At 59.9% G+C, this 47,931-nt stretch carries 40 protein-coding genes and 2 riboswitches; of the genes, 29 read left to right on the top strand and 11 right to left on the bottom strand.

Annotated elements, in window-relative coordinates; all coding sequences use genetic code 11:
• The 3 genes from corA to PTZ19_RS19350 form a co-directional block, all read left to right on the top strand.
• Positions 1–675: magnesium/cobalt transporter CorA (corA, locus tag PTZ19_RS19340; protein ID WP_276356813.1), on the top strand; the 675-nt coding region annotated here is incomplete at its 5' end.
• A gap of 23 nt (positions 676–698) precedes the next feature.
• Positions 699–1,448: a hydroxypyruvate isomerase family protein gene (locus PTZ19_RS19345; protein WP_276356777.1), complete on the top strand. Its 750-nt coding sequence runs from the start codon at positions 699–701 to the stop codon at positions 1,446–1,448.
• Between the two features lie 364 nt (positions 1,449–1,812).
• Positions 1,813–1,901: riboswitch (cyclic di-GMP riboswitch) on the top strand.
• Positions 1,902–1,960: 59 nt separating this feature from the next.
• Complete coding sequence (locus PTZ19_RS19350; protein WP_276356815.1) at positions 1,961–2,128, top strand: hypothetical protein; 168 nt, start codon at positions 1,961–1,963, stop codon at positions 2,126–2,128.
• Between the two features lie 121 nt (positions 2,129–2,249).
• Here the strand turns inward: PTZ19_RS19350 and PTZ19_RS19355 are convergent, their stop codons facing one another.
• The 3 genes from PTZ19_RS19355 to PTZ19_RS19365 are packed head-to-tail and all read right to left on the bottom strand — an operon-like array spanning position 2,250 to position 4,513.
• Positions 2,250–3,725, bottom strand: coding sequence for a hypothetical protein (locus PTZ19_RS19355; RefSeq protein WP_276356817.1), 1,476 nt, complete (start codon positions 3,723–3,725; stop codon positions 2,250–2,252).
• Positions 3,726–3,731: 6 nt separating this feature from the next.
• Positions 3,732–4,274 (bottom strand): hypothetical protein, encoded by a 543-nt coding sequence (locus PTZ19_RS19360; RefSeq protein WP_276356818.1) that lies wholly within the window; start codon positions 4,272–4,274, stop codon positions 3,732–3,734.
• 23 nt (positions 4,275–4,297) lie between these two features.
• The gene (locus tag PTZ19_RS19365) at positions 4,298–4,513 is read right to left on the bottom strand and encodes a hypothetical protein (protein ID WP_276356819.1); all 216 of its coding nucleotides are present in this window, start codon (positions 4,511–4,513) and stop codon (positions 4,298–4,300) included.
• Between the two features lie 279 nt (positions 4,514–4,792).
• Between PTZ19_RS19365 and PTZ19_RS19370 the strand changes: the two genes are divergently transcribed.
• From PTZ19_RS19370 to PTZ19_RS19415, 10 genes are all read left to right on the top strand, one after another.
• A complete protein-coding gene (locus tag PTZ19_RS19370) occupies positions 4,793–6,460 on the top strand; it encodes an extracellular solute-binding protein (RefSeq protein ID WP_276356820.1) in 1,668 nt (555 codons plus the stop codon).
• Between the two features lie 35 nt (positions 6,461–6,495).
• Complete coding sequence (locus PTZ19_RS19375) at positions 6,496–8,301, top strand: sensor histidine kinase (RefSeq protein ID WP_276356822.1); 1,806 nt, start codon at positions 6,496–6,498, stop codon at positions 8,299–8,301.
• 4 nt (positions 8,302–8,305) lie between these two features.
• Positions 8,306–9,424 (top strand): response regulator, encoded by a 1,119-nt coding sequence (locus tag PTZ19_RS19380; RefSeq protein WP_276356824.1) that lies wholly within the window; start codon positions 8,306–8,308, stop codon positions 9,422–9,424.
• A complete protein-coding gene (locus tag PTZ19_RS19385; protein WP_276356825.1) occupies positions 9,421–10,080 on the top strand; it encodes a response regulator transcription factor in 660 nt (219 codons plus the stop codon). Before PTZ19_RS19380 ends, PTZ19_RS19385 begins: the two co-directional genes overlap by 4 nt.
• Before the next feature lie 303 nt (positions 10,081–10,383).
• On the top strand, positions 10,384–13,713 hold the full coding sequence (locus PTZ19_RS19390) for a glycoside hydrolase family 44 protein (RefSeq protein WP_276356827.1): 3,330 nt from the start codon (positions 10,384–10,386) through the stop codon (positions 13,711–13,713).
• Between the two features lie 15 nt (positions 13,714–13,728).
• Positions 13,729–14,847 (top strand): S-layer homology domain-containing protein, encoded by a 1,119-nt coding sequence (locus tag PTZ19_RS19395; RefSeq protein ID WP_276356828.1) that lies wholly within the window; start codon positions 13,729–13,731, stop codon positions 14,845–14,847.
• 3,159 nt (positions 14,848–18,006) lie between these two features.
• The gene (locus PTZ19_RS19400; RefSeq protein WP_276356829.1) at positions 18,007–18,441 is read left to right on the top strand and encodes a hypothetical protein; all 435 of its coding nucleotides are present in this window, start codon (positions 18,007–18,009) and stop codon (positions 18,439–18,441) included.
• A gap of 182 nt (positions 18,442–18,623) precedes the next feature.
• The gene (locus PTZ19_RS19405; RefSeq protein WP_276356831.1) at positions 18,624–19,121 is read left to right on the top strand and encodes a MerR family transcriptional regulator; all 498 of its coding nucleotides are present in this window, start codon (positions 18,624–18,626) and stop codon (positions 19,119–19,121) included.
• Between the two features lie 7 nt (positions 19,122–19,128).
• Positions 19,129–19,572, top strand: a complete 444-nt coding sequence (locus PTZ19_RS19410) for an SRPBCC family protein (RefSeq protein ID WP_276356833.1) — start codon at positions 19,129–19,131, stop codon at positions 19,570–19,572.
• Positions 19,572–21,119, top strand: coding sequence for an MFS transporter (locus PTZ19_RS19415; RefSeq protein ID WP_276356834.1), 1,548 nt, complete (start codon positions 19,572–19,574; stop codon positions 21,117–21,119). The genes PTZ19_RS19410 and PTZ19_RS19415 overlap by 1 nt, the downstream gene beginning before the upstream one ends.
• 103 nt (positions 21,120–21,222) lie before the next feature.
• On the opposite strand, the gene PTZ19_RS19420 is transcribed toward PTZ19_RS19415, so the two are convergent.
• The 4 genes from PTZ19_RS19420 to PTZ19_RS19435 all read right to left on the bottom strand — a co-directional run bounded on the left by PTZ19_RS19420 (position 21,223) and on the right by PTZ19_RS19435 (position 23,976).
• Positions 21,223–21,618: a VOC family protein gene (locus PTZ19_RS19420; protein ID WP_276356835.1), complete on the bottom strand. Its 396-nt coding sequence runs from the start codon at positions 21,616–21,618 to the stop codon at positions 21,223–21,225.
• Positions 21,619–21,709: 91 nt separating this feature from the next.
• Positions 21,710–22,081, bottom strand: a complete 372-nt coding sequence (locus PTZ19_RS19425; protein WP_276356837.1) for a YciI family protein — start codon at positions 22,079–22,081, stop codon at positions 21,710–21,712.
• Positions 22,082–22,288: 207 nt separating this feature from the next.
• A complete protein-coding gene (locus tag PTZ19_RS19430; protein WP_276356869.1) occupies positions 22,289–23,500 on the bottom strand; it encodes an RNA polymerase sigma factor in 1,212 nt (403 codons plus the stop codon).
• A 41-nt stretch (positions 23,501–23,541) separates the two neighbouring features.
• Positions 23,542–23,976 (bottom strand): YciI family protein, encoded by a 435-nt coding sequence (locus PTZ19_RS19435; RefSeq protein WP_276356838.1) that lies wholly within the window; start codon positions 23,974–23,976, stop codon positions 23,542–23,544.
• A 227-nt stretch (positions 23,977–24,203) separates the two neighbouring features.
• Between PTZ19_RS19435 and PTZ19_RS19440 the strand changes: the two genes are divergently transcribed.
• The 5 genes from PTZ19_RS19440 to PTZ19_RS19460 all read left to right on the top strand — a co-directional run bounded on the left by PTZ19_RS19440 (position 24,204) and on the right by PTZ19_RS19460 (position 28,601).
• A complete protein-coding gene (locus PTZ19_RS19440; protein WP_276356839.1) occupies positions 24,204–25,112 on the top strand; it encodes an NAD(P)/FAD-dependent oxidoreductase in 909 nt (302 codons plus the stop codon).
• Between the two features lie 21 nt (positions 25,113–25,133).
• Positions 25,134–25,553: an RrF2 family transcriptional regulator gene (locus PTZ19_RS19445; protein ID WP_276356841.1), complete on the top strand. Its 420-nt coding sequence runs from the start codon at positions 25,134–25,136 to the stop codon at positions 25,551–25,553.
• 38 nt (positions 25,554–25,591) lie between these two features.
• Positions 25,592–26,398 (top strand): MBL fold metallo-hydrolase, encoded by an 807-nt coding sequence (locus tag PTZ19_RS19450; protein ID WP_276356842.1) that lies wholly within the window; start codon positions 25,592–25,594, stop codon positions 26,396–26,398.
• Complete coding sequence (locus PTZ19_RS19455) at positions 26,395–27,489, top strand: AbrB family transcriptional regulator (protein ID WP_276356843.1); 1,095 nt, start codon at positions 26,395–26,397, stop codon at positions 27,487–27,489. The genes PTZ19_RS19450 and PTZ19_RS19455 overlap by 4 nt, the downstream gene beginning before the upstream one ends.
• A 140-nt stretch (positions 27,490–27,629) precedes the next feature.
• Positions 27,630–28,601, top strand: a complete 972-nt coding sequence (locus PTZ19_RS19460) for a hypothetical protein (RefSeq protein WP_276356844.1) — start codon at positions 27,630–27,632, stop codon at positions 28,599–28,601.
• Between the two features lie 74 nt (positions 28,602–28,675).
• Here PTZ19_RS19460 and PTZ19_RS19465 read toward each other — a convergent pair whose 3' ends face one another.
• Positions 28,676–29,308, bottom strand: coding sequence for a nitroreductase family protein (locus PTZ19_RS19465; RefSeq protein ID WP_276356846.1), 633 nt, complete (start codon positions 29,306–29,308; stop codon positions 28,676–28,678).
• Positions 29,309–29,325: 17 nt separating this feature from the next.
• Entirely contained in the window at positions 29,326–30,315 is a 990-nt protein-coding gene (locus PTZ19_RS19470; RefSeq protein ID WP_276356847.1) for a DMT family transporter, read from the bottom strand.
• A gap of 127 nt (positions 30,316–30,442) precedes the next feature.
• On the opposite strand from PTZ19_RS19470, the gene PTZ19_RS19475 reads away from it, so the two are divergent.
• Entirely contained in the window at positions 30,443–31,783 is a 1,341-nt protein-coding gene (locus PTZ19_RS19475; protein ID WP_276356848.1) for an aminotransferase-like domain-containing protein, read from the top strand.
• A gap of 11 nt (positions 31,784–31,794) precedes the next feature.
• Here the strand turns inward: PTZ19_RS19475 and PTZ19_RS19480 are convergent, their stop codons facing one another.
• Together PTZ19_RS19480 and PTZ19_RS19485 are read right to left on the bottom strand one after the other, a co-directional pair.
• Positions 31,795–33,054, bottom strand: coding sequence for a HAMP domain-containing sensor histidine kinase (locus tag PTZ19_RS19480; protein ID WP_276356850.1), 1,260 nt, complete (start codon positions 33,052–33,054; stop codon positions 31,795–31,797).
• Entirely contained in the window at positions 33,051–33,725 is a 675-nt protein-coding gene (locus PTZ19_RS19485) for a response regulator transcription factor (protein ID WP_276356852.1), read from the bottom strand. The genes PTZ19_RS19480 and PTZ19_RS19485 overlap by 4 nt, the downstream gene beginning before the upstream one ends.
• Positions 33,726–33,981: 256 nt before the next feature.
• On the opposite strand from PTZ19_RS19485, the gene nfsA reads away from it, so the two are divergent.
• The 10 genes from nfsA to PTZ19_RS19535 all read left to right on the top strand — a co-directional run bounded on the left by nfsA (position 33,982) and on the right by PTZ19_RS19535 (position 47,469).
• Positions 33,982–34,734: an oxygen-insensitive NADPH nitroreductase gene (gene nfsA, locus PTZ19_RS19490; RefSeq protein WP_276356853.1), complete on the top strand. Its 753-nt coding sequence runs from the start codon at positions 33,982–33,984 to the stop codon at positions 34,732–34,734.
• Between the two features lie 112 nt (positions 34,735–34,846).
• The gene (locus tag PTZ19_RS19495) at positions 34,847–35,227 is read left to right on the top strand and encodes an ArsR/SmtB family transcription factor (protein WP_276356855.1); all 381 of its coding nucleotides are present in this window, start codon (positions 34,847–34,849) and stop codon (positions 35,225–35,227) included.
• Complete coding sequence (locus tag PTZ19_RS19500) at positions 35,211–37,352, top strand: heavy metal translocating P-type ATPase (RefSeq protein WP_276356856.1); 2,142 nt, start codon at positions 35,211–35,213, stop codon at positions 37,350–37,352. Before PTZ19_RS19495 ends, PTZ19_RS19500 begins: the two co-directional genes overlap by 17 nt.
• Positions 37,353–37,871: 519 nt before the next feature.
• Complete coding sequence (locus PTZ19_RS19505) at positions 37,872–38,666, top strand: ABC transporter ATP-binding protein (protein ID WP_276356857.1); 795 nt, start codon at positions 37,872–37,874, stop codon at positions 38,664–38,666.
• Positions 38,663–39,466 (top strand): ABC transporter permease, encoded by an 804-nt coding sequence (locus PTZ19_RS19510; protein WP_276356858.1) that lies wholly within the window; start codon positions 38,663–38,665, stop codon positions 39,464–39,466. The genes PTZ19_RS19505 and PTZ19_RS19510 overlap by 4 nt, the downstream gene beginning before the upstream one ends.
• A gap of 7 nt (positions 39,467–39,473) precedes the next feature.
• Entirely contained in the window at positions 39,474–40,256 is a 783-nt protein-coding gene (locus PTZ19_RS19515) for an ABC transporter permease (RefSeq protein WP_276356859.1), read from the top strand.
• A 173-nt stretch (positions 40,257–40,429) separates the two neighbouring features.
• Complete coding sequence (locus tag PTZ19_RS19520; protein WP_276356862.1) at positions 40,430–43,483, top strand: hybrid sensor histidine kinase/response regulator; 3,054 nt, start codon at positions 40,430–40,432, stop codon at positions 43,481–43,483.
• A gap of 94 nt (positions 43,484–43,577) precedes the next feature.
• Complete coding sequence (locus PTZ19_RS19525; RefSeq protein WP_276356863.1) at positions 43,578–44,711, top strand: response regulator; 1,134 nt, start codon at positions 43,578–43,580, stop codon at positions 44,709–44,711.
• Positions 44,712–44,842: 131 nt separating this feature from the next.
• Positions 44,843–44,980: riboswitch (cyclic di-AMP (ydaO/yuaA leader) on the top strand.
• 6 nt (positions 44,981–44,986) lie between these two features.
• Positions 44,987–45,718, top strand: a complete 732-nt coding sequence (locus tag PTZ19_RS19530; protein ID WP_276356864.1) for a CAP domain-containing protein — start codon at positions 44,987–44,989, stop codon at positions 45,716–45,718.
• Positions 45,719–45,894: 176 nt separating this feature from the next.
• Positions 45,895–47,469 carry a sensor domain-containing diguanylate cyclase gene (locus PTZ19_RS19535; RefSeq protein ID WP_276356866.1) on the top strand — a complete coding sequence of 525 codons (1,575 nt, stop codon included), beginning with the start codon at positions 45,895–45,897 and terminating at the stop codon, positions 47,467–47,469.
• The last annotated feature ends 462 nt before the right edge of the window (positions 47,470–47,931 follow it).

Consider the following 47,931-nt stretch of genomic DNA (forward strand, 5'->3'; position numbering starts at 1 on the left):
GATTTTTTCATCGGGGCCCGGGGCATCGTGACGTTCCATCTGCAGCCATCCGCGGAAGTGCAGGAAGCGTGGCGGCGCATGCAGGAGCCGGAGGCCGTCGGAAACCGCGATCACCATTTCGTGGCTTATTTGATTCTGGACAAACTCGTGGACAACTATTTTCCCACGCTGTACCGGATCGAGGACCACATGAACGACCTGGAGACCCGGGAGGATTCCGAGCCGCTGCAGACGCTGATCGACGAGGTGTACGACATTCGGAGCGACCTGCTGCGCTTGCGCCGCACCGTCATCCCGATGAGGGATTTGCTTTACCGGATTTTGAACTCGGACAAAATTCCCGGCATGCGCGAGCATGTCGCCTATTATACGGACATCCACGACCATCTGCTCAAGCTGACGGACATGATCGAGGCCGACCGGGAAATGACCGCGGATTTGCGGGACAGCTACGACTCCATCCGGTCCAGCCGGATGAACGGAATCATGAAGACGCTGACGGTCATCACGACCATTTTCATGCCGCTGACGTTTATCGCGGGCATTTACGGCATGAATTTCCGCTACATGCCCGAGTTGAATTGGCACTGGGGATATTTTGCCGTGCTCGGCGTAATGGTCGGGCTCGGGGTCGGCATGTATGCGTGGTTCAAGCGGAAAGGTTGGTTCGATTAAAAAACGGGCGGAGGGGCCGGTATATGCGCTTATCGGTGTGCGTGGACGCGGTGTTTCGGGGCGTGGAGAAGGCGGAGGCCGTAAGACGGGCCGCGGAGGCAGGGTACGGCGCTTACGAGTTCTGGTCTTGGTGGGACAAGGATCTGGACGCCTTGTCGCGGGTGCAAGAAGAGACGGGGCTCGCGCCGGCGGCGATGTGCACGCGTTTCGTCAGCTTGGTCGATCCCGCGCGGCGGGACGAGTACTTGGCCGGTTTGCGGGAGTCGCTGGACGCCGCTCGGCTGTTGGGATGCCGCACGCTTATCTCGCAGACGGGGAATGAGCGGGAAGGTATTCCGCGAGAAGAGCAGCGGGCCAGCCTGGTGGAAGGGCTTCGCGCCTGCGTGCCGCTGTTGGAAGAAGCGGGCGTCACGCTCACCGTGGAACCGCTCAATACGGCGATTAATCATCCGGGCTATTATTTGTCCTCCTCCGACGAAGCGTTCGGCATCGTGCGGGAAGTCGGAAGCCCGTACGTGAAGGTCCTGTACGACATTTACCATCAGCAGGTCACCGAAGGGGATTTGATCCGCCGGATCGCGGGGAACCTGGACTGGATCGGGCATATGCACGCGGCCGGCCATCCCGGCAGAGGCGAGCTCGACCAAGGGGAGATCCACTACCCGAACGTGTTCCGGGCGATCCGGGAAGCCGGGTACGAAGGGTACGTCGGTTTAGAATATTTTACGGATGGGGACCCGATGCCGGGGCTTCGCCGCTGGTTGGCGTATTGAAAAAAAAGTCGATTTCCGGCTGGTTGCGAGCCGGAGTCGGCCTTTTTTGAGCGTTCAGAACTGATAACTTTTCGGGGTGAAGTCATGCCCCATCCCTTTCTTAGAGCGACAAGACGCCGGCCGCCCCATTCGCTGAGGCGGTAAGGCTAACGGACACGGCGGACGCTATGGGGGTCTCTCCTTGGCAAAGGTGCATTTTAACGGACACAGTTGCGCTTATTGGGTGAAANTGGGGGCTCGCTTGAGATCGTTCAGCGAGAAGAGGAACTGCCGAATTATCCCAAGAATGTCTCCTGAATCTCTTGACCTAGGATTTAAGTCTTGGTAAGTTAAGGATGTGTAATCCTACTATTCTTAACGAAAACCACTGAAACGGCAAACTTGTTGAAAAACAAGGACGCAAAGCTATGGGTCTAAAGTTCCGCATGGAACCATGACTGCCAGGCTGCCAAAGGGTCAACGGAATCCCTATTTGGCGATCGGAAGGTTTTCAGTGGTTGTCAGGAGGGACCATGTCAATCGCGAGGATCGAGCTCCCGCATGAAAGCGGCATCACCGACGATGAGTTGGAGGAAATGGCCAGGGAGATCATCGACGGGATGAGCAAGGACGACGCCCAGCAATTGTGCTTGGCTCTTCTCGAGCTGTATCATCATTACGTGAAGCCGGTTTATCACTAGCGCAAAGCCCGACACGGGGCTAAATGTCCAAACAAAATCCCCTGCAAGACAATGGTTGCCCGTGAGCACCGTTGCCGGCAGGGGATTTTTACTGGCTTTAGAGCGTTCGTCCTGACGAACCTTATTTCGTAATTTCGAAGCCCAACCGGATGGCGGGAATTTTCGAACCCGGGTGGTCCTGACCGTAGGTGAGCTGCGGCGCGAGGTAGACGTCCGGCGTTTTCTGCTGGCCTTTGTAAATGCCCGGATACAGATCGATGATGTGATAGCCCGGCTCCCCGGTGAGGACGAGATCGAACTGTACGTCTCCCTGCGTGTTGAATCCGCACACATAACCCGTATAGGCGTTATCGACCGTTATGTACATCGTGTTGTCGAATTCGGTCCATCCCACGCCTTTCAAATGGACGGATACCTTGGTTCCGGCGGGGCCGGAAGAAGGGGTGACGCCGACGATGCTCGGATTGATCGTCAGGTAAGCTTGCCCGTACACCTCGTTCCCGACCAGAAGATCCAGCCGATGGGGAATGCCGCCTAAGTCATCGGGGATCGGGAACGTATACGCCAGCTTTCCGCCCGCGTCCGTCTTCAATCCCGTTGCCAAGGAAACTTGCTTCTCGGCGAAGCCGTTGCCCGACACGCGGCTGCCGCTCATCGTGTTCCAGACGAGCTTGACGTCGCTTCGGCCGGCGGGCAATCCCGACGCGTTCAAGGTGACCGGCTCCGATACCGTGCCCGAATCGCGGCTCAGGGAGACGGATACGCCCGTCTTCGCCTTCAGTTTCGGCATGACGAGGCCGCCGCCTGCCGCTTGCTCCGGGACCGGTTCGACGTAGTTGTCCGTGCCTGCCGGTTTGCCGTCCGTTACTTCGAATTCGAAGGACGGCACCGGCAGGTAGGAGGTCGGCGCCTGCTGGTGGTTCAGATAGGGCATGCCAATATAGCCGTGCCACACGGTCAACGTATGGACGCCTGGAGCCCCCGCCGCGCGCAGCTTGGCCGTCGCTTTTCCGTTGGTGGAAACGGCGGAGATGAGCCCGGTCAGTTTGTTATCGTACGTCAACTGCCAGTTGCTCTCCATCGTCGACCAGCCGATGCCCTCCGCCTGGATCGTGATTTCCGTCCCGACGGGGCCGGACTCGGGGGACATGGTGAAACGCGGCGAGACGAAATAGTTCGTCTGCGCGGCGTTTGCGCCTTTCTGCCGCACGTAGACCGTATGGTCGCCGCCGAATCCTTCCGGAACCTGGAACGAGCCTTTCCAGCTGCCGTTCGCATCCGATTTGCCGCTCAGCAGCGGAACTTCCTTCAAGACGTACTGGGTCCCGATGAAAGAATACAGTCCCTCCAGCAGGTAGCTGCCGGTCATCGTTTCCCAGACGAGCTGGACCTCCTCGCCGGGGTGAAGCCCGGAAGCTTCGAAATTCACGTTTGAGCGAACGAATCCTTTCGATTCCTGCAGGACAAGCTTCGCTTTCGCGGCAGCCGCCGCACCCGTCTTCTGCTCGGCGAACGCAGAGGAAGCGGCGGAAAACAAGATCAGGCCGACGAGACCGAAGAGCGCGAAAAAGCGGGCGGATTTGCGTGAATGAACCATCGTTGGTTACTCTCCTTGGGTCGGAGCCGCGGATTCAGACCCCGCCGCTTGATCGGGCGAGACGATCGTGAGCAGGGACGGCAGGACGTTAAACGGCTTGAATTCTCCCTTCGCCGTGGCCGTGCGGGCGGTGACCGAGTAAGCCAGCGTTCCTTTCGGCGTTTGGTCCGTTACCGGATAGGCGGCCGTCCAGAACATTTCGGGGTGCTGGGGGTCCGGCGAATGGTTGCCCAGCTGCATGTCCAAGACTTCCCCGGTGGACAGACGCACCTGGAGCTTCGCGTCTTCCGCCACCTTGCCTGTCAGGGCATTCGTGGCCCGCATGCGGAAAACGATCGTGTCGCCGGGAACGAACCGGTTTTGGATCACGCATTCGCCCAGCTGGGAGACCGTGTCGCCGTATACGTTCAGTTGGCCGGCGAATACGATGCGGGCGGTTCCCGAACGTCCGTCCCACTCGAGAGCGGCGCCGGAAGCTTGCGCGACGGAACGCAGCAGGGCCACGGGCACGCCGTTTTTCAGTTTCACGTCGATCGCGGTTCCGTTCACGGTCGCTTTTTTCTTGTCTTTGCTCAGGCTGTAAGTAATTCCCGTGAGCTTGGCATAGGCGGCAAGATCGATGTACGTTTTGCCCCCGATAATTCGTTGTACTTCGATTCAAGCGCGCTGCCGTTCACTTGAATCTTGACGTGGCTGCCGCTTGCCGCGGAAGCCATGATCGGGGACGACGCCGCGACGACGGCGAACAGGGCGGTTCCGAGTACGGTTTTCTTCATGACGGATTTCAAAGTGCCATTCCTCCTTGAGCTCGTTCCGGATTGGTTGCGATAGGCAACATTCTCCATTATATGGCGGGAGTACCCCACCTAGTAGAGTCCGGAAGCGCAGATCGGTATATGACAAGAAATGGATTTCAAAGGACGAAATTCGATGACTGGTCATGTCGAAAAATGAGAGTAAAGTCCCTCTCGGAGGCGCATCCGATTCAAGATAATAGGAGTTATAGGCTAATCGAAAGAATTCGGGACGAGATCCATCATTCAAGCATTTCGCAAGGAGGGAACCGGATGCGGAAAACGTGGCGGGCCGCCGTCGCGGCGGCGGGGATCGCCGCGCTTCTGGCGGCGTGCGTGCAAAGTGCTTCGCCCAAGCCGCAAGGCACGGACTCCGCGCCGTCCGCCGGCAAGCCGCCCTTCGACCCTCCCGTTGCGATTACGACCGCGAAAGCGCTTCGCGATAACGATAAACTGCTGTACGGGGATACGCCGAACGACAATCCGATCACGAGATGGGCGAAGGAGAAGCTCGGCATCATCCAGACGTACAAATGGATCGTCACCGACCAGAACGACGCGCTGGCGGGTAAAATCCGCTTGGCCCTGACGAGCGGGGAAGAACTCCCGGACGTCTTGTTCCTGAACCAGAACGAGATCCCGGATCTGTTGCCCGAGCTCGCCCGATCCGGACGAATCATGAGCGTCGAGGAGGCTTTCGACGCCTACGCGCCCAAACGCGTGAAGGAAGCCTACGAGAAAAACCCCGAAGTGTGGAGAACGGTCACGCTGGAAGGCAAACGATGGGGACTTCCGCAAATTTCCGACGGGGTGCTCGGCGATCCGATCCTTTGGATCCGGCAGGATTGGCTCGATCGGATGAAGCTGAAAGCGCCGGGAACGCTGGACGAGCTCGAAGCCGTGCTGGACGCGTTCACGAACGGCGACCCGGACGGCAACGGACGGAAGGATACGGTCGGCTTGGCGGTCGCCGGCCAAAATTCGCTGAACGGCTGGATGGGTGACGTCAGCTTCCTGTTCGGCGCGTACGGCGACCAGCCTTATCAGTGGAACCGCCTCGAGGACGGCTCGTTGGCCTACGGATCGATCCAACCCGAAGTCGGACAAGCGCTGGAAAAGTTCCACGAATGGTATGCCAAAGGCTACGTGGATCCCGATTTCGGGACGAGAGACGAGCAGCAGGCGGCGGAGTTGTTCGCTTCGGGCGGCGCGGGCGTGATTTCGGGTCCCGGCTGGATGGGCGGATGGCCGCTGAGCGAGGCGGATTTGCCGCCGGGCGCCATTCGGCCGTTCCCGTATCCGATCGGACCGGACGGGAAGATGAGCCGAGTAGGCACGCGGAACTCGTACGGCGCCTATTTCTTCCGCAAAGGATTCACCCGCATGGACGCCGTTTTCGCTTACTGGGATGCCGTATACGGGGCCTATCTCGAAGAACCCGATTCCGACTTCCGATACGGGTACGGCGAAGGCTACGACTATATCATGCGTGATGGGGAGCCGGTATACGACTTTCCCGGGGTCAACAGCACGATCTCCAATTACTTGCTGTTCGCGCCCGGCGCGCCGCCGCACGTGCGGAAGGGGCAGAGCATCGAAAGCCGCGTCATCCAAGGGTACCGGCGGACGCCTTACGAGAAGAAGCTGGCGGCGACCTCTTCCAAGCTGTATCTGGAAGGCCGGCTGACCGCCGAAATGCAGCGGGGGCTCTCGCGCGTCGAACAGTTCGACGGGCCCCTGACCGATACGATGCGGCAGAAGTGGCCGTTGCTGAAGAAGCTGGAGAAGGAAGCGTTCCTGAAAATCGCGTACGGCAAGTCTCCGGCGTCTTCGCTGCAGGCGTTCCGGGAACAGTGGCTTGCCTACGGCGGCGAGCAGATCGCCAAAGAAGTGAACGACTGGGACCGCATGGTCCATTCCAGCTCGGCGAAGCCGGAGTGAACGCCTCCGGACGCCGAAGCGAATGAGGCTGCCGAATGAACCTGATTACGAAGCTCATGCTCCTGATCGTCGCGCTGATGGCGCCGGTCATCGTATTGTTCCTCTACTCCAACCAGCAGAGCAGCTCGGTGGTCGAGGAGCAGATCAACCTCGCGAACCAAGAACGGCTGTCCCGGTTCCTGGGGAGCATCGAGGAAACGATGGACCAGGTGTCGGTGTACGCGAACATCGTGACGAAAGATCCGGATTTCGCCGAACTCGTGGTCGGAGCCGTCCCGTCGGACGGTTACGATTATTCGATGCTGATCGAAACGATCGAGCGCAAGCTGAACCTGTTCAGCTCCTCCACCTCCTGGATGAACCGCATCAGCGTCTATTTTCCGGCCGCGAAGCTGGCGCTTTCCTCCCATGGCAAAATCCCGTACGAAGACGTCCTTCCGCAAGCCGAACTCCATGCCAACTGGTCCCTGCAGAACGTGACGGTCAGCGGCATCCTGAAACGGGCGTTCACCCGCTATTTCGTGACTCCTTCGCTGGGCACGACCGATCCCGAGAAGATTTCCATGATCGTCCGGGTCGACCTGATGGAGGACAATATCGTGAATTTGCTGAACCGGTTCAAGACCAGCGGGAACAACGATCCGTTCTTCTACCGGTCGAGCCGGGAATATTTGCTGAACGATTCCGCCGACGGGGCCGTCATTCGGGAGCTGATCGGCAAAGTCGAATTCGGCGCGGACAGCGGGACGATGAAGCACGAAGCGGTCGAGCTGCGAGGCAAGCGGTACCTGGTCTACGATCAGAAATCGGACAACCTGGGCTGGACGCTGGTGGATTACGTGCCGCTGGAGGATATTTTGGCGCCCGTCACCCGCAGCAAGCATCTGTTCGGGATTTTCGCCGCCTTGGTGCTGCTTGCCGGAACGGTCTACGCTTTCCTGCTGTACGTCCAGGTGCAGCGTCCGATCGAGCGGATCACCGCCGGCGTGGCGCAAGTGAAGAAAGGGCGTTTTTCGGCGAGGATCTCCGGCAAGATGGGCCGGGAGTTCGAGCAACTGGGCGCGCAGTTCAACGAAATGGCGGCCCAGCTGCAGCACCTGGTGGAAAAAGCGTATTTGGAGGAAATCCGCGCCAAGGAAGCGGTGATGAAGCAGCTGCAGTCGCAGATCAATCCCCATTTCCTCTATAACAGTTTGGCGTTCATCGTCAGCATGGCCAAGCTGAACCGCCCCGCCTCGATCATCGCCATGGCGCACGGGCTGGCCGATTACTACCGGTATACGACCCGCAACGATCAGATGGTGACCACGCTTCGGGAAGAACTCCGGTTCGTCGGTTCGTATGTCGAGATCATGAATTACCAGCTGGACAAAATCCGATTCACGACGGACATACCGGAACGTCTGCTGGAACAGCCCACTCCGAGGCTGCTGATCCAGCCGCTGGTCGAGAACGCGATCGTGCACGGCCTGGAGCCGAAGCCCGGCAGAGGGGAAATCCGGATCGTCGGATCGGAAGAGACGGGAAAGTGCCGGCTGACGGTCGAGGATGACGGTCTCGGCCTATCGGACGCGGAGCTGGCGCGGCTGCGGGCACGCTTGTCAGGCGGGCAGGCGGCGGCTGCTGCGGATGGCGGGGAACGCCGTTACGGCTTGCGGAACGTTTATGAGCGGCATCGGTATTTTTACGGCGGCGGCTCCGAGATGCTCCTGGATCGCTCGCCGTCCGGCGGGATGCGCGTCACGCTGACTTGGGAGCAGCCGGGTACGCCGTCCCTGCCCGCGGAAGAGGCGGAGAAAGTACCGGGAGAAGAGGAACATAAGGAGCGAGGGGGCGGGTAATCGCATGTTTTCCGTATTGATCGTGGACGATCACCGGCATCTGGTCGAGAGTTTGACGGCTACGTTTCCTTGGCACTTTTACGATATTACCGCGGTTTATCCGGCCTTCTCGGGTAAGGAAGCGATCCGTTTCCTGGACAGCGAGCGAGGGGCGGAGATCGATATCGTCCTGACGGACATCCGCATGCCCGAGATTTCGGGTCTGGAGCTGATCGAGGCGATCCGCGCCAGGGGGCTGAACGCCGACTGCGTGCTGATCAGCGGGTATGCCGATTTCCAATACGCCCGCAAAGCGATCGAGCTGCAGACGGCCCATTACCTCATGAAGCCGGTGCGGGACGAGGAGCTGTCGGACGTGCTCCGGGCGATCGTAGGCCGGCGTAAAGCGGCGCGCAACGAGATCCTGGAGCGGGAGCGGGCGAAAGCCGCGCTGCACGGACAGCTCGAACAGCTGAAATCCGATCTGCTCATGGCCCAGTCGCTGACGGAGATCTCCATTTTGAAAGAGCGCAACCGGATCGCCGAAGATCTGCACGATCTCGTCGGTCATACGCTGACGACGACGCTGGTCCAGATCGAGTCCGCCAAGCGGCTGCTCGCCAAGAAGCCGGAGGAAGGCATGCATCGGCTGGACATTTCCCAAGAGCTGGTCCGGAAAAGCCTGGAGGATATCCGGGAAGCCGTGCGGAAAATGCGGCACATGGAAGTGGATACGGATCTTCGGAGCATTCTGCTGCATTTCGCGCGGGAGACGGAACGGGCGGCCGGCGTCCGAATCGAGCACCGCTTACCGGACAGCATGCCGAATCCGGATCCGGTTCGCAAACGGCTCATTTTCCACGCGTTCCAGGAAGGGGTCACGAACGGGATCCGCCATGGGGGCGCCGGCTTCTTCCGACTGGATACCGAGGAGTCGGACGGCTGCTTGGCCATAACCTTATGGAATGACGGGGCTCCCTACTCGGAGACGGAATCGGGATTCGGCCTGCGGACGATGAAAGAACGCGCGGAGGGCGTGGGCGGCGGCATGCGGATCGAAGGGACCGCGGACCCGGCGGGAACCCGGCTGACCATTTGGTGTCCGGTGAATGACAGAGACGGGGCAAAGGAGACCGAGCGATGATCCGAGTCTTGATCGCCGACGATATCATGCTGATGCGGGAAGGCCTGCAGACCATTCTCTCTTTGGAAGACGACATGGAGATCGCCGGAGTCGCGAAATCCGCCGAGGAAGCGGTGGAGCTGACGCTTCGGCTGGAGCCGGATTTGGTGCTCATGGACATCCAGATGCCGGGGATCGGGGGCATCGAAGGGATCAGGCGCATCATGGAACTCCGTCCGGAGACGAAAGTGCTGATCTTGACGACGTTCGTGGATGACGAATATATCGTCGACGGATTGGCGAGCGGAGCCTGCGGATTTCTGATGAAAGACTTGCCCGGGGACAAGCTGATCCAATCCATACGCGATGCGCATAACGGCCATCTCATGCTGCCGGCGGCCGTCGGGGCGAAGCTGGCCGCCCGCCTGGCCAAGCAGACGGCGGTTCCTTACGGTTTCGAAGCGGTGCGCCGCAAGGCCGAAGGAGCCAGCCTGTCGGAGAAGGAGCGCGCGATCGCCGAACTGCTCATCGCCGGCAACTCCAACCGGGAGATCGCGGCCGATCAAATCATGAGCGAAGGCACCGTTCGCAATTACGTCAGTTCCATCTATGGGAAGATCGGAACGAACGACCGGACGATCGCCATCATGACCTTGAAGCTTTTGCTGGGAAAGTGACAGTCACACCCGTGTCATAGGAGGGCTCTCCAACATGCGTTGGAGGGCTCTTTTTATGTTGGGCAAGCGGCCCGGACCTGCCGCTGCGGGGTGACTTGTCATCGGAAAAATCGTTATCGTGTCAGCGTTCGAAGCCGTCGGAATTGGGTTCGGCGTCACTGTCGCCCGTATCGGCGATGGCTTAGCATAAATTTCGACTCTCAGGGTGGGGGGGCCGGGCGCTGCCGATCGAGGCCGATCTCGGCAAGGCCCGGATGTTGGGAAATCGCAAGATCATCTGCAGCCATATTTGGAGGTTATGACGTGAAAAAGACGTTACGCATTTTCCTTATGCTCGCGCTTGTCCTCGGCGCGTTCTCGTCCGTCGTTCCGCCGCGAACGGACGCGAAAGAACTCGATCAATACGTTTTTTACGCGGACGGATTGGGCAGCGGAATTCACGATTACAGTTGGGCGGATCACGATCTGCGCGACCATTCGATTACGCATGCCGGCGATTCGTCGATCCGGCTGAGTCCAAGCCGGGACGGCGCATTGTACTTGTACAGCAACCGCTATTTCCTGACGCACGATTACAACACGCTGGAATTCTGGATCCACGGAGGCACCGCCGGGGGACAGCAGCTGAACGTGCTGCTGCAGGCCGGCGGCACCACGGTGGCCAAGGTGGACCTCGCGAATTATTTGCCGGAGGGCGAATTGAAAGCGGGGGTCTGGCAGAAGGTGCAGATCAACCTGCTGCCGCTGCGGATGCCGAACGGTCTGTTCGACGGCATCCTGCTGCAGGACAAGACCCAAGCCGACCAACCCGACGTCTATCTGGACGACATCCGGCTCGTGCAGGAGCCGGAGCCGGTTCCGAATACGCCGCCGAAGCCGGTGGAGGAGCAGATCGTCGTCTATGACGATAAGCTGGGCTCCGCATTCGAGGGTTTCACCGTCGGCGCGCAAGCCTGGAATGAGGCCGTGACGGTGCATTCGGCCGTCTATTCGATCCGCCTGGATCCGAGCGAGGCCCGCTTCCTGAAAATTTATAAGGACCGGGTCAACGATACCTCCGAATACAATGTGCTCGATTTCTGGATCAACGGCGGGGTAAACGGCGGCCAATACGTTGATTTGACGCTGGAGGCCGGAGGAGAAGAGAAGACCAGGGTCGAGTTGAACGGCTATTTGCCGAACGGCAAAATATTGGCGAACACTTGGCAAGAGGTAAAAATCCCGCTGGACAAGCTGGATATTAAGGACGGCTTGATCGACGGCTTCGTTTTCCGCGGGCATAATCCGAACGAAACGCAGGAGCCGGTGTACATCGACGATATTGCGCTTATCCGCAAAACCTACGAGCAGCCGAAGCTCGCCGGCATCACGTTCGCGAACGATTCCTTGCTGATGTACGCCGGGAATGCCGAACGGCCGATGCTGACGGCGAATTTCGATAACGGGTACACGGAGACGGTGACCCGGAACGTCTACTGGACGTCCAGCGCGCCGGACGTCATCTCGGCGTCGAACGGAACGCTGACCGCGCTCAAGACGGGCAGCGCGACGATTACCGCGGAATACGGGAACCAGGTCGCGACGCTGGAAGTGAAGGCGGTCGAGGCGATCGCGGAGCCCGTGTACGCCGACGGTCTGCAAGAGCAATGGGACGATTGGAGCTGGGGCATTCGCGATCTGAACTCGGCCGACAACGCGCATGGAGGCGCGAAAGCGATCAAGTTCGAGCCCCGCTGGTGGCAAGGCGTGTACTTCAACCGGGAAGACAGCTATTCGGTCGACGATTACTACGGCTTCGAATTTTGGATCCGCGGGGGAACCGAGGGCGGCCAGAAAATCCGGTTCGTCGTGCAGGACATGAACGCGATCCTCGGCTCGGTCGTGCTGGACGACGTGCTTCCCGAAGGCATCAAAGCCGACGAATGGCAGAAGGTGACCGTCCGGCTGAAGGACCTCGACATCACCGAAGGGTATTTCAACGCGATCGTGTTCCAAGCTTGGGATTCCGAGGAACAGTCGCCCGTGTACATCGACGACGTGAACGTGCTCCGCTACAAGGACCGCGTCGAAAATCCGAAGCCGCCCCCCACGAACGTTTCCGTCTCGATCGATACGTCGGCGGACCGGAAGCCGATCAGCCCGGACATTTACGGGGTGAATTACGAGGAGATCGAGCCGGACGGCGTCTCCGCGCTGAAAAATTATTCCGTCATGCGGTGGGGCGGCAACGCGGCGACCCGGTACAACTGGGAGCTGAACGTGCAGAACCACGCGTCCGACTGGTTCTTCATGAACCTGCCGAAGGACAACGCGCCGAACGAGACGCTGCCGAACGGTTCCCGAACGGACCAGCTCATGGGCGAGTGGCTGAAGAACGGCAGCAAAGTGCTGCTGCAAGTGCCGACGATCGGATGGACGCCGAAAGACCGCAGCGTCAGCGTCGGATATTCGGTGAAGAAGTACGGTCCGCAGCAAATGACGGAATGCTCGTACGGAGAACCCTGGTGCAATCCGGACGCGGGCAACGGCGTGCGCAAGGACGGCACGCTGATCACGAACAACGATCCGCACGATACGTCCATGGCGGTCGGGCCGGATTTCGCGGCCCGGTGGATCGAGCACATCCAAGAGCGTTTCGGGGACCAAGTCCACGATTACGCGCTCGACAACGAACCGATGCTGTGGCCGTATACGCATCGGGACGTGCACCCGCAAATGACGACCTCCTCCGAGGTATGGGAATATACGAAGTCCTACGGCAGCGCGATCAAGCAGGCCGATCCGAAGGCCCGCGTCTTCGGTCCGGTCGTATGGGGCTGGTGCGCATACATGTACTCGGCGAAGGACGGATGCTCGCCCGGCGCGGACTATCAGTTGCAGGGCAACAAGCCTTTCCTGCAGTGGTATCTAGAGCAGGTCCATCAATATGAGCAGACGAACGGCGTTCGCTTGGTGGATTACCTGGATATCCATTATTATCCGACCGAAGCGGGAGTCGCCATCTCCGAGGACGAATCCAAAGGGACGGCGGCGAGAAGGCTGAAATCGCTGAAGGCGCTGTACGATCCGAACTTCCGCGACAGTTCGTCCTGGATCTGGGAGCCGGTCAATCTGATCCCGCGCATGAAGAAGCTTATCGCGGACAGCGCCCCCGGCACGAAGCTGGCGATCACCGAATACAACTTCGGGAACGGCAGAGGCATCAGCAGCGGATTGGCGCAAGCCGAAGCGCTCGCGATCTTCGGACGGGAGGGCGTCGATTTGGCCGCCCGTTGGGGACAGCCGCTCGCGGGTACGCCGCTGGAAGACGCGTTCAAGCTGTACTTGAACTATGACGGCAAAGGCGGCAAGATCGACGGAGACAGCGTGCGCGCCGTCAGTTCGAACGTGGACCTCGTTGGCTCTTATGCGATCGAAGGCAAGGACGGCAAGTTGTACATCCTGCTGTTCAACAAAGATACCGCGCCGAAGCAGGTCGATTTGAGCGTAGTCGGCCGGGCGGCGGCGAGCGGGGACGTTTACCGGTTTGACGCGACCCGGCGGCTGGGATTCCTGCAAACGATCGAGCTGGGCGAAGGAACGGCCCTGGAAGTGCCGGCCCGTTCCGCTACGCTGATCGTAGCGAACGCTTAAAGAGGAGAAGACTAGATGAACAAGAAGACATCACGCCGATTGGCGGCCGTTGCTCTCTCGCTGTTCCTGCTCGGGCATGCGGTTGCCGCGGCGGCGGCGCAAGCCGAGAAGCGATTTACCGACGTGAAACCCGGAGCATGGTACGAAACAAGCGTCGGATGGGCGTTCCAACACGGCATCGTGGCCGGCTATCCGGACGGCACGTTCCGGCCGAACGCCCCTTTGACGGAAGCGGAGTTTGTGACCATGCTGCTGAAGCGGGCGGGAATTCCCATTCGGGAGAAGCAGCCGGGGGAGAAATGGTTCGCTCCGATCTACGAAAAAGCGACTGAGATGCATTACGGGGTTCGCGCGGCGGATGCGGGCAAGCTGCAGACACGGGGCAAGGCGGCGGCGTTGATCGCCGCTTCGCTCGGCCGAACGCTGGATGAGGAAGCGGCCATCCGTTTCCTGCTGGACGAAGGAATCGCGAAGGGGCGGTCCGTCGGCGGCCGGATCGATTTCGCCCCGAATGCGACGATGACGCGGGCCGAGGCAGTCAGCTTCATGCAGCGCGCAGCGGAATATGCCGCCAAGCATCCGGTTGCGGACGATCCGGATTCATCCGGCACGGAAAATTCCGCCGGCAAGGACGGGATGCAGACCGGGGGCTCGACAAACGCGGGCGGGGGGACCGGAAACTCCGGAAGCAGCTCCGGCGGAAATTCCGGCGACGGCGGGAGCCCAGGTGCCGAGCGGCCGGATTCCCCTCCGCCTTCGGCGGACAACCTGGCGGAGCGGACCGAGCAGCTCGCGGAACGGATCGACGAGCTGGGACTGACGGTCGAGAAGAACGGTCAAGTTCTGTCGGTGTCCCACCCCTCCGGTCAAGGGAACGGGGCGATCTTGATTCCCGCCTCCGACGGCGTGGGTTCCGTGCAGGTTCTGGACGATTCCGAAGCCGGCTGCCTGCAATCGGCCCATGCGCTGCTGCAGTATGCCGGGATCGCGATCGACCGGACCGTTTTCACGAACACCCTGGCGGCCGTCAAGGAATCCGGCAATAACGCGGCGCTCAAGATCGGCAGCCAGCTTCTCACGTTCCAGCGCACGAACACGCCCGGGCAAATCACGATCCAATACGCGAAGTATTGATTCGGCGAATGGAAACGACCCATTCGACGAATGGGAGGCGCTGCCGGACGACGGCATGGCGTGATGAAAATCTGGCTCTATGACCGAAGACGCGTGCTTCATCCCTTTGGGATCGAAAGCACGCGTTTTTTTTGACCGATCAGAATTCGTAACTTTTCGGGGTGAAGTCATGCCCCATCCCTTTCTTAGAGCGACAAGACGCCGGCCGCCCCATTCGCTGAGGCGGTAAGGCTAACGGACACGGCGGACGCTATGGGGGTCTCTCCTTGGCAAAGGTGCATTTTAACGGACACAGTTGCGCTTATTGGGTGAAAAACCCCAGGAATAACCGTAAAAGGTTACGGATAAGGGCCGCTGTGTCCGTTACGTTTTGAAAATGAAGGATTTTGATCCATTAGCGGCTGCGGTGTCCGTTAGAATCAGAACCCGTGACGGGGAGGAGGGGGATTCGGTGAGGAACGGTACCGAATGGGCAGGAAGACGGGATTAAGCTTGCCGCGCAAGCATAATCCCCGCCAACGCGCGCGGGCCACAGCTGATTAAGATTGCCGCGCAAGCTTAACCCCCGCCAACNACTGAGGCGGTAAGGCTAACGGACACAGCGGACGCTTTGGGGGTCTCTCCTCGGCAAAGGTGCATTTTAACGGACACAGTTGCGCTTATTGGGTGAAAAACCCCACGTATAACCGAAACTGGTTACGGATAAGGGACGCTGTGTCCGTTACGTTTTGAAAATGAAGGATTTTGATCCAATAGCGGCTGCGGTGTCCGTTAGAATCAGAACCCGTGACGGGGAGGAGGGGGATTCGGTGAGGAACGGTACCGAATGGGCAGGAAGACGGGATTAAGCTTGCCGCGCAAGCATAATCCCCGCCAACGCGCGCGGGCCACAGCTGATTAAGATTGCCGCGCAAGCTTAACCCCCGCCAACGCGAGGGGCAANGGATTTTGATCCATTAGCGGCTGCGGTGTCCGTTAGAATCAGAACCCGTGACGGGGAGGAGGGGGATTCGGTGAGGAACGGTATCGAATGGGCAGGAAGACGGGATTAAGCTTGCCGCGCAAGCATAATCCCCGCCAACGCGAGGGGCAACAGCTGGTTAAGCTTGCCGCGCAAGCATAATCCCCGCCAACGCGAGGGGCAACAGCTGGTTAAGCTTGCCGCGCAAGCATAATCCCCGCCAACGCGAGGGGCAACAGCTGGTTAAGCTTGCCGCGCAAGCATAATCCCCGCCAACGCGAGGGGCAACAGCTGGTTAAGCTTGCCGCGCAAGCATAATCCCCGCCAACGCGAGGGGCAACAGCTGGTTAAGCTTGCCGCGCAAGCATAATCCCCGCCAACGCGAGGGGCAACAGCTGGTTAAGCTTGCCGCGCAAGCATAACCCCCGCCAACGCGCGCGGGCAACAGCTGATTAAGATTGCCGCGCAAGCATAACCCCCGCCAACGCGAGGGGCAACAGCTGATTAAGCTTGCCACGCAATCATAATCCCCGCCAACGCGAGGGGCAACAGCTGGTTAAGCTTGCCGCGCAAGCTTAACCCCCGCCAACGCGAGGGGCCACAGCTGGTTAAGCTTGCCGCGCAAGCTTAACCCCCGCCAACGCGAGGGGCCACAGCTGGTTAAGCTTGCCGCGCAAGCTTAACCCCCGCCAACGCGAGGGGCCACAGCTGGTTAAGCTTGCCGCGCAAGCTTAACCCCCGCCAACGCGAGGGGCCACAGCTGGTTAAGCTTGCCGCGCAAGCATAATCCCCGCCAACGCGAGGGGCAACAGCTGGTTAAGCTTGCCGCACAAGCATAATCCCCGCCAACGCGTGGGGCCACAGCTGATTAAGCTTGCCACGCAAGCATAATCCCCGCCAACGCGAGGGGCAACAGCTGGTTAAGCTTGCCGCGCAAGCATAATCCCCGCCAACGCGAGGGGCCACAGCTGGTTAAGCTTGCCGCGCAAGCTTAACCCCCGCCAACGCGAGGGGCCACAGCTGGTTAAGCTTGCCGCGCAAGCTTAACCCCCGCCAACGCGAGGGGCCACAGCTGGTTAAGCTTGCCGCGCAAGCTTAACCCCCGCCAACGCGAGGGGCCACAGCTGGTTAAGCTTGCCGCGCAAGCTTAACCCCCGCCAACGCGAGGGGCCACAGCTGGTTAAGCTTGCCGCGCAAGCTTAACCCCCGCCAACGCGAGGGGCCACAGCTGGTTAAGCTTGCCGCGCAAGCTTAACCCCCGCCAACGCGAGGGGCCACAGCTGGTTAAGCTTGCCGCGCAAGCTTAACCCCCGCCAACGCGAGGGGCCACAGCTGGTTAAGCTTGCCGCGCAAGCTTAACCCCCGCCAACGCGAGGGGCCACAGCTGGTTAAGCTTGCCGCGCAAGCTTAACCCCCGCCAACGCGAGGGGCCACAGCTGGTTAAGCTTGCCGCGCAAGCTTAACCCCCGCCAACGCGAGGGGCCACAGCTGGTTAAGCTTGCCGCGCAAGCTTAACCCCCGCCAACGCGAGGGGCCACAGCTGGTTAAGCTTGCCGCGCAAGCTTAACCCCCGCCAACGCGAGGGGCCACAGCTGGTTAAGCTTGCCGCGCAAGCTTAACCCCCACCAACGCGTGGGGCCACAGCTGGTTAAGCTTGCCGCGCAAGCTTAACCCCCGCCAAGGCGAGGGGCCACAGCTGCTTAAGCTTGCCGCGCAAGCTTACCCCCCGCCAACGCGAGGGGCCACAGCTGGTTAAGCTTGCCGCGCAAGCTTACCCCCCGCCAACGCGAGGGGCCACAGCTGGTTAAGCTTGCCGCGCAAGCTTACCCCCCGCCAACGCGAGGGGCAACAGCTGATTAAGCTTGCCGCGCAAGCTTAACCCCCGCCAATGCGTGAGGCAACAGCTGATTAAGCTTGCCACGCAAGCTTAACCATCGCCTCTCCGGACAAACGGGTTCCAATGGTCATGTTCATTTGAGTACAGGATTGAGGATGTTCGTGGGAAAGTGGCTGAAGAGAGACTTCAGAGGCACGAATCAAAAAGACCGTCAGGGACGAATTTTTCCGTGACGGTATTTCTTGATTTTGCGGGACACCCCAACTAACGTCCAGGTGCCATTCCGACCTTGGACGATTTCATATGGAGCGCCTCCGCCTTATGATGAAATCAGTCGAAAGGATGAAAGGAAGCGGTCACGTTGGAAAGGTTCGCGCCATTTCCGCTTCGCGCGTGGATCGCCATTGCTGCATGTTTGGTCCTCGCGGCCTTCCATACGTTACACCCCATTTTGCCTCGCGGAGAAGCGTATTCGGACGGGTTAGCCCCGCCTTGGGCGTCTTCGGCCGCGGCGGTCCTGGGTCTGTTCTCCGTTCTGCCGTCGAGCGGTTGGACGAAACTTCGTTTGATTCCGCGGCAGGTTTTGGCGGCTGCCGGCTTGGCGGCAGGGCTGCTGATGGCTTGGTCGTCGGCCGGAATCGGCTGCGACGTTCTTCGCTTTGCCGCTTTGGCGGGATTCGACGGTTACCCTCCGAGAGTCGACTGGATGGGCTTCGCGCAACGCGCGATCAGCCTGCTCGGGGCCGTGATGCTTTTCGTGAACCACGCCCGTTTCCGCCGGGAACCGTTTGTTTGAACGTCGCGGAGAGCTTAAGTGCGAAAAATTACTGTACTTATAAAAACTTCCTCTGAACGCGGTCGCTCATCTTCGAAGACTTCGGAAGGAAGTTTTTCTTTTTTTCCTCTTGAAGCTTACGTGACGTCATGTTTTATACTAAACCTACCGGTAAATGATGGCGCGCCTACAAGGGGATGGTTATGAAGCGGAAATGGAAAGTCGGGGAGCTTGCGAGGATGGCCGGCCTTACCGTCCGCACCTTGCGGTATTACGACCAGATCGGGCTGTATTCGCCCTCGGGGCACACCGAATCGGGGCATCGGATATACGTGGAATCCGACCTTGCCCGTCTTCAACAGATCCAGTCCCTGAAAGAGCTCGGTTTAACGTTGGAGGAAATCAAAGCCGCGCTCGGCGGCGAACGGTTCAGCATGCTCGAGATCGTCTCCTTGCAGATCGAGCGTCTGAAACAGAACATCAGCGTCCAGCAAAAACTGTTGCAAGAATTAGAGAGCGTCGCGAACCGGATCCAGAGGGACGAACCGCTTACCGTCGAAAATTTCGCGAATGTCCTGGCTTCGATGCGGAAAACGCACGAGAAGTTTTTCGCGGAACGGCGATCAAGCTGGGATCGGCACTTGGACCGGCTCGGAGATTTTCTGGAGAGCCGGCCGGAAACACCCTATTCAGGAGGATGAACGGACCATGGAAAAGGAACGTTCCGCCAATCATGATACTTTCGTAATCGAAAAAACGTATAAAGCTGCTCCCGACCGAGTGTTCGCCGCTTGGTCGGACCCGGAGTCCAAAGCCCAATGGTTCCCGAGAGCGGAGAAGTTCGAATTCCGCGTCGGCGGACAGGAGTTCAACCGCGGGGGGCCGACCGACGGTCCCGTTTATACTTACGATGCCCGATATCAGGAAATCGTGCCGGATCGGCGAATCGTGTACTCTTACGTCATGGACATGGGGGATACGCGCATCTCCGTATCGGTGACGACCGTGGAATTCCGGCCGGCGGGCGAAGGCACGCGGCTCGTATACACGGAACAAGGGGTATATCTTGACGGCCATGATACGCCCGAACAACGGCAGCACGGAACGAATGTCCTGTTGGACAGGCTGAGCCAAGCGTTGGGAGAGGGGTAGTGGGAGCCGCTCGCGGTTCCGCGGATCAGGCCGGCCTGCGCGAGTGGATCGGACTGGCCGTCCTGGCCCTTCCGGCATTGCTCGTGTCGATCGACGTGTCGGTCATGATCCTGGCGCTGCCGCACATCGGCACCGGACTCGGCGCCGACAGCGTCCAGCAGTTGTGGATCATGGACATTTACGGATTCATGCTGTCCGGTTGCTTGGTCACCATGGGATCGCTCGGGGATCGCATCGGTCGGCGGAAATTGCTGATGATCGGCGGAGCGGCCTTTAGCCTGGCTTCCCTGCTCGCGGCGTTCTCGCCAAACGCCGGGATGCTGATCGCGGCCCGCGCGCTGCTCGGAATCGCCGGAGCGACCGTGTCTCCTTCGACGCTGGCCTTAATCGGCAATATGTTCCGCGATCCCAAGCAGCGGTCGCTGGCCATCGGGATTTGGTTCGCGTGTTCCATGGGGGGAATGGCTCTGGGCCCGGTTGTCGGCGGAGCGATGCTGGAGCGGTTTTGGTGGGGGTCCGTCTTCTTGCTCGGCTTGCCCGTCATGATCTTGCTCCTGGCGACCGCGCCGTTCCTGCTTCCCGAATACCGCCGACCGGATGCGGCCCGGATCGACCTGCCCAGCGTCGGTTTATCGCTTGGCGCGATTTTGCCGGTGATCCTCGGGCTCAAAGAAATCGCCAAAGGCGGGGTACAGGCCGCGCCTGTGCTCGCCATCGCGGCGGGTCTCGCGATCGGTTGGTTGTTCTGGTCCAGGCAGCGGAAGCTGGCGGACCCTCTGATCGACTTGCGCTTGTTCGGCAGCCCCGGTTTTCGCGCGGCATTAGGCGGTATGTTCGGCGTCACGCTGACCGGCGCGATCATGCTGTTCCTCGCGCAATACCTTCAATTCGTTCAGGGATTAAGTCCGCTGCACGCGGGGTTGTACATGCTGCCCGGGATCGCGGCTTCCATGGCCGGGATGCTGATTTCGCCGCTGCTGGCGCGCCGGATCCGCCCGGCCCGCCTCATCGCCGGAGGTCTCGCGGCGGCTTGCGCAGGCTGTCTGCTCTTCACCCAAGCGGGCCCGGAGTCCGGGATTCCGGCGATCGTCGCGGGGTATGTGCTTTTCAGCCTGGGGGCTTCTCCGCTGCCCGGCTTGTCCAGCGATCTGGTCGTCGGATCCGCGCCGCCCGATCAGGCGGGATCGGCGGCATCGTTGCTGCAGACCGGCAGCGAGTTTGCCTATGCGCTCGGGATCGCGTCGCTCGGCAGCTTGGCGACGTTCGTATACCGCGGACAGGTCGCGCCTATGATTCCCGCCGCGGTCCCGGAGGCGGCGTCGCAGGCTTCCCGCGACAGCTTGATCGGGGCGGCCGCCGCGGCGGAAGGGCTTCCGGACTCCCTGCGTTCGGCGCTTATGGACGGGGCCAAAGAAGCCTTCGCGAGCTCGATGCACGCGGTGGCCGTCATCTGCGGCGCCATCATGCTTCTCGTCGCGGTCCTGGTTTCCGCGCGGCTTCGGCATCTCCGTCCCATCGGGCACCGCGTCTCCGTGGAAACCGAATGAACGAGGACGTGCCGGGCTCTATCCCCGTAAAAAAAACGAGACTCCCGCCGCTGCGGGAATCTCGTTTTTTTTGCTGCTTTTCAGCCGGGCGCGGCGCTTTCCCTTACTGCTTGACGATCATCCAACTGATGCCGAATTTGTCTTCGATTTCGCCGTAATGAGCGCCCCACGGCTGCTGTTCGAACGGAAATTTCACCGTGCCGCCTTCGGAGAGATTCGCGAAAGCCTGACGGGCCTGATCCAGGTCGCCGAAGTTCAAGGAGAGCGAAACCGTCCGTCCTCCGCCGGCCGGTCCGAAGGTGTCGGCCAGGAACAGCACGTTTCCTCCGGCTACGGTCAGCACCATGTGCATCACTTTGTCTTTTTGCTCTTCCGGCGTTCCCGGCATCTGGCCTAAAGTCATGACCGATACGATTTCCCCGCTCAGCGCTTGCGCATAGAAGCCGGCTTGCGCTTTGGCGTCCTCCGATTGAATGTAAGCGTTCAGTTGTGCTTGCATGTTCAACATCCTTTCCATGGGTTTGTTTTTTGGTTTCTATTAAAGCGACGAACGGACAAAGAACGAATCGACACATCCGCGAAAAAGTTTTTCAAAAAATATCGGGCATTTCTTTGACCCGCCGCAGCTCGATCTCGCCGACCCCGATCCGACCGACGTCCGGCAATCGGACGGCCCACTCGATCGCCTCTTCCTTGGACCGGACGTCCACCAGCGCGAAGCTGGCCACGTCGGCCCCGGCTTTGCCGCGCAAGCCTTCCTCTATGTCCGTCGAATCTCCGTATGCGCCGCATCCGATGCGGATTCCGCTCGAAGCGGGATGCAGATGGCCGGACGCGAGCAGCACCCCCGCTTGTTCCAAGCGGTCGTTGTAGCTCCGCATCGTTTCGAGCCAATCCGGGTTCGGCGGCTTGGCGGTTTCGCCGGCCGCTTGCCGGGCTTTGACCAACAGCATGAATCTCATCGCGTTTTCCCTCCTTCCTTGCCGGAATCGTTGTTTCAGAGTCGCCTCTACTTAGACAACGAACGGATAGACGGGAAATCGACAACCGAAAAGAAAAAACTCCCCTCAGAAGCGAACGAATGGAGGGGTACGCGGGCTGTAAGCGCAATGGAACAAAAAAAGGCCCCTGCGGGGCCTGGATCGGGTTAACAGTCTCGGTTCTTCCGGCTAACTCTCGGCGCATTCCGCGGCCCGTTTCAGAAGCAGTTCCTGCTCGCGCGAATTGCGCGTCATCGAGGCCGCCCGTTTGAATTCCGCGCATGCTTCGTCCTTACGGCCCAATTTCATCAGGAAGTCGCCGCGCACGCTGGGCAGCAGGTGATAATTCTTCATCGACGGCTCCTCCGTCAGTCCGTCGACGATCTCGAGGCCGACCGCCGGGCCGAACGCCATCGACAGCGCCACCGCGCGGTTCAACTCCACGACGGGCGACGGCGCGACCTGCGCCAGCGCGTCATACAATGCCGCGATTCTCGTCCAATCCGTCTCGGACGCTTGGCGGGCCCTGGCGTGGCAAGCGGCGATGGCCGCTTGGAGCGCATACGGGCCGAACGGTCTGCCGATCCGCTCCGCTTGCTCCAGCGCGGCCAAGCCGCGGCGGATGTGCAGCTGGTCCCAGAGCACCCGGTTCTGATCCATCAGGAGGATCGGCTCTCCGGTTGCGCCGACCCGAGCTTTGAACCGCGAGGCCTGGATTTCCATCAGCGCCACGAGCCCATGGACTTCCGGCTCCGCGGGAGCGATTCTCGCCAGGATCCGTCCGAGGCGCAGCGCTTCCTCGCACAGCATCGGCCGGATCCAATTGCCGCCGGACGTCGCGGAGTACCCCTCGTTGAACATGAGGTAAATCACTTCGAGCACCGAGGACAGCCGGGCCGCAAGCTCGTCCTTCGGCGGCAGCTCGAAGGGCACGCGCGCCGCCGCGAGCGTCCGTTTGGCCCGCACGATCCGCTGGGCGACGGTGGGTTCGGGGACGAGGTAAGCGCTGGCGATTTCGTCGGTCGTGAGCCCGCCGAGCAGCCGCAGGGTGAGCGCGACCCGCGCTTCGGTCGACAAGACGGGGTGGCAGGTCGTGAAAATCAAGCGCAGCAGATCGTCCCCGATATTGTCGTCCAGCGCCGCGTCCCAATCCTCTTCCTGCCGGGTGTTCAAATCGCGGCCGATCTCTTCGTATTTGCGGTCCCGCAGCTTGTTTCGGCGGAACAAGTCCAGCGCCCGGTTTTTGGCGGCGGTCATCAGCCAGGCGCCCGGATTGTCCGGCACGCCCGAGACGGGCCAACGCTCGAGCGCCGCGATCAGCGCTTCCTGCGCCAAATCTTCGGCCAGTCCGACGTCTCGCACCATCCGCGTCAGGCTGGCGATGATTTTGGCCGATTCCATTCTCCACACCGCATCGATCGTCCGCTGAATCCGGGAATCCGTCACGGGCGCTTCTTCCTTGTCACGTGCTCCCGCAATTCGATTTCTTTCGCCAGCCAATCCGCATTTTCGTTAATCTCCGGCGCCTCGAAAATTTGCCTGAGTTCGATCGAGCCTTCGCCGGACGGGTACGGATTCGGCATGCGCCTTGCCCACTCGATCGCTTCTTCTTTCGAGCTGACTTCGATGATCGTGAATCCCGCGATCAATTCTTTGGCCTCCGTGAAGGGCCCATCCATGATTTTGGGCTTGCCTCCCGCAGCGGAATACGAGATCCGCACCGCCGCGGAACTAGGGTAGAGGCCCTCCGCCGCCACCAGCGCGCCGGCTTTCGCCAATTCCTCGTTGTACTTCATCATCGCGTCGGCAAGCTCCTGGCTCGGCTTCTCGCCGGCCTCCGTTTCGTTCGTGGCATGAACGAGCAACATGAATCTCATGTCAAAAACTCCTTCCCATCCGAGAAATTTGGCTTCCGTATAGACAACGAACAATGCGCGACGAAATCGACTGCGGGAGTTTCTATTTATCATAAAAAAGTTTGAAATATTTTACCAGAACAAGTTCGTAGAGTGGGGCTGCCGAACCCGACCTTGACGCAATTGCTCATAAGAGATATTATAGACCCACAAAGTCCACAATCAAAATGAGAAAGCAGGTGCCCCACATGTACGATTGCGCGATTATCGGAGGCGGACCGGCCGGCCTCAATGCCGCGTTAGTGCTCGGTCGGGCAAGAAGGACGGTTGTCCTGTTCGACGACCGGCAAGCCCGGAACAAAGTGACGCATGCCTCACACGGATTTATCACCCGGGACGGAATCGAACCGGGGGAGTTCAGGCGGATCGCGCTGGACGAAATCCAGCGTTATCCCTCGGTCCGATTCAAGGAAGAAACGGCAACCGATATCCGCCGAACGGAAGAAGGGTTCGAAATCCGGTCGGCGGGCGGAGAGACGATTCAAGCCCGCAAAACGATTCTGGCTGCCGGACTGAAGGAAGAGTTTCCCGAAATCCCGGGGCTGCGCGATTTCTACGGCCGGAGTCTGTTCAATTGCCCGTATTGCGACGGCTGGGAATTGCGGGATCAACCGCTCGTTCTGCTGTCGGAGGACGAACGGGCCGCCCATATGGCCAAAATCCTGTATAACTGGAGCCGAGATTTAATCATATGCACGAACGGCCGCCGCCCGCTTACGGAGGAACGGATCGGGAAGCTTGCGTCGCGGGGCATCCGGGTGATCGAGACTCCGGTTACCGAATTGTACGGCCAGAGCGGCAAGCTGGAGCAGGTGCGGTTCGCGGACGGATCCCGCATCGAACGGACCGGGGGATTCGTCACCCCGAAATGGATTCCGAAGGCGTCGTCCTTTGCCGAGCAGTTAGGGTGCGAGACGACGGACCTGGGGGCGATCCGAACCGACGCCATGGGGAAAACCGGCGTCCCGGGGCTGTTCGCGGCGGGAGACGCGGCTTACGTGGGACCGTCTCAACTGATTTATGCCGCCGCCTCCGGAAGCAAAGCCGCGATGATGGTGAACGCGGATTTGACCGACGAAGACTTCCCCGACTTATAAGCCGAGGAACGGAGGATCATCATGAAATATTCGCAGGCGACGGATTACGCGCTTCACGCGATGCTGCTTCTGGTTTCCGAAGAATCGGACAGACCGACGAGCGTTCAATCGTTGGCCGAGAAGCTGCGCGTGTCCCCGACGTATCTCTCGAAATTGCTGGCCAAGCTGGTCAAGGCCGGCTTGATCCGGTCCATGCCCGGCGCGAACGGCGGGTACCGGCTCAAGCGCGGCCGGGACGAAATTTCTTTCCTGGACGTGATCCAAGCGATCGAAGGGAACGCCTCGATGTTCGAGTGCAGCTTCGAACACGGCAGCGAGTGCCTGATCCAGCAAGTCGTGTCGGAAGCCGAACGGCAGATGGAGGGTTATTTGGAGAACCGAAAGCTGGCAGAGCTCGCGGCGGAGTTGAAAAGCAGACAGACCGCACGACGGCACGACTGAAGTTTAAATGAGGAAACGAAAGGTTTACAATAGATTCGTTGGTTCGATCTTCAAGCGAGGGGAAGCTGCCGGGCTTCTCCATGGACGGCAAATCGATGCAGAGAGAGGGCGATACCATGCGAATCGCGGAAGGCGTAGAAATGTTGGAGCTGAATTTGGGGCCGATGACGATCCACCCGGTGATCCTGTTCGACCGGGATTCGTGGACGTTGGTCGACACGGGGATGCCGTTCTCGGTACCGGCGCTGCGTGAACTGGCGAAGCAAGCCGGAGTCGGGGATTTGCCGCTGCGGAACGTCTTGCTGACGCACCAGGACATCGACCATATCGGCGGATTGCCGGGCATTCTGGCGGAGGAGCGTGAGGCTCCGGTCGTCTATGCCCATCCGGACGACGCGCCGGCGATCGACGGCAAGCAGCCATTCGTGAAAATCACGCCGGAGCGGGTCGAACAGCTTCGGCAGCAGATGTCTCCATCCGACTTCGGGTTGTTCGAGCGGACGTTCCTGCATCCGACGCGTCCGAACGTGGACCGGACATACGCGGACGGCGAGACGCTGCCGATCGGCGGGGGTTTGACCGTCATCCATACGCCGGGACATACGCCCGGCCATGTCAGCCTGTATCATCAGCCGACCCGGACGCTGATCGCGGGAGACGCCATGGTCGCCGCGGAAGGCGAATTGAACGGGCCGAATGCCCGGGTCACCCCGAACATGGAACAAGCCATGGAATCTTTGAAGAAATACAAAAATTTCGACGTCGCACGGGTCGTCTGCTACCATGGCGGACTCGTCGAAGGCGACGTCAACGAACGCATCGCCAAGCTGGCTGACCGATCGTGATCCGCGTCGCTCTCGCGCTCGTTCTGGCGCTGGCGGGGGGCGGGCTGTTCACGGTCATCCATATTCCGCTGCCTTGGCTGCTCGGGCCGATGACCGCGGTGTTTCTCGGCGCCCGCCTGATCAAGGGGTTCCAGCTGAAGTGGCCCGGCTCGCTGCGCAATACCGCCATGATCATCATCGGCTACTCGTTCGGCCTGTCGCTCACGACGGAGGCGCTTGCCGATATGGGCAGGCAGTTGCCCACGATGGTGCTGATGACGGTGCTGCTGATGGTGTTCAGCGCCCTGATCGCCTTCACGGTCGCGAAAATCACCGGCGACCCGCTGCCGACCGTCCTGCTCGGCAGCGTGCCCGGCGGGTTGTCGCAAATGCTCATTTTGGCCGAAGAAGCCCAAGGGGTCGACCTGACGATCGTGACGTTCATGCAGGTATCTCGGCTGATGATGATCATTTTCTGCGTGCCGCTGTTGATCTTCAGCCCGCTGTTCGGGGGTACGCATTCGGCGGATGCCGCAGCGGCGGCCGGGAGCGCGGGGGCGGATTGGGGCGGCTTGTTCCCGAATATCCTGCCGTTCGCCGCCGTCTGCGTGGCCGCGGCGTTCCTGGCGCAGAAAATCCGGTTTCCGACCGCGTTCCTGCTCGGCCCGATGATCGTAACCGCCGTGCTCCACCTGTCCGGCGCGTACGGTCCGGCGCTGCCGACGCCGCTGCTGAATGCCGCGCAGCTGCTCATCGGCGGCTATGTCGGCTTATTGCTCCATCCGGAGAACCTGGAGCACAAAGTCCGCACGATCGGACTCGCCATCCTGAGCGGGCTCGCGCTGATCGCGGGCTCGCTGGGCTTCAGCGTACTCCTGACGGAGCTGCACCCGATCTCCGCGGCGACGTCGTTCCTGAGCCTGGCGCCGGGCGGCATGGATCAGATGGGGATCATGGCGAAGGAGGTTCACGGCGATCTCGCGATCGTCAGCTGTTACCAGCTGTTCCGCATTTGGTTCATTTATTTCGCGGTGACTCCGCTCATCCGGCTGATCATCAAACGATTGGCGCCGTCAGGGCATGCCGGCGGCCGGACGGCAGGCGAGCGCTGAAGGACCTTGGTTATAAGAGGATGCTACGAACCGGCGGGGACGTTACGATCTCCGGCGGTTTGTTTCGTTTAACGGTCCGTTTTGAACGCATGGTATACTGGTTTCGAGGCTGTACGACATTCCCATGCGGGAGGCGCGAAATGGCGGCTAATCGTTCGGTTATCGAGTGGTTGCTGGACTCCGATCCTTCAATCCGTTGGCAAGTCATGCAGGACCTGATCGGCGCGCCTGCGGAGAAGACGGCGGCCGAACGGGCGAGGGTGGCCGCCGAAGGCTTCGGCGCCCGGTTGCTCGCCCTGCAGAGGCCTGACGGCACGTGGGGCGGCGCGGCGTGGAACCGCGGGTGGGACTCCACGATGCACGTCCTGACGCTGCTGCGGGAACTGGGACTTGATCCCGCGTGCGCCGAGGCACGCCGAGCGGTAGGCTTGGTCCGCGACCGGGTGACGTGGCGGGGGTGGGACTTGGACGGCGCGTGGCGGGGAGAGGAATGGACGGGAAATCCTTTCTTCGCGGGCGAGGTCGAGCCTTGCATCAACGGACAGGCGGCGGCGAGCGGCGCTTACTTCGGGCAGGACGTCCGACGGATCATCGGCCGTTTGCTGGGCGAGCAGCTGCCCGACGGCGGCTGGAACTGCGAGGCCGGGAACGGCTCGACTGCGTCGTCGTTCAACACCACGATCTGCGTGCTGGAAGCCCTGCTCGAATACGAACTGGCCGGCGGGGGCAGCGCCGAGGTGACGGAAGCCCGCCTTCGCGGGCAGGAGTACCTCCTCGAGCGCAGGCTTTTCCGGCGGCGGTCGACAGGCGAGGCGATCGAGCGGGATCGCAAAGGCGGAGCCGACTGGACGCGCTTCTCTTTTCCGACTTGGTGGCATTACGACGTGCTGCGGGGATTGGAGTACCTCCGCAGAGCCGGCGCCAAGCCGGACGAGCGCGCGGCCGAAGCGATCGGGCTGGTAGAGTCGAAGAGGGGCGAAGACGGCAGGTGGCTGCTGGAGTATCGGCATCCAGGCACGATGGCGGCCGAAGTGGACGAGGGAGAGGGCCGCCCGAGCCGATGGAACACGCTGCGCGCTTTGCGAGTATTGAAATGGTACTCGGAAGGTTAATCATAGATGGCACAAACGCCTTCGTTTCATCGGAAACGAGGGCGTTTGTCTTCCATCTGAAGATGAGCGCAACCTCAAAATCCGTTCCAAACCACCGTTTGTTCGACCGGACGGCGGTAGGAGGGGCGGGCCGGTGCGGCCGCCTTGCCGATGGCCACGAGCAGGACCGGCACGTAGCGGCTGGGGATTCGGAACGTTTCGGACAACCCGGCGGCGTCGAATCCGCCGAGCGGGCACGAATCCAAGCCCGCCGCCTTCGCCGCGAGCATCAGCTGCATGGCGGCCATCGAAGCGCCGCGGAACGCTTGATCGCGCGAAAGCTCAGGGTAACTCGCGTATGCGGATTCGACATCCTTGACCCAGCTTTCCTTCAGTTCTTCCGGCATCAGACCCGCGCGCACGGCATCTCCCAGCACCGCCTCGGCATCCCGGTCCGCCCGCAGATCCCCCAGGACCGCGACCACGGCGGAAGCTTCGACGACCTGGCGCTGGCCGTCCGCGATCGGCAGCAGCTTGGCTTGGGCGGACGGGTCGGAGAACGCAAGGAATTTCCAGGGTTGGATATTCCAGGCCGACGGCGCGGTATTGGCCATTTCCAACAGGTTCGAGATCTCTTGCCTCTCCAGTCGATAACCCGGATCAAAATGCCGGACGGAATGCCGGGTTTTGAACATGGCGAAAACATCGGGTTTGGCGAGTAAAGTCATGGGGAATCTTCTCCTTTTCATGAAATCGAATGGACCGTGGGACGCCGGGTTCGCCGAGTCGCCCTCTTGCGCCCCAGCAGATTCGTGCCGATCACGCCCGCCAAAATCAGCGCGGAGCCGACGACGTGGACAACCGTGAATTCCTCGCCTAGCAGCGTCACCCCCGCCGCGATCGAGACGATCATCGACAAGTGGGTGAACACGCCCGTTTTGGACGCCTCCAGTTTGGAATAGGCATAATTCGACGCCAGCGAACTGACCAGCGAGGACAAGACGCCCAGGTAGAGAACGGCCGCGATGAAACCGCCGTCGGCCATCGGCGCCAGCATGCGGCCTACGTTGCCTGCTGCCGCGTGCTGCGCAACCGACATGACGAGAAATACGGCAAACCCGACGCCTTGCATCCAGTAGCTCATCTCCGCCGGACTGTAGACGTTTCTGAGCGAGCGGGCGAATACGCCGTACCCGGCCGAGGCCAGCACGGATAGCAGCAGCAGCACGATGCCCGCCGTATCGGCCGTGCCGACGCCGTCCCCCTTCATCAGGATCAGGACGGCCACGCCGGAAGCCGAGAGCAAGATGGACGCCTTTTGCCAGCCGGTCGTCGTCTCCTTCAGAAACCAGGAGGCGAACAGCATCGTCAAGAACGGGGTCAAAGCGAAAATGATGCCCCCCTCGGACGAGGAAGCGTGCTCCAGGCCGAACGCCTGGAACGTGAAGAAGGCGATCGGATACAGGGCCGACAGCAAAACGATTTTCATCAACGGTTTGCCCCGGTATCGCAGCCGAACCCGGCCCAGCAGCACCGGAACCGTAAAGGCGGCGAACGAAATCGCGAACCGGAACATCAGCGTATCGATCGGGTCCGCGCGTTCCAGCGCCAGCTTGGTGAACAGAAACGATAATCCGATGATCGTCGGGGTCAGCACCGCGGCGAAATAGGCAAGCGACAGTCCTTTCGCGCGTATGGAAATCCTCTCCTTTGCATGCGGTTCGGAATCGGGCATCGCGAACTTCCGATCCTCTGTTTGCATCGTAAGGCAGGAGGAGAAGCCGAACAACCGCGATTTTCCAGAACTGTATCGATACAGTTCGCCGAATGGCATATAATGAACGTAACAAGGGGGGATCGCGGTGACGAAATACGAGGCCGTTTTCGCGGATCTGGAACGCAAGATGAACGAAGGAGAATACCGTTCGGGGCAGAAGCTTCCGTCCGTACGCGGCGCGGCCGAATCGTACGGATGCAGCGTCAGCACGGTGATCCGGGCTTACACGGAGCTCGAGAAACGCCACTTGATCTATTCGGTCCCGCAAAGCGGCTACTACGTCGTGGCGAAATCCGCCGATCCGCCGGATCGTGGCGACGGCACCCTCATCGACTTCTCGCCCGCCTCGCCGGATTTGAACGTGTTTCCTTATCTGGACTTCCAGCATTGCCTGAACAAGGCGATCGACACCTACAAATACAACCTGTTCACGTACGGCGAATCCAAAGGATTGGAAAAGCTGCGCCATACGCTCGCGTCCCATTTGACGGACAGCAGGGTTTTCGCGAACGCGGAGCGGATCGTGGTGACGTCGGGCGTTCAGCAGGCGCTGGAAATTTTGGCGAAAATGCCGTTTCCGAACGGAAACCGGACGATCTTGGTCGAGCAGCCGAGTTACGATTTCTATTTGCGGTTTCTGGAGGCGGAAGGCCTGCCGGTGATCGGCATCGCCCGAACGGCGGCGGGGATCGACTTGGGAGAGCTCGAAGAGAAGTTCAAGACGGGCGGCATCAAGTTTTTCTATACGATGTCCAGATGCCACAATCCGCTGGGGACGAGTTACAGCGGGAAGGAGAGAAAAGAAATCGCCCGGATGGCCCGCAAATACGGCGTGTACGTCGTCGAAGACGACTACATGGCCGACCTGGGAGACGATCCGGGCTTCGAGCCGATCTATGCGCTGGACGGCGCGTCGCACGTCGTTTATTTGAAAAGTTTTTCCAAAATCATTTTCCCGGGCTTGCGCCTGGGGGCCGCCGTTTTGCCGGAGAGGCTCCTCAAGACGTTTCAGGATTTCAAACGGTACGCGGACACTTCGCTGTTGTCCCAAGCCGCGCTGGAAGTGTACATCCGCAACGGCATGTACGAGCGGCACAAAAGCAAAATCGTCAGCCAGTACGCGGCCCGCATGCGGGCGTTGCGCGACGCCGTGAGGCGTTTCGGCGAAGCGGGACCGATCGAAATCCCGGACGTCTGCTCGGGCGTATACACGCCGTTCAAGCTTCCGCAAACGGTGAATCTGGATCGGTTGACCGAAAGGCTGGAAGCGAGAAACGTGCGCGTCATGCCCGGCAAATCGTTTTACTTGTCGGGTTACTTGGAACGGGAGAAGTTTCTGCGGATCAGCATTTCCCGCGTCCGGCCGGAGCAGATCGAGCAGGGCGTTCAGGCGATCGTCGAGGAAACGAGGCGGGCCGTTCGATAGTCGCGATCGGATTACAAATGCGACCCGCCGGTCGCTCCGGCCAACGTCCCCGATTCCGAAGGCGCCGAGCCGCCGGCTGCGGCCGGGATGGAGCGGGGCAGCCGGACCCGGAACGTCATTCCTTCTCCCGGGCGGCTGTGCGCGGTCACTTCCCCGCCGTGCATTTCCACGATTTTTTTCACGATGGACAAGCCCAAGCCGCTGCCTCCGGCGGATCGGCTGCGGGCTTTGTCGGCTTTGAAAAAACGCTCGAACAGGTGGGGGAGGTCTTCCTCCGAAACCCCGATGCCCGTGTCGGAGATTTCCGCTTCGAGGAAATCTCCGCATTCCGACAGCCGGACGCCGATCGTCCCGCCTTCGGGCGTAAACTTCACGGCGTTGTGGATCAGGTTGGTCCACACCTGGTTCAGCAGATCCGGGTCGGCCGCGATGACCGTCTCGGCCAGATCGACGTCGAACTCCAGCTTCTTGGCTTGCCACTGGGGCTCGCAAGAGAGAATGACCCGGCGAATCTGACGGTCCAACCTAAAGGACTGGGGTTCGAACGGATGCCGGTTGGACTCCAGCGAAGTGAGCTTGAGCAGGTTGTCGCTGAGCTTGGACAGCCGGGCGCATTCGAACTCGATGATCCGCAAATAATGCTGGCGGGTTTCCGGCGTTAGTCCTTCGCTCCGCAACGCGCGTGCAAACCCGCCGATCGACGTCAGCGGAGACTGGAACTCGTGCGAGACGTTGGAGATGAACTCCTGGCGCATCCGCTCCATTTGGCTTAAGTTGCTCACCATTTCATTGAAGTTTTTGACCAAGACGCCCATCTGTCCCAAGCGCCGGGGATCCGCATCCAGCTTGACGTCGTAGTCTCCTTTGGAAATTCTCCGCATGGCGTGAATCCAGGAAATGAACATTTTGATCTGTTGCCTGCCGGGATCGAAAACGAGTCGGATGAGCATCATGACGCCCCCGAACAGATTGACCATCAGGAATGCCGTCAGAATTTGCCGGCCGATCGGGTAGCCCATGTCGGGAAACCAGGTTCGGCAAATGATCGCCATGATCCAATTGGCGAGCAAATAGACGACGATCATGCTGACGTGAATGAAAACCGCCCCCGCGACAAACCATCTCCAAGGTGTCCGCGGTTTCTCCACTTTGCCGTTCGGATCCTGGATCCGCCGCAGGAAATAGGCTTCCTGGGAAGCCAGCAGCTCCTCGTGCCTCTGAAGATGCCTCTGCCGCCAGCGGCCGATCGAACGGAGACCCAGTCGTTTCATTCGCCTGCCTCCAACCGGTAGCCGAGTCCCCGGACCGTCGCGATGCGAAAGCCGAACTTGCAGTCCGGAAACCGCTCCCGAAGCCTTTTAATGTGAACGTCCACGGTCCGCTCGTCCCCTTCGTAGTCATAGCCCCAAATTTGCTCGATCAGCTGCTCGCGCGCGAACGTGATGCCGGGGTAACTCGCCAATTTGAACAAGAGCTCGAATTCCTTCATCGGCAGCGTCATCCGGCCTTCCGGCGTGATCACGGCGTAAGCCTCCCGGTCCAGTTGGATGGTTCCCACGGCGACTTGGCGGGAGATCGAGATTTTATAGCGTTTCAGAAGCGCCTTCACCCGGGCGGCCAATTCCTCCGGATCGAACGGCTTGACGAGATAGTCGTCCGCGCCCAGGCGGAAGCCTTTGACCTTCTGCGACGTCTCGCCTTTGGCCGTCAGCATGAGCAGGGGGACGTCGTACAGCTCCCGCAGCCGCTCGCAGAGCTCCCAGCCGTCCATGGCCGGCATCATGATATCGAGCACGACAAGGTCGGCGGGACCCTGCTCCATCGAAGCCAGCGCGGCCTTGCCGTTCTCCGCCTGCTTGACATCGAAGCCTTCGCGCTCCAGGAACAGGGTGACCAGCTCCCGGATATGGTCATCGTCATCGACTACGAGAATATGCGGCATGGGCTTATCGCCTCCTTTAAGAATGGGCCGGCTGCTCGGCGTCCACGACGGCGGACAGCCGATGCGCGATCACGGGCAGGCATCGGATATCCCCACTTTCTCTATTTCGGTTTCCGTCAACGGATTCGGAATCTTCGTACAGCGTAACGGTTCATTATGAACGGAATATGAATGGCGCAAACCCGCGGTTGTTCGTTGGCAATATGATACAATGCTTCCAAGGAAACCACCAACGTTAGGGATCAGGTGAACAAAGATGAACAAACCGGATGCTTTATCCGAAACGATCGGCGTCATGCAAAGCCACGTTTCGGTTCGAAAATACGCCGCGGAGCCGATTCCGCGCGCGCACTTGCTGGAGATCGTACGGGCCGGCCAAGGCGCCGCCAGCTCGCATTTCGTGCAGGCCTATTCCGTCATCCACGTAACGGATCCGGAGAAGAAGGCGCGAATCGCCGAGCTGTCCCGCAATCCGCACGTCGCGGGCTGCTCGGACTTCCTCTTGTTTTGCGGGGATCTGAAACGGTTGGAACACGCCTGCGGGAAGCAGGGGATCGCCATGGACCACGACAGCTTGGAAAATTTCGTCGTGGCGGTCGTCGATACGGCCTTGATCGCCCAGAACGCGATCACCGCGGCGGAGTCGCTCGGGTACGGCGGCTGCTATATCGGGGGCGTGCGGAACGACCCCGAAGGAATCAGCCGGGTGACGGGGCTGCCCGACAAGGTGTTTCCGTTGTTCGGGCTCTGCCTCGGGGTGCCGGCCGTCCGGAACGAAGTGAAGCCTCGGCTGCCCTTGGAGGCGATTCTCCATGAAAACGTCTACGATGAAGACAAGTACGGGGAGCTGCTGGATCGTTACGACGAAACGATGAAAGCTTATTACCGAGCCCGAACGAGCAACCGGAAAGAGACGAGCTGGACGGAAGAGATGGCCGAATTTTTCAAAGGGAAGCGAAGGGCGCATCTGCGCGGGTTTATCGAGAGCAAAGGCTTTCGTTTGCCGTGAACGCAGGCGGCCGATCGATTTTCATTCAAATGCCCGCTTGATTGTTCGCATTCCGGATGGTAAGCTGAGCTCGAACGATCAAATCATCACTTGAATGACGAGGGGCGGAGCCATGCGGAAATCTCCCGACGTATGCGAAACGTTTTGCTATGACGAAGAGAAGGTGGAGCGACTTAAGCCCGTGGCGAACGATCCGGGCGTCAGCCGGGCGGCGGCTCTGTTCAAAGCTTTGGCGGACGAGACCCGGGCGAAAATCGCCTACGCGCTTTGCCAAGAAACGGAGCTGTGCGTCTGCGACGTCGCTCATGTCACGGGGTCTACCTTGGCGAACGCCTCCCACCATCTGCGTCTGCTGAAAAGCTTGGGTTTGGCCAAGTTCCGCAAGGAAGGCAAGCTGGCGTTTTATTCCCTGGAGGACGACCACGTCCGGCAGCTCATGCTGCTCGCGGTCGCCCACGCGAAGGAAGGTGCCGGGCATGCCGCAGGCGTCTGATCGCGGGAGCGCGGAAGCGCGCGGCGTTTACCGGCTGCAAGGACTCTCGTGCGCGAACTGCGCCGCCCAATTCGAACGCAACGTGAAGGAAATCGACGGCGTCGAGGACGCGGTCCTCAATTTCGGCGCCTCCAAGCTGACCGTGATCGGCCGGGCGACCGTGGAGCAGTTGGAGAAAGCCGGAGCATTCGACGGCATTCAAGTGTATCCGGATCGGCGGAATGCATCGGAGATCAAGGTGCCGTTGTGGCGGAGGCATACGTTTCGCTCTTTCTCCGGTTCCGCCGTGCTGCTGCTTGCGGCCTGGGGGCTAAGCGCGTCCGCCGGCACCGCGGAATGGCCGAGCACGCTTCTGTACGCGGCTGCGATTCTCGCGGGGGGTTACGCGCTGTTCCTGAAGGGACTTCGCAACCTTATCCGGCTTCGGTTCGACATGAATACGCTGATGACCGTCGCCATTCTGGGGGCGGCCGCCATCGGGGAATGGCAAGAAGGAGCCGTCGTCGTGCTACTGTTCGCCTTGAGCGAATGGCTGGAGTCTTACTCCATGGAGAAGGCGCGGAAATCGATCCGTTCCTTGATCGACATGGCGCCTAAGGAAGCCTTGATCCGCCGGGGCGGGGAAGAGAAAACGGTACCGGTGGAAGAAATCTCGGTCGGCGACGTCATGATCTTGAAGCCCGGGCAGCGCGTGGCGATGGACGGCAGGGTGATCCGGGGGAACTCCTCGGTGGACGAAGCGGCGATCACGGGGGAATCCGTGCCCGCGGCCAAGGCGCCGGGAGACGAAGTCTACGCCGGCACGCTCAACGAAGAGGGCCTCCTCGAAGCGGAGGTCACGAAAAGGGCGGAAGATACGACGCTCGCCAAGATCATCCATATGGTGGAGGAAGCGCAGGCGGAAAAAGCCCCGACGCAGGCGTTCATCGACAAGTTCGCGAAATTCTACACGCCCGCCATTCTGCTGATCGCGCTGGGCACGATCCTGTTGCCGCCCCTGTTAGGGCATGGGAGTTGGAGCCAATGGCTCTATGAAGGGCTTGCCTTGCTCGTGGTCGGCTGCCCTTGCGCGCTGGTCGTATCCACCCCCGTCGCCGTCGTGACGGCGATCGGCAATGCCGCCCGTAACGGCGTGCTGATCAAAGGCGGCATCCATCTCGAAGAAATGGGCAGGGTGCGGGCCGTGGCCTTCGATAAGACGGGAACGCTCACCCAAGGGATTCCCGAGGTGACGGACATCGTCAGCTTGTCCGGCACGGACGATCGCCATTGGCTGGGAATCGCCGCCGCGATCGAGAAAAACTCGCTGCACCCGCTCGCTTCCGCGATCGTCCGCCAAGCCGAACGGATGGCGGTCGATCCGGGCGTTTGGAAGATGTCCGATTTCCTGTCGGCGACGGGGAAAGGCGCCCAGGCAAGTTGGAACGGAGCCTTGTATCGGATCGGCAGCCCGGCCTGGTTCCGGGAGCTCGGGATTCCGCTGACCGAGGAAGCGGAATCGCGAACGCTCGCCCTGCAGCAACAAGGAAAAACCGTAATGCTGCTCGCAACGGAAGAGCGGATCGCGGCCTTGTTCGCCGTGGCGGATCAAGTCCGGGCAAGCGGCCGTACGGTGATCCGAAGCTTGAAAGAAGCCGGAATCCGGAAAACGGTGATGCTGACCGGAGACAACCGGACGGCGGCTGCCGCGATCGGCGCCCAGTTGGGCGTCGACGGTACGAAGGCGGAACTCCTGCCGCAACGGAAGCTCGAGGAGATCAAGCGGCTTCTGGCCGAATACGGCAAAGTCGCGATGGTCGGCGACGGCGTCAACGACGCGCCGGCGCTGGCGGCGGCTTCGGTCGGCGTCGCCATGGGCGGCGCTGGCACGGATACGGCGCTCGAGACGGCGGACATCGCGCTGATGGGAGACGATCTCGCGAAGCTGCCGTACACGATCCGGCTCAGCCGCCGGACGCTGCGGGTCATCCAGCAGAATGTCGGCTTCGCGCTCGCGGTGAAACTGATCGCCGTATTGCTGGTCGTCCCGGGCTGGCTCACGTTGTGGATCGCGATTTTCGCCGACATGGGCGCGACGCTGATCGTCATGCTGAACAGCCTGCGTCTGGCGAGGACGAAGCGCTAGGAGGCGCCAAGCAACGCGGGATTCACGATTCCGCCCGTTCTTCCCTCCTCCTGCTGTCCCTAACGGACACCTCGGCCGCTATTTGGCGCGCGAACGCTCACTCCTTCTATCTAACGGACAGAGCGGACCTTATTGGAATCCATGCCACGCGGAAAGCGGGATTTTTTGCGCAATAAGCGCAACCATGACCGTTAGAATTCGAAAAGGGCGATCATTTTCCAAATAACGTCCGCCGTGTCCATTAGCGAGGCGTGTCCAATCCGCGTGAACGATGGAGCCGGGTACGTACAGGGCAACGATAAATAAAAAGACTGCCGAGCCATCGCTCGGCAGTCCGATCCGACACGTTACGTGTCGGCGTATAGGTATTTTAGACAGATTTTAAGCAGAGGTACATATCCTCGTTCCTTATGATAATAGTATAAACCGAAGAAAAAGATAAGTCTATACTTATTTGGAAATATTGGATATATTTCTTCCTGCCTTCAAACAATCGCTTAAAGAGGAGGGAGAATACCGGTGATCGCGCTGGAGGGAATCAGCAAGTCGTATCGCGTGGCCAAACGCGCCGCGGGCTTCAGGGAGGCGGCCAAAGCGCTGTTCTTCCGGGAGCATACGGTCGTGGACGCGCTGCGGAACGTGTCCTTCGATATCCGGGAGGGAGATATCGCGGGCTACATCGGACCGAACGGAGCGGGCAAATCGACCACGATCAAAATCATGTGCGGCATCCTGGTGCCGGAGGCAGGCAGCTGCTCCGTGCTGGGTTACACGCCTTGGAAACAGCGCATGGACTACGTGCGCCGGATCGGCGTGGTCTTCGGTCAGCGCTCGCAGCTCTGGTGGGATGTCCCGGTTATCGATTCGTTCGAAATGCTGCGGCACATTTACAAGATTCCTCCGGCGGATTACCAGCGAACGCTTGCCTTGTTGACGGAAACGCTCGATCTTGGCGACATCGTCCGGACGCCGGTCCGGCAGCTCAGTCTCGGCCAGCGCATGCGGTGCGAGATCGCGGCGTCGCTGCTGCACGAGCCCCGGATCCTGTTCCTGGACGAGCCGACTATCGGACTCGATGCCGCGAGCAAAATCGCCGTCCGCGATTTCATCAAGACGATCAACCGGGAGAAAGGCGTCACGGTGATACTGACGACCCACGACATGAGCGACATCGAGGCGCTCGCGAACCGCATCCTTCTAATCGGCAAAGGAACGTTGCTCTATGACGGCGATCTGCCCGATTTGCGGAGCCGTTACGGCAACGATCCGATGGACGGACTCATCCTGCGGTTATATCGGGAGCATCAGATATGAGCGCCTATCTCGCGATCGGAAAGATCCGTTTCCTCGCCGGCATGCAGTATCGCGCGGCTGCGGCGGCCGGCGTGCTGACGCAGCTGTTCTTCGGCCTCATTTTCCTGATGGTCTACGTGGCATTCTATGACCAGGGAGGCGCGGGGCAGCCGATTTCCCTGCGGGAAGTGGCGGCTTATATCTGGCTGCAGCAAATTTTCCTTTCCTTCATCATGCTATGGCTGCGGGACCCCGAAATCTTCTCTTTGATCACGAGCGGCAATATCGCCTACGAGTTATGCCGGCCGTGCCGGCTGTACGCGTTCTGGTTCGCCAAGCTTCTCGCCACCCGGATCTCCGGCGCGGTCCTGCGATGCTTTCCCATTCTGCTGGCCGTGTTCTTCCTGCCTGCCCCGTACGCTCTGCCCCTCCCGGCGTCTCCCGCCGCATTCGCGCTGTTCGCGGCGGCGCTGCTGATCGGGCTGTGCCTCGTGGTTTCGATCTCCATGCTGATTTATATTTCCGTGTTCTGGACGATGTCGCCGGTCGGTTCGAGTCTCATGGTGTCGGTGGCGGGGGAATTCCTGGCCGGCATGATCGTTCCGGTGCCGCTCATGCCGGGCTGGATGCAGACGGTTGCCTATCTCCTTCCGTTCCGGTGGACGACGGATTTTCCTTTTCGGGTCTATGCGGGGAATATCCCGATCGGGGAAGCCGCATGGGGAATCGGGGTCCAGCTCGCATGGTTCGCCGCGCTTGTCCTATTCGGCCAATGGCTATTGAACCGGGCGCTCCGGCGCGTCGTCGTGCAGGGAGGGTGAGGCGTTCATGCGATTGTACGTCCGATATCTGAGTCTCCTGTTCAGGTCGCAGATGCAGTACCCCTCTTCGTTCTGGCTGCTCTGCTTCGGGCAGTTTTTCATTCCGTTTACCGTGTTTGCCGGATTCTACTTCCTGTTCGAGCGTTTCGGAGAGGTCCGGGGATGGACATTCTACGAGGCGGCGCTTTGCTTCGGCGTCGTGCACCTGGCGTTCTCCATCGCGGAGTGCTTCGCGCGCGGATTCGACGCCTTCTCGAGCCTGGTCGCCGCGGGTGATTTCGACCGCCTGCTGGTCCGTCCGCGCAGTGTGGCTCTCCAAGTGCTGGGTTCCAAGTTCGAGTTCACCCGTTTCGGGCGTTTGCTTCAGGGTTTCGCCGTGCTCGGCATCGCGATCGGCAATCTCCAGGTGGAGTGGAACGCGGTCAAGGCGGCGACGTTGGCGTTCATGGTGATCGGAGGCGCCCTCGTCTTCGCGGGGATTTTCATCCTGGCGGCGACGATGTGCTTTTGGACGGTACAGGCGCTGGAGGTGGCGAATATTTTCACGGACGGAGGCAGGGAGATGGCGCAGTACCCGTTGCACCTTTACGAGAGGTGGGTGCTCGTCTTTTTCACCTTCGTCATCCCGTTCGGAGCCGTCAGCTATTGGCCTTTGCTGTCGGTCCTCGGCAAAACGGACGGTAACGGGCTCCTCTACATGGTCATGCCGCTGGCAAGCGTGCTGTTCTTGCTTCCGTGTCTCGCGGCGTGGAGCTTCGGCGTGCGGCATTACCGTTCGACCGGCTCCTAGGCGGGGACGGTTTCGACGGGAGAACCCGGTGTGTATAATGGAAGATAGAGCCGTACGAAAGCAACTTTTTCCAACCGCAAATTCAGACAGTTCTCGACATCTCGCCGCGCGTCCGATAGACTTTTCTTAAAAGAAGGACATCATGGCACGGCGGATGAGGGAGAACCGGGAATATGGGGAAAAAGCTGGTCGCGTTCATCGTTACGTTCACGATCCTGGCGGCGACTTACGGGATTTTTTTCGCTTACTTCTCTTTCAACGGGAAACAGACGCCGAAAGCCGAAGGCGGCCAGCTGGATTTGACGTCCTGGCGGTTTGCGGACGACGGAATCGTTCCCTTGGACGGGGAATGGACGTTTTACCCGCAGCGGCTATTGTCCCCCGCGGATTTTGCTTCTCCCCCCGAGACCGGAAGCCCTTCGCCCGCGGAGTCCGTCCGCGTGCCCGGGTCTTGGCCCAAGAAAGCGGGCACGACCGGCATGGCGACGTATCGGCTTCGGATCAAGGTCGCGGACGGGGATTCCGTCTACGGCCTGAAAACGTCGTCGATCCAGCTGGCCAACCGGGTGTACATAAACGGCAAAGAAATCGGCGGCAGCGGCGTACCGGCGGAGTCGAAATCCGCCTACCGAGCGGAAAACAGGCCGTTCGTCGGCTATTTCAAGCTTCAGCCCGGCTGGAACGATCTCGTCGTGCAAACGGCCAACTTCGAAATGCCCGCGAGCAGCGGCATCAACGAATCCGTTTACTTGGGCTATTCCGGCCAAATTTCACGGTTGCGCGACCAAGCGACGACGCACGATTGGATCACGGTCGTCTCTTTCCTCATCATGGGGCTGTATTTCATCGGCTTGTTCTCCCAGCGCAAAAGGGACGACTCCCTGATCTTTTTCGGCATGATCTGCCTGTTCTTCGCCTTGTTCGCGAGCACGCGGGGCGAGAGGGTCCTGTATATCCTGTCTGATTCCGTTCCGTTCTGGTTGTTCCTGCGCATTCAGACCCTCTCGGCGCTCGGGGCCGGGCTGGGCTTTTTCCTCTATTTGAACTCGGCGTTCCGGACTTACTGCACAAGGTGGCTCATCCGGGTCGGATGGGCTGCGGGAACGGTCATGATCGTTCTGTCCCTGCTCTTCCTGCCTCAAATCGATACGGCTTCGTTTCGTTTGCTGACGACGGTCTACGCTACATTCCCTTTGTTGTATGCCGTCTACATTTTCGTCACCGCGGCCTTCCACAAAGTGGAGGGCAGCCTCAACCTGGTCGTCGCGGCGATCGCTTTGAACGCGCATGCGCTCATCCAGAACTCGAACGTGTATTTCGCGGTTCCCGTCTATCAGGTGCCTCCCTTCGAGCCTTTCCTGTTCCTGCTGGCGCTGGCCCTCCTTATGTCGCTCCGCTTTTCCAACGCTTATCGTCAGATCGAGAAACTCACCGTACAACTGCTCAAATCGGACAAATTGAAGGACGAGTTCCTGGCACGGACCTCGCATGAGTTCAAGTCTCCGCTCCACGGCATCCTGAACATCGCCAAATCGATGCTCGGAGACGCCGAACAGCCGCCGACGGCCCGGCAGCGGGAGAAGCTGCAGCTCATTACCGGCATTACGGGCCGGCTCTCGCAGCTTGTCTACGACATTTTGGATTTCTCCAAGCTCAAACAAGGAGAGTTGACCGTCGATCCGATGCCGATCGATCTCCATTCGGTCGTCGAAATGCAGGTGCGCATCCACTCGTTCCAATGCGCGGATCGCGATATTCGGCTGGAAAACCGGGTGCCGGTGCATCTGCCTTACGCGCTCGCCGACGAAAGCCGGTTCAGCCAGATCATGAGCAATTTGCTGGACAACGCCGTCCGGCATACGGCGAGCGGCAGCATCGTCGTGACCGCGGCGGAGAACCGGGGGAAAATCGAAATTTCGGTGCAGGATACGGGCGAAGGCATCGATCCGCAAGACCTGCCGCACATTTTCGATGCCTTCAAATCGTTGGACGCGAAAATGGAACGCAGCGGCTTCGGCCTCGGTTTATCCATCGCCAAGCAGCTGGTCGAGCTCCAGCACGGGGAAATCGCGGTGACCTCCGAAAAGGGTGTCGGGACGACGTTTACGTTCACGCTTCCCGTCGCCCAACACAAGAGCCGGCGTGAAGCCGCGAACCGGGGAAGCCGGGCGGGCGCCATCGAGCCGGAGTATTCGTTTCCCACGCCTTATTACCGGGATTTGAAGGGAAAGCATACCGTCCTGATCGTGGACGACCAGTTCCCGAACCTGAAAGTGCTGATCGATGCGCTGGAACCCCTCGGATGCAACGTCATCGCGGTGAAGAACGGATACGAGGCGCTCGAGCAGCTCTCGACGTCCAAGGCAATCGACCTCGTCGTCCTGGACCTCATGATGCCCGGGATATCGGGTTACGAAGTGTGCCAGAAAATCCGCGAAACTTACACGCTGCTCGACCTTCCCGTATTGATGGTCACGGCGGCCATTCAGCCCCAGGACAAGGTGGCTGCCTTCGAGGCGGGCGCCAACGATTTCCTGACGAAACCGTTCGACCTGGCGGAGCTGAAGGCGAGAATCGGCAGCCTGCTGGCGCTTAAGGAGGCATTGGCCAAAGCGGTCGACCTGGAGGTTGCGTTCCTGCAATCGCAGATCAAACCGCATTTTCTGTTCAACGTGCTCAACAGCATCGTTTCTCTCAGCTATACGGACGAGGAACGGTCGCGGAAATTGACGATGGATTTGGCCGATTATTTGCGAGGCAGCTTCCGGTTCAGCAACGTGGAGAGCCGGGTTCCGTTCGGGGAAGAGCTCGATTTGATCCAAACCTACGTCGAGATCGAAAAAGCCAGATTCAAAGACCGGATCCGGTTCGAGTACGACATCAGCGAAGAGGCGTACGGCGCGAACATCCCGCCCCTGCTGCTGCAACCGCTCGTGGAAAACGCGATCCGCCACGGCTTCGCCGACCGCTTCGAAGGGGGGACGGTGCGGATGAAAGCCGACGCGGAGGCGGGAATTTGCCGTTTCGTCATTGAAGACGACGGCGTCGGCATCGAACCCGGCCGCCTGAAGGCATTGCTCGAGACCGGCACGGAAGGGCGGCAGGGCGTCGGCATCCTCAATATCAACAAGCGGTTGAAGTACGAATACGGAACGCAATTGCAGGTGGAAAGCGTACCCGGGCGCGGGACGAGGGTAACCGTGCGGATTCCCGTGGGATCGGCATGAGGCGGATCTTGTGAGAAATCTGGGAGAATGCCGTGCTACAATCCGAAAAGACCGGCGGATGTCCGCCGACGCCTCAGGGTTAGGAGGAGAGCCGTTGATACGCGTCATGATCGTAGAGGATGAGAAGCCGATCCTGGACTTGATGGACAGGCTCGTCAGCCGGCATCCCGCGCTGGAAGTCGCCGGCGCGTTCGTAAGTCCGCTCGAGGCGCTGGATCGGGCAGCGGAACTGAAGCCCGACGCGGCGTTTCTGGATGTCGAGATGCCGAAGATGGGAGGCATCCAGCTGGCGGAAAAGCTGAAGGCGCTGGACGATGAGATGCAAATCGTGTTCACGACGGCGTATCCGGACTACGCGGTGGACGCGTTCCGCGTGAGCGCGGTCGATTATTTGCTCAAGCCGGTCACGCCGGACGCGCTCGAACGGATCGTGGCCAGGCTCGCCAAAAACCACGCGCGCAGGTCCGCCCCTCAGCCGGTTCGGGAGCCGGAGGGCGGACCTTTTGTCCGGTGTCTGGGCACGTTCGAGACGCGGGGGCGGGACGGAACCCTGGTCAATTGGCCGACGCGAAAGACGGAGGAGCTGTTCGCCTATTTCCTCGCGTATCCCAAGCGGCAGGCAGGCAAGTGGCAGCTGGCCGACCTGCTCTGGCCGGATCTGGACGAGGACCGCGGGCTGCATAACGTCCATAACACGGTGTACCGTCTGAAAAAAACGCTCAAGGACGCCGGCATCGAAGCGGATCTGCAGCTGACCAACGAAGGGTATCGGCTGCAAATGCCGCCGGAATTTTCGGATCTGGAGCAGGTGCGCAGCTACATGGACCGTACGGACGCCATAGACGAACGGAACGCGGCGGAAGGCTTGAAGCTGCTTCGTTCATGCACCGGCTCCCTATATGCGGGCAAGGATTACCTGTGGAGCGTCGGGATGGAGATCGAGGTATCCGCGGAGCTTGCCTCGTTATGCCGGATGCTGACCAAGCATTATCTCGGAGTCTCGGACCGGACGTCGGCGAAGGAAACGCTGCGCTTCTACTTGTCCGCCGCGCCGCTTCACGAGGATTTGACCCGGGAGCTTCTGCAGCTGTATGCCGAGGACGGAGAGACGGAGCCGTTTCGGACTCTGTATGGACAATACGCCGCCAGGATGGAAAGCGAACTGGGCGTCGAGCCTTCCGAGGAGATCCGGGAGATGGCGGCTCGCTTCCTCAATCATCGCGTCTAACCAACGATCGCCCGGAGCAACTCCAATTCGCTTCGGGCGATCCTTTTATTTCCGACCCCGTCAAACCGGCATGTTCGCGCGGATGCCAACATTTGTGGCATGAACCCTCCCTGGAAACCTGCTAGACTTAGAGACATTCCAAGCCGAAGTCCGTCATCGGACGCGGGGGATCCATCTTCGGGGTGAAGCCGCATGCCACGCATGCGGCCGGGTCTACTCTTTGACCCGAACCCGTCAGCTAACCTCGCAGGCAAAAAAAGGGAGGAATACCGCAAGTGAAGAACCGTTTTCAAAGAGCAGCCAAATGGATTTCCGTAGGCACGCTGGCCGCGGCAGTCGTCTCGCCGCTGGGATCGGCCGTCGCATCCGCGGCGACGCCAACGACACCCGTACAATATAACGTGTACTACTATTACACCTCCGGCGGCAATTTCGATTGGAACGCCTTGCTGCAGCAATTGTACCGCAACTACCCGGTGCAGACGCAGCCGTCCAAACCGACGACGACCGCTCCGTCTAAGCCGACGACAACGGCACCGTCCAAGCCGACGACAACGGCACCGTCCAAGCCGACGACGACGCCTTCCCAACCAACGACGCCGTCCAAGCCAACGACGTCTCCTTCGACTTCAACGTCGACGTCCAGCTATGCTTCGCAAGTCGTTACGCTGGTGAACCAGGAGCGCGCCAATGCGGGCCTTAAGCCATTGGCCGTGAACTCGCAGCTGGCCAACATGGCATTGGCGAAAGCCAAGGACATGAAAAACAACAACTACTTCGACCACAATTCGCCGACCTACGGCTCTCCGTTCGACATGATGAAGTCGTTCGGCATCAGCTACCGTTATGCCGGCGAGAACATCGCCATGGGTCAGCGGACGCCGCAGGAAGTCATGACGGCCTGGATGAACAGCTCCGGTCACCGGGCGAACATCCTGAACGCCAACTATACCTCGATCGGCGTCGCTTATTATAACGGCGAATGGGTACAAGAATTCATCGGCTGATCCCATTCGATTCCTATCTGACTACAAACCTCGCATCGCCGCTTCATCTCGGCGGCAGCGGGGTTTTTTATTTCGCGGATGACATATTTTGGGATATTAATCGTCCGAAAGTTGTGATATTTTTATGGTGAGTCATTGCTGGATCCCGAAACCATCGCGCATCATGGAGCAAACTCATGACGATCCTTCATTTGATCATCGACTTCGTTCCTTTTCTATTCTTGTTCTATACCGGAGCGGAAGTTCTGCTCCGCGACCCCCGCAACCGGCTTCATCGGCTTACGATGGGCCTGATGTTCTCCTTCAGCCTTCTGTTCCTCGGCGATTATTTCGGTCAAATGTTTCCGCTGGAAGACGCCGCCATGGGCTTCCGTTTCAAGCTTGCCGGCGGTTTTTTCATCATGACGTTCGGGCTGTATTTCTTTCGCGCGTTGAGCAAACCCTCCGGTCAGCCGATATGGTTTCACCTCTGCGCCTTGTTGCCCCTCACCGGCCTGGCGCCTCTCATTGTCTATTTACCCGGCTGCGATCTCGACGTCCTGTCGGGGCCGTACTTCCGATCCGAACAACACGGTCCCAAGTTATTGTTGCTGGTCTACGTTTGCTCCCTCTATTCCATGACCTGGTACCTGGCGATGGTCTGGATGGCCTATCGGAAATCCCGGTCCAGCGATTCGAGCCGGCGGGAAAGCGATCGGATCCGTCTGATCCTGCGCGGCGTCGTCATCTGTTGCGCTTGGGTGCTCATCGCGTTGGCATTGGACGAGCCGCTCCGGGAGCATGTGCCCATGTTTCCGCAGACGGCTTTGAATTCCTTCGCCGTGGTGGCTTTCGCGCTTTTCATCCGCCATGCGATGGTTAACTACGACTTCCTGTCCACTTCGTCCAAGAAGTATCAGATGCTCTTCGATTGGTCGTCGAACGGCATTTTCCTGCTTGACCATCAAGGCAGAATGGTGGAGATCAATCCGACGGCGGCCCGAATGTTAGGCTATTCGGAGGGGGACAAAAGCTGGAAAGGCATACTTTTGGACGATATGGTTACCCTGATGGACAAGAGCCAATACGAGATTTTCGCCCGCTCCATTCGGAATCGACAACCTCTGGAGTTGGAATCCCGCATCCGCAATCGGTCGGGCCGGGAAATGATCGTGGAAACGAAAATGGACTATATCGAAGTGGAAGGGCATTTCTGGAGATTCATCACCAACAAAGACATCACCCAGCAAAAAGAGACGGAGCGCAAGCTGACGGAATTGGCTTATCAGGACTCTTTGACGGGTTTGCTGAACCGGAGACGGTTCATGGAAATATTGAGCGGAAAAATGGAGGGGCATGCGGTTCGTCGCGGCGCGTTCTGCGTATTCGTCCTCGATTTGGATCATTTTAAGACGGTGAACGATACGTTTGGCCACGCCGCGGGAGACGAGATGCTGCGGACCGTCGCGGATCGGTTGAAACGGGCACTCCCCTACTCCGCCTCGATCGGGCGGGTCGGGGGAGACGAATTTTTCATCCTGCTCGATCCTGTCACGAACGAGGAGTCGGTGACGGGCGTCGCGGATGCCGTCGTGAAAGCGCTAAACGAACCGATTCGATTGAACGGGACGTTATACGATTTAACCGCCAGCGTCGGCGTCAGGATCGTCCGCGAGGACATCCCCGACCTCGAGACCGTGCTTCGCGAAGCGGATGCCGCGATGTACGAGGCCAAACAATCCGGGCGTAATCGGTACTGTATTCATGCATAGCAGACGTTTCGAATGACGTAAAAGCTTCCCTTTCTGACGCGAGACCGAGTGACCGGTCTGACCGAGAGGGAAGCTTTTTTCGTCATGCTTTTCCAGCTTCAACTCTTGCTCATGCTTCTCTGAGAATGCTCAGCAAGTCCATTGAAAGAGAACCCAACTTAGGACCGTCTGGCGTAATGGGTTCGGGATATCAGACCGAATCATGGTGCCGTAATGCTTTATGTAACTTTATTACATAACTCAGCCGGATTCCCGTCACCGCGATGTTTTTATGTAACTTTTTTACCTAACTCTGCCGGATTCCCGTCACAGCGATGCTTTTATGTAACTTTTTTACATAACTCTGCCGGATTCCCGTCATAGCGATGTTTTTATGTAACTTTTTTCACTGGCGTTGCATAAACACTGACATCAGCGCGTCTGTTTCTTGAAAATGTATATTGGTGTAAATATTTACATTCG

This window comes from Cohnella caldifontis (assembly GCF_029360585.1).
GTDB classification, from domain to species: domain Bacteria; phylum Bacillota; class Bacilli; order Paenibacillales; family Paenibacillaceae; genus Cohnella; species Cohnella caldifontis.

Excerpts from the sequence above, each read along its gene's own strand:
- PTZ19_RS19345 (WP_276356777.1), top strand. The coding sequence starts at position 699 with ATGCGCTTATCGGTGTGCGTGGACGCGGTGTTTCGGGGCGTGGAGAAG.
- PTZ19_RS19350 (WP_276356815.1), top strand. The coding sequence starts at position 1,961 with ATGTCAATCGCGAGGATCGAGCTCCCGCATGAAAGCGGCATCACCGAC.
- PTZ19_RS19355 (WP_276356817.1), bottom strand. The coding sequence starts at position 3,725 with ATGGTTCATTCACGCAAATCCGCCCGCTTTTTCGCGCTCTTCGGTCTC.
- PTZ19_RS19370 (WP_276356820.1), top strand. The coding sequence starts at position 4,793 with ATGCGGAAAACGTGGCGGGCCGCCGTCGCGGCGGCGGGGATCGCCGCG.
- PTZ19_RS19375 (WP_276356822.1), top strand. The coding sequence starts at position 6,496 with ATGAACCTGATTACGAAGCTCATGCTCCTGATCGTCGCGCTGATGGCG.
- PTZ19_RS19380 (WP_276356824.1), top strand. The coding sequence starts at position 8,306 with ATGTTTTCCGTATTGATCGTGGACGATCACCGGCATCTGGTCGAGAGT.
- PTZ19_RS19385 (WP_276356825.1), top strand. The coding sequence starts at position 9,421 with ATGATCCGAGTCTTGATCGCCGACGATATCATGCTGATGCGGGAAGGC.
- PTZ19_RS19395 (WP_276356828.1), top strand. The coding sequence starts at position 13,729 with ATGAACAAGAAGACATCACGCCGATTGGCGGCCGTTGCTCTCTCGCTG.
- PTZ19_RS19405 (WP_276356831.1), top strand. The coding sequence starts at position 18,624 with ATGAAGCGGAAATGGAAAGTCGGGGAGCTTGCGAGGATGGCCGGCCTT.
- PTZ19_RS19410 (WP_276356833.1), top strand. The coding sequence starts at position 19,129 with ATGGAAAAGGAACGTTCCGCCAATCATGATACTTTCGTAATCGAAAAA.
- PTZ19_RS19420 (WP_276356835.1), bottom strand. The coding sequence starts at position 21,618 with ATGCAAGCACAACTGAACGCTTACATTCAATCGGAGGACGCCAAAGCG.
- PTZ19_RS19425 (WP_276356837.1), bottom strand. The coding sequence starts at position 22,081 with ATGAGATTCATGCTGTTGGTCAAAGCCCGGCAAGCGGCCGGCGAAACC.
- PTZ19_RS19430 (WP_276356869.1), bottom strand. The coding sequence starts at position 23,500 with ATGGAATCGGCCAAAATCATCGCCAGCCTGACGCGGATGGTGCGAGAC.
- PTZ19_RS19435 (WP_276356838.1), bottom strand. The coding sequence starts at position 23,976 with ATGAGATTCATGTTGCTCGTTCATGCCACGAACGAAACGGAGGCCGGC.
- PTZ19_RS19440 (WP_276356839.1), top strand. The coding sequence starts at position 24,204 with ATGTACGATTGCGCGATTATCGGAGGCGGACCGGCCGGCCTCAATGCC.
- PTZ19_RS19445 (WP_276356841.1), top strand. The coding sequence starts at position 25,134 with ATGAAATATTCGCAGGCGACGGATTACGCGCTTCACGCGATGCTGCTT.
- PTZ19_RS19460 (WP_276356844.1), top strand. The coding sequence starts at position 27,630 with ATGGCGGCTAATCGTTCGGTTATCGAGTGGTTGCTGGACTCCGATCCT.
- PTZ19_RS19465 (WP_276356846.1), bottom strand. The coding sequence starts at position 29,308 with ATGACTTTACTCGCCAAACCCGATGTTTTCGCCATGTTCAAAACCCGG.
- PTZ19_RS19470 (WP_276356847.1), bottom strand. The coding sequence starts at position 30,315 with ATGCCCGATTCCGAACCGCATGCAAAGGAGAGGATTTCCATACGCGCG.
- PTZ19_RS19480 (WP_276356850.1), bottom strand. The coding sequence starts at position 33,054 with ATGAAACGACTGGGTCTCCGTTCGATCGGCCGCTGGCGGCAGAGGCAT.
- PTZ19_RS19485 (WP_276356852.1), bottom strand. The coding sequence starts at position 33,725 with ATGCCGCATATTCTCGTAGTCGATGACGATGACCATATCCGGGAGCTG.
- nfsA (WP_276356853.1), top strand. The coding sequence starts at position 33,982 with ATGAACAAACCGGATGCTTTATCCGAAACGATCGGCGTCATGCAAAGC.
- PTZ19_RS19495 (WP_276356855.1), top strand. The coding sequence starts at position 34,847 with ATGCGGAAATCTCCCGACGTATGCGAAACGTTTTGCTATGACGAAGAG.
- PTZ19_RS19500 (WP_276356856.1), top strand. The coding sequence starts at position 35,211 with ATGCCGCAGGCGTCTGATCGCGGGAGCGCGGAAGCGCGCGGCGTTTAC.
- PTZ19_RS19510 (WP_276356858.1), top strand. The coding sequence starts at position 38,663 with ATGAGCGCCTATCTCGCGATCGGAAAGATCCGTTTCCTCGCCGGCATG.
- PTZ19_RS19515 (WP_276356859.1), top strand. The coding sequence starts at position 39,474 with ATGCGATTGTACGTCCGATATCTGAGTCTCCTGTTCAGGTCGCAGATG.
- PTZ19_RS19520 (WP_276356862.1), top strand. The coding sequence starts at position 40,430 with ATGGGGAAAAAGCTGGTCGCGTTCATCGTTACGTTCACGATCCTGGCG.
- PTZ19_RS19535 (WP_276356866.1), top strand. The coding sequence starts at position 45,895 with ATGACGATCCTTCATTTGATCATCGACTTCGTTCCTTTTCTATTCTTG.